The following is a 56,856-nucleotide window of genomic DNA, read 5'->3' on the forward strand; positions in this document are numbered from 1 at the left end:
AACATTTGTTTTTGTTACCTTTTCGTTCAACTGCGCGTTCAGGCTGAACCTCGTCTGGCGCGTTCGGCCCATTTCAGATGAAACCCTTGAACCTGCCCGACAGCAGGCGTAGGGTCGGTTGTCCGGGCAGCGATTCTGCTTCCCGGGCAACTGGAGGGCCGGGCCGATGTACCAGGCGCACGCACCACGGCAGTTCGAAGTCCGGATCCCCCGGGCGCTGCGTCAGGGTGCACCTGCGGTTTCGGTTGATGCCGGCTGCTCCTCCCAAAGCCACGCCCCGTGCCGCCAGGCCGGGGCGTCTTTGTTTATGCGATACAAGCGATAGGAGGTTCATCATGTTTGAAGGTCAGCCCCAGAGCGAGATCGATGCACGCCGCGAGCGTGACCCGGAATTCAGAAGGCTCTACGACACGCACAAGAAGTTGAACAAACAGTGCATGGACGCCGAGCTGGGCGTGCTCCCCGTAGGTGATCAAACCCTGGGCCAGATGAAGCGCGAGAAACTGCTGGCCAAGCAGAAGCTCGAACGCATGTACGCCTCCCCGCTCCATTAACACCCACGTCCACGCCTACCGCCGCGGGCGGTGTCCGTCACCTCGTCGACGGGCACCGTCCGCGTCGTCTTTTCAGGGGCAGAATGTCGGATAATCGGGGGTCCGGCCGCATTGCGGCGCGAATTGATCTGACCCGATGACCATCCATTCCTCCGTCCTCGAACTCATTGGCAATACCCCCATCGTCAAGGCCCAGCGCCTCGATACCGGGGTGTGCGAGCTGTTTCTGAAGCTCGAAAGCGCCAATCCCGGGGGGTCGATCAAGGACCGCATCGGGCTGTCGATGATCGAGGCGGCGGAAAAGCGTGGCGACCTCAAGCCGGGCGCGACCCTGGTCGAAGGCACCGCCGGCAACACCGGACTCGGCCTGGCACTGGTCGCCCAGCAGAAGGGCTATAAGCTCATTCTGGTGGTGCCGGACAAAATGAGCCGCGAGAAAATCTTCAACCTGAAGGCCATGGGCGCCGAAGTCCGCCTGACCCGTTCGGACGTGGCCAAGGGTCACCCGGAGTACTACCAGGACATGGCCCAGCGCGTGGCCGAAGAAACCCCCGGGGCCTACTTCATCAACCAGTTCGGCAACCCGGACAACCCGGCCGCGCACGAATTCGGCACCGGCCCGGAAATCCTCGAGCAGATGGGCGGTGAGCTGGACGCCATCGTGTTCGGTTGCGGCAGCTCCGGCACCATGACCGGCCTGTCGCGCGCCTTCGCCAAGCTGTCGCCGAAGACCGAGCTGGTGCTGGCCGACCCGGTCGGTTCGATCCTGGCCGAGTACATCAACGACGGCAACCTGAACGACAAGTCGGGCAGCTGGCTGGTCGAGGGCATCGGCGAGGACTTCCTGCCGTCGATCTCGGACTTCAGCCGGGTCACCAAGGCCTACCCGATCACCGACGCGGAAAGCTTCCACACCGCGCGTGAGCTGCTGGGCAAGGAAGGTGTGCTGGGCGGTTCGTCCACCGGCACCCTGCTGGCCGCCGCCCTGAAGTACTGCCGCGAGCAGACCACCCCGAAGAAGGTGCTGGTGCTGGTGCCCGACACCGGCAACAAGTACCTGTCGAAGATGTACAACGACTACTGGATGCTGGACAACGGCTTCCTGGAGCGCCCGCAGTACGGCGACCTGCGCGACCTGATCCTGCGCCCGTACGGCCAGCGCGACACTGTCGTGATCGGCCCGAACGACCTGCTCACCACTGCCTACCAGCGCATGAAGCTGTACGACGTGTCGCAGCTGCCGGTGATGGACGGCGACCAGCTGGTCGGCATCGTCGACGAAAGCGACGTCCTGCTGCATGTGTACGGCGACGAGACCCGCTTCCGCGACAAGGTTGCCACCGCGATGGTCAGCAAGCTGGACCGGCTGGACGTGAAATCGCCGATCGAGGCCCTGCTGCCGGTGTTCGACCGCGGCCAGGTCGCGATCATCATGGACGGCGGCACCTTCCTGGGCCTGATCACCCGGATCGACCTGCTGAACTACCTGCGTCGCCGCGTGCAATAAGCGCACGTTGGCCACATTTGGGCCATGAATACGTGTTTATCGGCGTCAAAAGCTGGTTAAGCTCCCGCTGATAGACTTTCGCTCCATTTGATTATGGGAACCTTTGTATGGAGGTTCCCAACCGTTGGGAAACCACATGTCCAACTCCGCTTCTTCCGGGCACTCCGACCGCGCACTGGCGCTGGCCACCCTGGCCATTCACGGCGGCCAGTCGCCGGACCCGAGCACCGGCGCGGTGATGCCGCCGATCTACGCCACCTCGACCTATGCCCAGTCCAGCCCGGGCGAGCACCAGGGCTTTGAGTACTCGCGCACCCACAATCCGACCCGCTTCGCCTATGAGCGTTGCGTGGCCAGCCTGGAAGGCGGCAGCCGCGGCTACGCCTTTGCCTCGGGCATGGCCGCCACCTCCACGGTGATGGAACTGCTGGACGCCGGCAGCCACGTGGTGGCGATGGATGACATCTACGGCGGCACCTTCCGTCTGTTCGAGCGGGTTCGCAAGCGCACCGCCGGCCTGCAGTTCAGCTTCGTCGACCTCACCGACCTGGCGGCGCTGGAAGCGGCGATCACGCCGCAGACGAAGATGGTCTGGATTGAAACCCCGACCAACCCGATGCTGAAGATCGTGGACATTGCCGCGGTCACCGCCATCGCCAAGCGCCATGGCCTTATCGTGGTGGTGGACAACACCTTCGCCTCGCCGATGCTGCAGCGCCCGCTGGAGCTGGGCGCGGACCTGGTGCTGCATTCGGCCACCAAGTACCTCAACGGCCATTCGGACATGGTCGGCGGCATGGTGGTGGTCGGCGACAACGCCGAGCTGGCCGAGCAGATGGCCTTCCTGCAGAACTCGGTGGGTGGCGTGCAGGGCCCGTTCGACAGTTTCCTGGCCCTGCGCGGCCTGAAGACCCTGCCGCTGCGCATGAAGGCGCACTGCGCCAATGCCCTGGCCCTGGCCCAATGGCTGGAAAAGCACCCGGCCGTTGAAAAGGTGATCTACCCCGGCCTGACCTCGCACCCGCAGCACGAGCTGGCCACGCGCCAGATGAACGGCTACGGCGGCATTGTGTCGATCGTGCTGAAGGGCGGTTTTGAAGCGGCCAAGTCGTTCTGCGAGAAGACCGAACTGTTCACTCTGGCCGAGTCGCTCGGCGGGGTGGAAAGCCTGGTCAACCATCCGGCGGTGATGACCCATGCCTCCATTCCGGTTGAGCGCCGTGCACAGCTGGGCATCAGCGATGCGCTGGTGCGTCTGAGCGTGGGCGTGGAGGACCTGGGGGATCTGCAGGTGGATCTGGAACGGGCGTTGGCGGGCTGAACACCACGGCCGCTGCCATGAACCCTTCTGACTCCACCCGGCCCTCGGCCCAGGTGCGCCTTTTGGCGTGGCTGCGCGGCCAGGATTGGCTGCGCAGTGCATACCGCGCGCTTCCTCGCCGAGTGCGCGAAGGTGCGCTGGAACTGCTGACCCGCCGCCTGCGGGCGCGGACGCGTTTCCCGCGCACCGCTGCCTGGCAGGCGTGGCAGCCGCGTGCCCGTACGCCGGTTGTCCGCGCACAGCCTGCAGATGCCAATCTGCCCGGGGTCAACATTCTGGGCTACATCCACGGACAGTTCGGACTCGCTGAGGCCGCGCGCGGCTATGCGCGCGCGCTGCTCGACCATGGCGTACCGGTGGCGCTGCGCGACATCGACCTCGACCTGCCGCACGCCTGGGATGACCATGCGCTGGATGCCTACATCGACAACACCGTCCCGCACCCGGTCAGCATCCTCTTCGTGAACCCGGACTTCCAGGAGCGCGCGCTGCAGGACATCGGCCGCGCCCGGCTCGAGGGGCGCTACCTGATCGCCTGCTGGTTCTGGGAACTGGAAACGCTGCCCGCGGCATGGATGCCGGCACTGGCACACGTCGACGAGGTGCTGGTCGCGACGGCCTTCGTCGAGCAGGCGGTAATGCGGGTGACCGACAAGCCGGTGCTTCGCGTACCGATGCCGCTGGGGACTATCGAGGACAGTGGCCTGCAGCGTGCTGACTTCGGGCTGCCGGAAGATGCGTTCGTCTTTCTGGTCACCTTCGATTTCAGCTCGCGCATGGAGCGAAAGAACCCGGCAGCGGCCATCCAGGCGTTCCGCGCAGCGTTTCCGCCGGAGCGTCGCGACGTCCGCCTGCTGGTCAAGAGCAGCAACGGCTATCGCTTCCCGCACTGGATCAAGCAGATCTTCGACCTGGCACACGGCGATGACCGCATCATCCTCCGTGACGACGTGATCGACCGCCCGCACCTCAACGCCCTGCAACGCTGCTGCGACGCCTACGTCTCGCTGCACCGTGCCGAGGGCTTCGGCATGGGCCTGGCCGAATGCATGGCCATAGGCAAGCCGGTCATTGCCACCGCCTGGTCGGGCAACATGGAATTCATGGACCGTGCGTCCGCTGCGCTGGTGGATTACACCCTGGTGCCGGTGGGCGAGGGCGAGTATCCCGGTGGGGAAGGGCAACGCTGGGCCGACGCCGACGTGGCCCAGGCTGCGGCGTGGATGCGCCGCCTTGCCGACGATCGCGCCGCCGCAGCCGCACTGGGTGAGGCAGGCCGCCAGCATGTGCAGGCAGTGTTGTCTGCCCAGGCGGCGGCAAGCCACATCATCGAACGTCTGAACGAACTGCGTGCCACTCCGGTGCGCGTCAAAGAACATCAGCAGGACATTGAAGTACGAGGCTTGCAATGAATGACATGATCCGGTCCGTCTGGGCCTACCGATACTTCATCCTCTCGTCGATCAAAAACGAGCTGAGGGTGAGGTTCATCCGCAGCAAGCTGGGCGCGCTGTGGATGATCATCCACCCGCTGATGCAGGTGCTCATTTTCGCCACCATCCTGTCCGAGGTGCTTTCGGCCAAGCTGCCGGGCATCGACAACAAGTACGCCTACGCGCTGTACCTGATGGCCGGTACCCTGTGCTGGAGCATGTTCGCCGAGACGGTGGGCAAGTGCGTGTCGCTGTTCGTGGACAGCGGCAATCTGATGAAGAAGATGGCGTTTCCCCGCATCTGCCTGCCGTTGATCGCCGGGGGGACGATGCTGGTGAACAACCTGCTGCTGCTGGTTGCGATCTTCGCTGTATTCGCCGTGCTGGGGCACTACCCCGAAGCTCAGGCGCTGTGGCTTCCCGTGTTGATGCTGCTCACCCTGTTCTTCGCAATGTCGATCGGGCTGCTGCTGGGCGTGCTGAATGTCTTCATGCGTGACATCGGGCAGGTTGTGCCGGTCGTGCTGCAGGCGCTGTTCTGGCTGACGCCGATTGTCTACAACATCAGCATCCTGCCCGAGAACGTGCAGAACATCTTCAAGTTGAATCCCTTGTACCCGCTGGTCACCAGCTACCAGAACGTGCTGCTCTACAACCGGCCTCCGGTGTGGGGTGAGCTCGTGTGGCTGACCGTTGCGGCGGTGGTGTTGGCGTTGGCTTCGCTGGTCATGTTCCGTCGTGCCAGCCCGGAAATGGTGGACGCACTATGAGCGGCGAAATGCGGGTCGAATCGGTAGGCAAGGCTTACCGCGTCTGGGGTAGCGAGTGGATGCGCGCCTTGAGCTGGTTCGGTGTGCCAACCCGTCCGAAAGAGGAGCACTGGGTGCTGCGGGACGTCTCGTTCAGCATTGCGCCGGGCGAAGCGGTGGGTGTCATTGGTCAGAATGGTGCGGGCAAGAGCACCCTGCTCAAGCTGATTACCGGAACCGCGCAGCCCACGGAGGGGCGCGTTACGCGTACCGGCCGGGTAGCCGCGATCCTGGAACTGGGCATGGGCTTCAACCCCGACCTGACCGGTCGCCAGAACGCCTTCCACTCGGCCGGTCTGATGGGCTACACCCAGGAGCAGATCGAGTCGGCGATGCCTGAAATCGAGGCTTTTGCCGAAGTGGGTGACTACTTCGACCAACCCGTGCGGACCTACTCCAGCGGTATGCAGGTGCGCGTGGCATTCGCCGTCGCCACCGCATTTACGCCGGACCTGCTGATCGTCGACGAGGCGCTTTCGGTGGGCGACAGCTACTTCCAGCACAAAAGCTTCGATCGCATGCGCCGGTTCCGCGAGGAGGGCACCTCGATCATGCTGGTGTCGCACAGCCCCGGCGACGTCAAGGCGCTCTGTGACCGCGTGATCCTGTTGGACAAGGGGCGCGTGCTGAAGGACGGTGCACCCGACGAGGTCATCGACTACTACAACGCGCTCATCGCCAAGAAGGAAAACGAACAGCTTGCCGTGCAGCAGCAGCGCAGCAAGTCGGGCTGGGTGACCACGCGCAGCGGCACTGGGCAGGCCAAGGTGGCTGAGCTGCAGCTGGTGGATCAGGCCACGGGGACGAGTGTTGCCATCGCGTCTGTGGGCCAGCCGCTCCGCCTCATTCTCAAGGCAGATGTGCTGGCGGCCATCCCCAGCCTGGTGCTGGGCTTCATGCTGCGCGACAAACAGGGCCACGTTGTCTGGGGCAGCAATACCTGGCACAGCGGCCAGGTGCAGAAGAATCTCACCGCAGGCGAACAGGTCGTTTTCACTCTGGACTTCACCTGCAGCTTGGGCCCGGGTTCCTACTCGGTATCACCGGCGCTGGTCAGTACAGAAACCCATCTTGTCGACAATTTCGAGTGGGTCGATAACCTGATTGTCTTCGAAGTTCTCAATACGGGCGTTCCGGTGTTCATCGGTTCGAACTGGCTGGATGCCGAATTCTCGGTGGAGCGCAACATCGGCGCACCGCTGACCGTCCCCGTACAACCGGAGCAGTAACAGCAGCATGAGCACGTTGATTTCCTACGCGCAGAATTTCGAAGACATCATCCTCTGGCGCGCGCTTTCGCGTGTCGAGGGCGGGCGCTACTTGGACATCGGCGCGCAAAGCCCCGACGTCGATTCGGTGAGCCGCCTGTTCTACGAACACGGCTGGCGGGGCACGCACGTTGAACCGACGCCGCAGTATGCCGATCTGCTTCGCCAACGCCGGCCAGAAGAGCTGGTGCTACAGATGGCGGTCGGGGAGACCACCGGCATCCTGCGCTTTTTCGAAATCGTAGGCACCGGGCTGAGCACGGGCGACGAATCCATTGCTGAGGAGCATCGCACCTCCGGCTTCAAGGTGAATGAACTGCGCGTGCCCTTGGTTACGCTCGACACCGTATTGGAGCAGGTCGGCCCCGGGCCGGTTCACTGGCTCAAGATCGATGTCGAAGGTGCTGAAAAGCAAGTCGTGGACGGCTGGGTCCACAGTGAAACGCGGCCGTGGGTATTGGTCATTGAAAGTACGCGGCCCTTGACCGCCGAACAGACCCACCATCAGTGGGAGCCTGCTGTTCTGGCAAAGGGCTACACGTTCGCCTACTTCGACGGACTCAACCGCTTCTACGTCAGCAATGCGCATCCGGAACTGCTGAGCGCTCTCGCGATCCCGCCCAACGTTTTCGACGAATTCAGCCTGAGCTCCAGCTCCATGTTCTGCGCGCAGGTGAATGTCGCCTATCAACAGCTGGAACAGCATGGCCAGCGCGAAGTTGCGGAAGTTCGAGCCCAGGAAGGTATTCTCCGTGAAGGGCTGGAATCACAAGTGCTGGCCGCCCACGCCGAGCGCGAGCAGCTTGAGGCTCGGTTCAAACTGGCCGAGGAGGAAGCAAAGCGGATCGAGGCGGAGCACGCCGGTGTGATCAAGGGGATGGTGCAGGCCCATCGGCAAGCCATCAGCGATTTTCAGCATGTCGTGTCTGTCGAGGCACTCTCGCTACGCGCCGAGCTTTCCACAAAGACTGAAGAGGCCGAGGCAGGCCGGCAGGCGGCTCACCGATGGTGGCTTGCCCACGAGGCGCTGCTTCGCGACCTCCAACAGATCCAGAGCAGTCGTTCCTGGCAGATCACCCGTCCGTTGCGCGCACTGCGCCGACGCCTGCCATCCGCGGCTCTGGCGCGTACGAAACGCGCCTTGCGCCCGTTAGCGGTACGCGTGTTGCGCACGGTCTTGGCCACGCCAGGGCTGAAGCGGGTCCTCAAGCCGCTGATCTCACGGGTTCCTTTCCTGTACAAGCGACTGCACGCGCTGGCGGCGCACGAAGCCCTGTTCGACAAGGCCCAGAGCAATCGTGCCGCCCTCCAAGGCCGGGAACACGACCGGACGACGCTGCACATGGACAAACGCGCGCGTGAGGTTTTCGCTGACCTCAAGCGTGCCCGCAAGGAAGGGGGAGTGGCATGAGAGTATTGATTGACCTGCAGGGCTGCCAGACGGAAAGTCGATTCCGTGGCATCGGCCGCTATTCACTGTCATTGGCGCAGGCCATGGCACGCAATGCCGGTGACCACGAGATCTGGGTGGCGGTGAACGCCAGCTTCCCGGAGGGAATCGAGGAAATCCGCGCCGGCCTGGACGGGCTTGTGCCCCAGGAGCGCATTCGTGCCTTCCATACGTTGCGCGAAGTGGGCTGGCCACATCGCGAGGACGCTTGGCGACGTGAAGCATCTGAACGCATGTGGGAGACGTTCCTGCAGGGTTTGCAGCCGGACATCATCCACGTATCCAGCCTGTTCGAGGGATCCCAGGGCGGCGCTGTCACGTCGATTGGCAAGCTGGGTTCGGCTTCGATCCCGACGGCAGTCACGTTGTACGACCTGATTCCGCTCCTGAATCCGGACACTTACCTGGGGTCGGAGTGGGTGCGTTCCTGGTACATGGACAAGGTGGAATCGCTGAAGCGCGCGTCGCTGCTGCTCTCGATCTCTGAACATGCGCGCAGCGAAGCGCTCGCGGCCATGGAGTTCGAGCCATCGCGCATCGTCAACATGTCGTCGGCGATTTCGCCGCACTTCGTTCCGAAGGCGATCGGTGAGGCAGAGCGGACGTTGCTCCAGTCGCGCTTCGGCATCATCGGTGATTACGTCATGTACAGCGGGGCCATGGAGCCGCGCAAGAATGCCGAGCGTCTGCTCGAGGCCTTCGCCTCGCTGGGTCCCGCCCATCTGGCAAAGACCCAGATGGTCATCGCAGGAAAGATCGCGCCGCACGATCGCGCGCGCTTCGATGCACTGGTGACCCGGCTGGGTATTGCCGACCGCGTCGTGCTGACCGGCTTCATCACCGATGAGGAGCTGATCCTGCTGTACAGCGGTACCTCCGCCTACGTCTTCCCGTCGTTGCATGAGGGCTTCGGCCTGCCGGCATTGGAAGCCATGGCGTGTGGTGCTCCGACCATCGGCTCGGCCACCACCAGCGTCCCGGAGGTGATTGGGCGGGCTGATGCATTGTTTGACCCTGCCGACACCGACGACATCGCGCGCTCGCTGCGGCGAGTGCTGGAGGACGCGGACTTCGCTGCCTCCCTGCGCGAGCATGCTGCAGTGCAGGCAACACGCTTCTCGTGGGACGCCACGGCAGTCACCGCGCTGAAGGCCATGGAGGCCGTTGTGGCCGGTCGCCCCGCGCAGGTGCGCAGCTGGCCCGCCAGTGGCGAGGCAGTTCACACCGGCTACGACGCGCTGATCAACGCGCTGGGTCGCTTGACGGCGGCAGCAGAGCCGTCCGAAGAAGATCTTCGCGATGCCGCCGTTGCCATCGCCGGTGGCGTGCAGGCCAATGAACAGGTCGCGCGAGCCGGCACATTGCCTGATGTGCTGAAGTGGCGCATCGAAGGGCCTTTCGACAGTACTTACAGTCTGGCTCTGGTGAACCGCTGCCTGGCCGAAGCGCTCTCGGCGCGTGGCCATCAGGTCGTTCTGCATTCCACCGAAGGGCCGGGTGATTTTGCGGCTTCACCGGCCTTCCTGCAGGCCAACCCGGCAGTGGCCCGGCTGCACGAGAAGGAACCTCAGCTTCCCGCGGCGCAGGCGGACGTCAGCAGCCGCCTGCTGTACCCACCACGAGTGGCAGACATGCAGTCGCGGGTCAATGCACTGCACCTTTACCCGTGGGAGGAAAGCGGTTTTCCGCAGCCCTGGATGGAGGACTTCAATGCACATCTGCAGGGTCTATCCTGCGTGTCGGAACATGTACGCAAGATCATGGTCGACAACGGTGCCGGCATCCCGCTGACGGTCTGTTGGAACGGCGTGGATCACTGGGAGCAGGTACAAGCCGCTTCGGACTACGCCGTGCCTGGCAAGAGCCGTCGATTCCTGCATGTTTCGTCCTGCTTCCCGCGCAAGGGCGTCGATGTCCTGCTGAAGGCCTATGGGCAGGCGTTCACCGCCCGTGATGACGTCAGTCTGATCATCAAGACGTTCGCCAACCCGCATAACGAGGTGCATCGCTGGCTGGAAGAGGCCAAGCGCGATCATCCGGCGTATCCCGAAGTGATCATCATCGAGGGCGACATCAGCGATGCCCAGCTGAAGCAGCTGTATGCAGGCTGCCACGCCTTGGTGGCTCCCAGCCGCGCGGAAGGCTTCGGCCTGCCAATGGCGGAGGCCATGCTGATGGGCTTGCCGGTGATCACCACCGCATGGGGTGGGCAGATGGATTTCTGCACACCTGAGACCGCGTGGCTCGTCGACTACACCTACGTCGCCGCCGACACGCATTTCAATCTTTACAACTCGGTGTGGGCCGAGCCCGATGCGGGGTCCCTGGCGACCGCGCTGCGCGAGGTGCATGACGCCACTCCGGCACAGGTCAAAGCGCGCACTGAAGCCGCGCGCGATCTGCTGATGGCGCGATTCAAGTGGTCTGACGTGGCCGCCAAGCTGGAACAGGACGTACGCCATTTCGCCAGCGCACCAGCCCTGCCAAAGGGCAAGGTGGGCTGGGTCACTACCTGGAACACGCGCTGCGGCGTCGCCAGCTACACCGCGAATCTGGTGGCCTGTCTGGCCGAGCCCGGCATTATCCTGGCCGGTCACGCCCAGGACCGTACGTTCGAAGACGATGACACGGTGCTTCGCTGCTGGCAGCAGGGCGAAGGTGACATGCTGGAAGAGCTCAGCCAGGCCGTCGAGCGGATGAATCTGGATGTTTTGATCATCCAGTTCCAGTACGCCTTCTTCGATTTCCCGGCTTTTGCGGCATTCCTGGAAGCGCAGAAGCAAGCCGGTCGCGTCGTCATCGTGATGATGCATGCAACCGTGGATGCGGCCGAGAATCCGCGCAAGAAGCTGCGTCACCTTGCGCCGGCCCTGTCACGTTGTGATCGCATCCTGGTGCACACCGTGCATGACCTCAACCGGCTGAAGGCCGTGGGCGTGGATGGGAACACGGCGCTGTTCCCCCACGGCATCATGGCAACGCGCAGTGCAGAAACCGCTGCCCGCAGCACGGCGGTGCATGTGGCGTCTTACGGCTTCTTCCTGCCGCACAAGGGCCTGCTGGAGCTCATCGATGCCGTGGCGCTGTTGGTCGGGCAGGGTGTCGACGTGCACCTGTCGATGATCAACGCGGAGTACCCGGTCGACGTCTCAAGGGACCAGATTGCGCAGGCCCGAAGCAAGATCGAGGCGCTCGGCCTTGCCAGCCGTGTCCGTATGGTCAACGATTTCCTGCGGGAAGAGGATAGTCTGGCCGAGCTGGTCAAGGCCGATGTCGTGGTCTTCCCCTATCAAGGCACGGGCGAATCGTCCAGCGCGGCCGTCCGCTACGGCCTGGCGTCCGGGCGCCCGGTTGCGGTCACCCCGCTGGCGATATTTGACGACGTGGGTGAAATTGTTCATCGTCTGCCCGGTACGGCACCTGCCGACCTGGCTGCGGGCTTGTCAGCACTGGTTTCGGCCGTGCGTGCCAATGACCCGCTCGTCGCAGAAACCCAACAGCGTGCCGCACGCTGGCGGGCCGAGCACAGCTACCCTGCGCTGTCACGGCGACTTGAAAACATGGCGCGCCAGCTGCTGCAGGATCTGCAGCAGGCGTCGCCCTCCTATTCCGCTTCCAACATTCAAGAAGAACGCACACCATGAAGAAGGCAATCATCACGGGTATCACGGGTCAGGATGGCGCATACCTGACCGAGTTGCTGCTGAACAAGGGGTACAAGGTGTACGGCACCTACCGCCGTACCAGTTCGGTCAACTTCTGGCGCTTGGATGAAGTGGGCGTCAGCAACCACCCCAACCTGGAACTGGTCGAGTATGACCTGACCGACCTGGGCACCACGCTCGCCATGGTGCAGAAGATCCAGCCGGACGAGATCTACAATCTGGCGGCGCAGAGCTTCGTGGGCGTCAGCTTCGAGCAGCCCACCACCACCGCGCAGATCACTGGCGTCGGTGCGCTGAACCTGTTGGAGGCCATCCGCCTGGTCAATCCGAAGATCCGCTTCTACCAGGCGTCGACTTCGGAGATGTTCGGCAAGGTGCAGGCGGTTCCGCAGGTGGAAGATACCCCGTTCTACCCGCGCAGCCCTTACGGCGTTGCCAAGCTGTATGCACACTGGATCACGGTCAACTACCGTGAAAGCTACGGCATCTTCGGTTCCAGTGGCATCCTGTTCAACCACGAAAGCCCGTTGCGTGGCCGCGAGTTCGTGACCCGCAAGATCACCGACTCGGTGGCCAAGATCAAGCTGGGTCAGCTGGACTGCCTGGAGCTCGGCAACCTTGATGCCAAGCGCGACTGGGGCTTCGCCAAGGAGTACGTCGAAGGCATGTGGCGCATGCTGCAGGCCGATGAGCCGGACACCTTCGTACTGGCGACCAACCGCACTGAAACCGTGCGCGATTTCGTCCGGATGGCGTTCAAGGGTGCCGGCATCGACGTCGAGTTCAAGGGCAAGGATGTGGAAGAGATTGCCATCGATACGGCAACCGGCAAGACCGTGATGCGCATCAACCAGAAGTTCCACCGTCCGGCCGAAGTGGACCTGCTGATCGGCAACCCCGAGAAGGCCGAGCGCATTCTGGGCTGGAAGCCGCAGACCACCCTTGAACAGCTGTGCCAGATGATGGTTGAAGCCGACCTCAAGAGGAACGAGCGTGGCTTCTCCTTCTGACCTTGCTGGCCAGCGGGTCCTGGTAACGGGGGCGACCGGGTTCACTGGTCGCTACGTTACCGCTGCATTCGCCGAGCAGAAGTGCGAGATCATCCCGTTCGTGAGCGAGACGGGCGGCAATGTGGACCTGGTGGATCGTCACGCGGTCGCCCGCGCCATCGCGTCGTCGAAGCCAGATATCGTGGTGCATCTGGCGGCCATTGCTTTTGTGGCGCACGGGGATGCCGAAGAGATCTATCGGACAAACATCGTCGGCACCAGGAACCTGCTTGAGTCCTTGGCCAGCTTGGAGCGAAGGCCGTCGCATGTGCTGATAGCCAGTAGTGCCAACGTGTATGGCAACACCGAGGGCTGTCTGGACGAACAATCTCCGCCTGCTCCTGTGAATGATTACGCTGTGAGCAAGTACGCCATGGAGCTCATGGCGCGTCAGTTCGCGAGCGATCTCCCAATGACGATCGTTCGTCCCTTCAACTACACCGGCGTGGGGCAGTCCGAAAGGTTCTTGATTCCGAAGATTGTCTGTAGCTTCAAGCGGCGCGACGCGCGGCTTGAGCTCGGCAATCTCGATGTTTCAAGGGACTTCAATGACGTCCGTGACGTGGCCGCAAGCTACGTTCGTCTGGCGGGTCTGGTAGGGCGGGGCAAAGTGGTGAATCTCTGCTCCGGGCAGGCCCACAGCCTCATGGGGGTCTTGACCATGATGCAGAACATTTCGGGCCACCATCCAGAAGTCGTGGTTAATCCCGCATTTGTACGCAGCAATGAAGTCAAAACCCTTGTGGGTGATCCCGGGCTTCTTCGCTCGCTGGTCGGTGATGTACCGAATCATGGGCTGCTTGAAACACTTAAATGGATGTACCTGCATGACTAACGATGCACAGCGTGAGCCGGCTGGGTTGGACCGGACCCCATCTCAGGCCGCTCCAAGCGGAGACTACGTCGACCATCTGATCGGCATGGCGACCCGCCTGGGCAAGGCGTTGCTCCCGTTGCTGGTGCTCTACAGTGTGACGGCCCTCATCTATTACCTGTTCAAGGGGTACGTGGCCGAGTTTCACTCGGATTCTGCAGTAAAGAACCTGCTGGCTGAAGAGGTGATCCGCGAGGGGACGTATTTCCCTCATGACTGGAACTACGTAAATGGGGATCTCTGGGTTCTGTTCGGTCAGACGTTCATCATCCCGTTCCTTCCCTTCTTCCCCAACGGATTTGCGCTGCATGGTGTATCTGGGCTGATCTCTTCCTTCATTCTCCTGCTGTCGCTCTGGTGGACGTCAGGAATGGTGATCGGTTCACGTTGGATGCGCTTGTTCGTGGTCACCATCATCGGTGGTGGGATCTACACACTGATGGCGGAGCACCTGTTTGGTCAGGTTTCCTACGGCAACGTGCTGTTCCTCTGCACGTTGACGTTGTATAGCGGCTGGCGGCTTCTGGAGTCCGCTGGCCGACGTCGCTTCCTGCTGTGGGGCGGGGCTTTCGCAGCAATCACCGTGCTGACGTTCTGGGGCAACCCACAGCGCGCAGCGGCATATGATCTTCTTCCGATGCTCGCAGGCATCGCGGCCTGGTCGTGGGGGCGTAGTGATCTCCTTCAATGGCGCGCAGGAGGCAGGCGCTGGGCAATGTCAGCGGAGCTTCGCCGTGCCCTGCTTGTAGTCGCGATCATGCTTGCCGCCGCGGCGATCGGGACTGCGCTTCATGCCTACGCCATCTCACAGGTGAATAACGCGTCTGGCGCAGGTTCTGCGCGCTGGTTGTCCTTCGACGGATTCCTCGCCAACCTCAAGTTCACCCTGCTCGGGATCCTCGGAACCTTTGGGGCCATTCCGTCCGAAGGCACCAATGTAATGTCGCTGCACGGCGTGTATGAAGCCACACGGCTGGTGGCGATACTGATTCTGCTGGTCCTCATTCCCCTGGCGGCAATGAGGTTCTTGAACGGCGCACGGCCAGCCGCTCGTATGTTTGCCGGTGTCGCAGTGTCGGGGATGCTTTTGTTCGTCTTCCTGCAGGTCACCACCACAACTCCCGACATGAATGGGCCCATTGTTTCGGCCCGCTATATGGTGCCTTCGTTGGTTTTGTGCGTGTTCCTGGTCGCTGGATATGCCGAACAGATGGGCGTGCGCAGACTGAGTGGTGCGCTGGGTTGGGGGGTCCTGCTGGTCCTCGCAGCAAGCTTCCTTCATCCCAATAACTCATTCTCAAGGATCTATCGAGGACAGCCGGAGTCCATCCATCAAGTACAGGCGCGTGAATTGTCCAGACGTGGCTTGTCCTATGGATACGCGACATTCTGGAACGCCAATGTTGTCAGTGTGCTGAGCGAAGGCCAAGTAAAGGTTCGCCCGATCCTTCTGCAGAACGGTGTGCCACTGCCCCATCGTCATCTGGCATCAAATGAGTGGTTCCGACCGTCGGCTTGGTCCGGGCGTACGTTCCTCATGCTGAACAACGAGGAGCGAGCGTCACTTGACCGATCGCTGCTGGCGCAACTGGTTGGAGAACCGATTGATACGTTCACGATCCGCGATTTTGAAGTGCTCGTGTACCCAATGAACATTGCCGAGCGACTTCCCGGATGGAATGTTGCGCGGACTCGAGATGGCTCGCTGGCGGCACCGCTGACCGTGCTTTCCCGTCACCAGGTCGGTGAGTTCGAGGGCACGGGGTCGGGTAGCGGCATACTGCGTGCGCCTGCTGGTCCGTCGGGCTTCCTTCACTTCGGCCCCTATCTGGAAGTGGCAGCAGGCAACTACGAACTGGAAATCCTGGTAGATGTTCCTGACACTGTCCAGGCGGGATACGTGGAGGTGGCATCCGGGGGCGGTCGCGCCATCCTCGCATCTGCGCCGATTATCGGTCCGACCAAGAAAGTGTCACTTGCATTCAATGCTGCCAAGGATGAAGAGCTCGTCGAGATCCGCGTGTTTACCAATGGCAAGGTGCCGATGGTGTTGCGCTTCATTTCCTTGACGCCCGCAGGTAAGCAGTCATCCCCTGCGACTTTGCCCGCTCCGGCTCCCACTTCGGAGCCCGTGCCGGGCCAGCCGGCGACCAGCGCAAAACAGTAGGGAAAGATGCGTGCGCTGAGGAGTCAGCGCACGCAGGTCATCACGGCATAGGTGTAAGGAACACGGAGCAGGTCGTGGCGAGGCTCGATGCCACGCTGCTGAAATCGCGGGGACACCAGGTCAAGATAGCCTTCGCAGTTCCTGACATTCTGGCCGCGGTCCCGCTTGATGAGCTCGCGTGCTATACGTGCCTGACCAGGCACGAATGCAGGATCCACGGTGATAAGCCGTCCGCCGGGGGCGAGTCGATCATAGAGACCTTCGATGAGATGGCGTGCGCCATCGTCGTCGAGGTGATGAAGAACGCCGAAAGAGACCGCTACCTGGCACGGCGGAATTTCATTTGCAGACAGCGCGGTGACGTCAGCGCAGCGGAAGGTTCCTCGATCTCCGAAACGCCGCTGAGCTGAGTCAATGTAGGACTGGGAGAGGTCAAATCCGAAGTACTGGATTGATCCGGGCAGGAACTTAAGGATCTCTGCCGTACCGCACCCGACATCGACGACAACCTGTCCCTCCGAAGCCTTGATGTACTCCTCGCACACGGTGCGGCGGGCGTTGGTGACCCCAAGCGCGCCCTGCAGGCCATCATATGCAATCGGATGAGACAAGATGGATCGGATGCCGCTTGTAATCTGTGCCATGCCGGAACTCCTGGATAGTAGATTCCGAAGTGGCAGCCGACTCACGCGGAGCGTACGACCCATCGCGTCATTACAAATGTAAGCGGAATCGTTACTGCAATGCTCACCGCAAGAGCCAGCCACTCCGGTACGTGGATGACTTCTACCGCAACTTTGATCAGAAAATATCCTGCTACGAACTGAACTACATAAACAAGCGGAAACAATAGCGCCGCGCGGCGCTTCAATGGCTCGCCGAACACGAAGGTGGCGCTGGAATAGTAAGCCAAGGCAATCCCCAGTACGTAGGATGCCACGTAAGCAACTTCGTAAGTCCACCACTGCAGCGCAAGCAAATATGCGCCATAAGTGAAAACCGCGCAAATGCCTCGAACGAGGATGAATTTTGCGAACTCTTGCACGTTGGCAGACTGTCCATTCCAGAAAGAACTAAGTGAATTCAAGAAGCAAGGTCCTGCAAAGTGGTCTCCTGGACGGAATACATGGGGCGACGGTTCGCAGAGCTCATGAGTCTGCCGACGTACTCCCCGAGTACCCCGAGAATGACGAGCTGGATGCCGCAGGCAAAAAGAATCACGCACATGAGGGATGCGTATCCGGGATCGGTGATCCTGCCGGTCAGACGCTCGAAAATGACCACCAGCAGGTAAATGAAGCTGGAGGCGGCCAGTGCGGCACCCATGTAACTGGCTAGGCGCAGTGGCAGGTTTGAGAACGTGACAAAGATATTCGTGGCGTGCGAGATCAGCTTGCGCAACGTGTAGGCGCTGCGGCCGTCGTCGCGTTGCCCATGGGCTACCGTAACCGTGCCAACGCTTGCAGTAAGCCAGGAAAGCATTCCATCGATGTAGGGTCGATTCAGCTGGAAATCACCTAGGCGCTTCGCGAGTGAGTGATGCAGTGCACGGAAAGACGTGTATGCCTGGTTCATGTCGGGGAACGACTTCTTAAGTGACCACCGCATCAGTTCGGAAGTCGCGTTGCGGAAGCGTGCATGAGTACGGGTTGGAAATACCCCGTACACGAGAGGTTGGTCCGGGCTGCACTCGCGTAGCAGTGAGGGAATTGCCTCGGGGGGGTGTTCAAGATCCTCGTCCATGGTCACAACATAGGCTCCGCGTGCAGCGCCGATGCCGCACATCGTGGCGGCATGTTGCCCAAAGTTCCGGCCCAAGCGAAGGCCGACGACGCGTGGGTCCTTCTGCGCCATCGACCGGATCGCGCCCCACGAATCAGGATTGCCACGATCGTCGACTAGAATCAACTCAAAGGCCAGCGCCGCAGCTTCCATCGACAACGCAAGTCGGCCCAGTAGTGCTTCAAGTGTGCGCGTCGCCGAGTAAACTGGGACGACGACAGAGACATCAATGTGCATAGTACTTCCTCACGACGCGCTCGGCGTTCCCCGCCCCCAGGTCGATGCCAAGGCGAGCGGCAACGCTGACGGCCAATGTGCTGTCGACACGTAACGGGTCTCCCCGATCCTGCAGGGAGAAGTTCGCGGAGGTGCCAAGAACACGCTCGAACAGGGCGACAATCTCGGGCATGGCCATCGATCGCTCCGCTGCGATGTTGACCACACGCTGCTCTGTTCGCTCGCGCATCAGCTCTGCGGCGATGACGACCACGTCGTCTACGTCAATCAGATTGCGTTCAGCCTTGCGCCAAATGGAGAAGCTTGTGCCGGTCAGTATTCGGTCTCTTAGAAAGTTCGTAAGCGTGTTGGGATTGCCCGTGCGGCCTACGACCTGCGGCAACCGGAAGACTACATTCTCCGCATTGGCGGAGAGCACCCTGGCTTCCATCTTCCGCTTGTGCGCAAGGTAGGCACTATCGCCCTCCACGGGATTCAGCAGCGCACAACTGCTGAAGTAGACCACCGGCGCAGCCGTGCGCAGAACCTCGTCTAGCATGTCCTGTTCCCGTGCAAAAGCGGCGGACAGCGTCTCAGACGAGTTGGATACGCCACGCGCGAAGACGGTCCAGTGCCCGATGTCAGGGCACTGGTCGCGGAAGGCCGTTGCGAGCAACCCGGAGCCGTGTATCACGTGGAAAAGTTCCCGATTGGGCGATAACCCGGAAGGGCAGCAGGAAACGGGCTTTGGACCACGTTAACCAGCCACACGACCATACTGGTCCTCAAACCGCACGATGTCGTCTTCGCCCAGATAACTGCCCGACTGCACCTCAATCAGCTCCAGCGGCAGCTTGCCCGGATTCTTCAGGCGGTGGGTCACGCCCAGCGGAATGTAGGTGCTCTGGTTTTCCGTCAGCAGAATCACCTCATCACCGCGGGTCACCTCGGCGGTGCCGCTGACCACGATCCAATGCTCGGCGCGGTGGTGATGCATCTGCAGGCTCAGGGTCGCGCCCGGCTTGACGGTGATGCGCTTGACCTGGAAGCGGCTGCCGTTATCGATGGAGTCATAGGCACCCCACGGACGGTAGACCTTGCGGTGTGCCGCCGCTTCGCTGCGGCCGTCACGCTTGATCTGCGCCACCACCGACTTCACGTCCTGCACGCGGTCCTTGTGGCCCACGAACACGGCGTCATCGGTTTCCACCACCACCACGTCGTCCAGGCCGACCATGGCAATCAGGCGGCTGCCGTAGGCATAGCTGTTGCGGGTATCCACGGCAATCACGTCACCGTGGCAGGCATTGCCGTTCTCGTCCTTGTCCGACACTTCCCACAGCGCCGACCAGGAACCGACATCGTTCCATTCGGCGTCCAGCGGTACGACGGCTGCATCGGCAGTCTTTTCCATCACCGCGTAGTCGATGGAGTCATTCGGGCTGGCGGCGAAGGCTTCTTCATCCAGGCGGATGAAGTCGTTGTCGCGGGCGGCCAGTTCCAGTGCCTTGCGGCTGGCGGCCAGGATCGCCGGCTGCAGCTTTTCCAGTTCCTGCAGGTAGCGGGAGGCCTTGAACAGGAACATGCCACTGTTCCAGAAGTACTCGCCGGACGCCACATACTGCTCGGCAGTCGCCAGGTCGGGCTTTTCGACGAAGCGGTCCACAGCGCGCACGCCGTCGCCCTTGGCGGCCTTGATGTAGCCGTAGCCGGTTTCCGGGGCGGTCGGCACGATGCCGAAGGTGACCAGCTTGCCGGCTTCAGCGGCGGCTGCCGCCTGTGCCACGGCCTGGTGGAAGGCCTTCTCGTTGCGCACCACGTGGTCCGAAGGCAGCACCAGCAGCAGGCCGTCATCGCCTGCGGCCAGCGCCTGCAGCGCGGCAATGGCGATGGCCGGCGCAGTATTGCGGCCGATCGGCTCCAGAATCAGCGCCTGCGGGGTGACCTTGCACTCGCGCAGCTGTTCGGCCGCCATGAAGCGGTGTTCCTGGTTGGCCACCACGATGGGGGCTGCGCCAGCGATGGAGGCCACGCGCTTCCAGGTTGCCTGCAGCATGGTGTCCTTGCCGACCAGCGGCAGGAACTGCTTCGGGTAAGCCTCGCGCGACACCGGCCACAGGCGGGTGCCGGAACCACCGGAAAGAATGACGGGAATGATCGGCAACATGGTTACGTCCTGAATCAGTGTTGGGCCGCGCTGCCGCCAATCAGGGCGGTCAGCTCATCGGTTTTGGCGCGCAGCAGGGCCGCGTCGCCTCGGGTTTCCACATTAAGCCGCAGCAGCGGCTCGGTATTGGAGCTGCGCAGATTGAAACGCCACTGCGGGAACTCGGCGCTGACACCGTCGGTGTGGTCCAGCGTGGGGTTCTGGTCGGCATAGTGCGCCATCACCCGCGCCACGGTTGCCTTGGCGTCGTCCACGCGGAAATTGATCTCGCCGCTGCAGGGGAAGGCGGCCATTCGGTCTGCCACCAGGTCGCCCAGCGAGGTGCCGCTGCGCGAAACCAGTTCGGCAATCAGCAGCCACGGAATCATGCCGGAATCGCAATAGGCGAAGTCGCGGAAATAATGGTGGGCGCTCATCTCGCCACCATAGATGGCGTCTTCCGCACGCATGCGTTCCTTGATGAACGCGTGGCCGGTTTTGCTCATGATCGGCACGCCGCCGGCCTGTTCCACCATTTCAATGGTGTTCCAGGTCAGGCGCGGGTCGTGGATGATCTTGCCGCCCGGCTGGCGCTTCAGCAGCGCGGTGGCCAGCAGCCCGACCAGGTAATAGCCTTCAATGAACCCGCCCTCGGCGTCGAAGAAGAAGCAGCGGTCGAAGTCGCCGTCCCAGGCAATGCCGAAATCCGCCTTGTGCTCGCGCACCGCATTGGCGGTGGCGTCGCGGTTTTCCGGCAGCAGCGGGTTGGGAATGCCGTTCGGGAAGTTGCCGTCCGGCTCATGCTGGATGCGGATGAACTCAAACGGCAGGTGCGGGGCGAGCTGGTCGATCACCAGGCCGGCACCACCATTGCCGGCGTTGACCACGATCTTCAGCGGCTTCAGCGCGCTGCGGTCCACATAGCCCAGCAGGTGCTCGATATAGGCGGACTTGTCGGTGTCCTGGCGCAGCGTGCCTTCCCCCGAAGGCAGTGCTGAATCGCCGGCGGCGAAGTCGCGAACGTCGAACAGGCCGGTGTCGCCACTGATCGGACGCGATTGCTCGCGGACCAGCTTCATGCCGTTGTAGTCCATGGGGTTGTGGCTGGCGGTCACCATCACGCCGCCAGCGGCCTGGCGGTGGAACGTCTGGAAATAGACCTCTTCGGTACCGCACAGACCAATGTCGATCACGTCACGGCCGGCCGCACGGAAACCGGCGGCCAGCGCCTGGTGGAGCTCCGGGCTGCTCAGGCGGATGTCATACCCCAGCACGACCGGGCCCGGGCCCAGCAGGCCGGCGGTACCCACGCCAATGCGCTTGGCCAGCGGCGGGTTGAGCTCATCGGGAACCCGGCCACGGATGTCATAGGCCTTGAAGCAGGGAAGCGTCATCAATCCAGTCCATTCGGGGGTGACCAGCGATTATAGCGGCCAGTTCTGAACGCGGTGTCGCCCCGGGTGCCATTAACTCGGCAGGGGCACAAAAAAGCCGCGCCACCAGTGGTGACACGGCTTCATTGACACAGGAAGGGCCTTAAAGCGCCGCTTCCAGCTCCGGCAGCAAGGTGAACAGGTCGCCAACCAGGCCGATATCCGCAATCTCGAAGATCGGCGAGTCCGGGTCCTTGTTGATCGCCACGATGGTGCCGGCGTCCTTGATCCCGGTCAGGTGCTGGATGGCACCGCTGATGCCCACCGCCACGTAAAGCTCCGGCGCGATGATCTTGCCGGTCTGGCCGACCTGCAGGTCGCTGGGCACGTAGCCAGCGTCCACGGCGGCGCGCGAGGCACCGACGGCAGCCCCGAGCTTGTCGGCCAGCTGGAAGATGATCTTGAAGTTCTCTTCCGAACCGACGCCACGGCCACCGGAGACCACGCGCTTGGCGCTCTGCAGGTCCGGGCGGTCGCTGGCACCGGCGGCCAGGCCGATGAAGCGGGTGTGGGTCGGCAGGGCCGCATCCACGCTGGCCGCTTCCACGGCGGCGCTGCCGCCCTGGGCGGCTTCGGGCCAGGAGGCGGCACGCACGGTGGCAACCACGATCTGGTCGGCCGGTACGTCCACGGTGATGATCGCGTTACCCGCGTAGATCGGGCGCTTGAAGCTGTGTGCGCCTTCCACGGTCATCAGGTCGGAGACCTGGTTCACGCCGAGCAGCGCAGCCACGCAAGGCATCAGGTCCTTGCCGAAGGTGGTCGACGGGCCGAACACATGGGTGTAGCCCTTGGCCAGCTGGGCGATCTGCGGGGCGAGCACCTGGGCCAGCGCCTGTGCGTTGGCCGCGTTGGCCACGGTCAGCACCTTGGCCACGCCGGCCAGCTGTGCGGCCTGGGCGGCCACGGCGGCGGGGTCGGCGGCCAGCACGACCACGTCGATGCTGGCACCGCTGATTGCGGCGGCAGCACTGACCGTCTTGGCGGTGGCCGGGTTGAGCTTGCCGTCGTGGTGTTCGGCAACAACAAGAATCTTGGTCATTACAGCAACCCCTTCTGCTTGAGTGCGGCCACCAGTTCGGCGGCGTCCTTGACCATCACGCCCTTGCTGCGCTTGCCCGGGGCGGCGTAGTGGGTGGTGTTGAAGGTGTCGGCGGCTTCCACGCCCAGGTCGGCCAGCGGCAGGCTTTCCAGCGGCTTGGCCTTGGCCTTCATGATGTCCGGCAGCTTGATGAAGCGCGGCTCATTCAGGCGCAGGTCGGTGGTGACCACGGCCGGCAGGTCCACTTCCAGCGTTTCCAGGCCGGCGTCGACCTCACGGGTCACCGTGGCCTTGCCATCGGCGATTTCCAGCTTGCTGGCGAAAGTGGCCTGCGGGCGGCCCCACAGCGTGGCCAGCATCTGGCCGGTCTGGTTGGCGTCGTCGTCAATGGCCTGCTTGCCGAGGATCACCAGGTCCGGCTGCTCCTTTTCGATCAGCTTGAGCAGGGTGCGGGCCGCGGTCAGCGGCTGGATGGCCTGGTCGGTGACCACGTGGATGGCGCGGTTCGCGCCCATGGCCAGGCCGTTGCGCAGGTGCGCCTGGGCGTCGGCGGGGGCAATGGTGGCGACCACGACTTCGGTGGCGATGCCCTTGTCGCGCAGACGCAGCGCTTCTTCCAGGGCGATTTCGTCAAAGGGGTTGGGGGACAGCTTGACGCCGTCGGTGACCACGCCGGAGCCGTCCGGCTTGACCTGAATGCGGACGTTGTAGTCCACCACGCGCTTGTACGCGACGAGGATTTTCATCTGGTGCTCGATCCTTCACTAACTGGGGAACGTCCGGAGCCGGAATCGGCCGCCGGGGCGGGGGTGGGATCTGGATTCTAACTGTCCTCGCGTTACCATGCGAATGCGTATGGTTATGTTGCGGTGCGGCATGGCGCTGCGCAGGAGCGCTGGCATTCACGCTCGGCTGGCAGTCGTGAAGGCCGACCGCATGTATGCTGTTGCGCTGTGTCACGCGGCCCAGAGACGGCCCGGACAAACCCAGATCAGGAGAACAAGTAAGTGCCCACATGGCTTGTCACCGGCGGTGCCGGATTTATTGGCGGTAACTTCGTACTGGAAGCCGTCGCCAAGGGTGTGCGCGTCATCAATCTGGACGCCCTGACTTATGCGGGCAATCTGAAAACCCTGACTTCGCTGGAGGGGGATTCCAACCACATATTCGTGCATGGCGACATTGGCGACCACTCGCTGGTGACCCGTCTGCTGACCGAATTCCAGCCCGATGCCGTGCTGAACTTCGCCGCCGAGAGCCACGTGGACCGCTCCATCGACGGCCCGGGTGCCTTCATTCAGACCAACGTGGTCGGTACCCTGGCGCTGCTCGAAGCCGTGCGCGACTACTGGAAGGCCCTGCCGGCCGACAAGGGCGAGGCATTCCGCTTCCTGCATGTGTCCACCGACGAGGTGTACGGCACCCTGGGCGAGACCGGCAAGTTCAGTGAAACGACCCAGTACGCCCCCAATTCGCCGTATTCGGCGTCCAAGGCGGCCTCGGACCACCTGGTGCGCGCGTTCCACCACACCTACGGGCTGCCGGTACTGACCACCAACTGCTCGAACAATTACGGCCCGTACCACTTCCCGGAGAAGCTCATTCCGCTGGTGATCGCCAAGGCGCTGGCTGGCGAACCGCTGCCGGTCTACGGCGACGGCAAGCAGGTGCGTGACTGGCTGTTCGTCAGCGACCACTGCGAGGCGATCCGCACCGTGCTGGCCAAGGGCCGGGTCGGCGAAACCTACAACGTCGGCGGCAACTCGGAAAAGCAGAATATTGAAGTGGTGCAGGCGATCTGCGCGCTGCTTGATGCGCGCCGCCCGCGCGATGATGGCCAGCCGCGTAGCAGCCAGATCACCTACGTGGCCGACCGCCCGGGGCATGACCGCCGCTACGCGATTGACGCCAGCAAGCTGAAAGACCAGTTGGGCTGGGAACCGAAATACACCTTCGAACAGGGCATTGCTTTCACTGTTGGCTGGTACCTGGACAACCAGGAATGGGTCAACGGCGTGCTGGACGGCAGCTATCGCCTGCAGCGCATCGGCACCAGTGCCTGAGGACACGACATGACGCAACGCAAGGGCATCATCCTGGCCGGCGGTTCCGGCACCCGGCTATATCCGATCACCAAGGGCGTCAGCAAACAGCTGCTGCCGGTGTACGACAAGCCGATGATCTACTACCCACTCAGCGTGCTGATGCTGGCGGGCATCCGTGATGTGCTGATCATCAATACCCCGCACGAGCAGGCGTTGTTCCATCAATTGCTGGGTGACGGCTCGCAGTGGGGCATGAACATCGAGTACGCCGTGCAGCCCAGCCCGGACGGGCTGGCGCAGGCCTACCTGATCGGCCGCGACTTTGTCGGCGGCAAGCCGAGCTGCCTGGTGCTGGGCGATAACATCTTCCATGGTCATGGCTTGACGTCGCTGCTGCGCAGCGCCGATGAGCGCCAGAACGGTGCCACCGTTTTCGGCTACTGGGTGAACGATCCAGAGCGCTATGGCGTCGCCGAGTTCGACGCCGACGGAAAAGTGATCGACCTGGTTGAGAAGCCGGCCAAGCCGCGCTCCAACTACGCGGTCACCGGCCTCTACTTCTATGACGGCAACGCCAGCGACTACGCCGCCGAGTTGAAGCCGTCGCCGCGGGGTGAGCTGGAGATTACCGATCTCAATCAGCGTTACCTGCGCGACGGCAACCTGCACTTGGAAGCGCTGGGGCGCGGCTATGCCTGGCTGGATACCGGCACGCATCAGTCGTTGCTGGAAGCCTCCAACTTCATCGAGACTATCCAGACCCGCCAGGGCCTGCAGGTCTGCTGCCCGGAAGAAATCGCCTTCGGCAAGGGTTGGATCAGTGCCGAACAGCTGGAAACGCTGGCTGCACCTTTGATCAAGAATGGCTATGGCCAGTATCTGCAGAAGCTGTTGCAGCGAGGCGTGGTGCCGTGAAAGTCGTTCCTACCGCGCTGCAGGGGCTGACCCTGCTCGAGCCGGCGGTATTCGGCGACGATCGTGGCTTCTTCTTCGAATCCTGGAACGCCGATCGATTTGCCGCGCACGGTCTGCCTTCGACGTTCGTGCAGAGCAACGTGTCCTCGTCCAGCAAGGGCGTGCTGCGCGGTCTTCACTATCAGTGGCCGCGGCCGCAGGGCAAGCTGGTTACCGTGCTGGCGGGGGAGGTCTATGACGTGGCAGTGGATATCCGCCGTGGATCTCCTACCTTCGGTCAATGGGAGGCGTTCATCCTCAGCGGAGAGAATCGCCGTCAATTGTGGATTCCGCCTGGCTTCGCCCACGGCTTTGCCGTGTTGTCCGACACCGCGCTGTTCCATTATCTGTGCACCGACGTCTACGTGAAGGAAGCCGACGCGGGCATCCGCTGGAATGATGCCGACATCGCGGTGGACTGGCCGATCAGCCAACCGCTGCTGTCGGCCAAGGACGAGCAGGCACCGTTCCTCAAGGATGTGCCCGAGGACCGGTTGCCGGTCTACCAGCCATGACATTTCTTGTACTCGGTGCGGGGGGGCAGGTGGGGCAGGTGTTGCTGCGTAGCCTGGCTCGCCATGGAGCCGTGGTGGGCGCGACCCGTAGCGGACACCTGATCGATGGGCGACCCTGCGAGGTTGCCAACCTCGATCAGCCAGACGACCTGCCGGCCCTGCTGGACCGGGTGCGCCCCGCCGCAGTGATCAATGCCGCGGCCTACACCGCCGTTGATGCCGCCGAGCAGGATGCAGCGTGCGCGCGCCGGGTCAATCGCGATGCGCCGGGGTTGATCGCGCGTTGGTGCGCGGACCATGCCGTGCCGTTCGTGCACTACTCCACGGATTACGTGTTCGACGGCAAGGGCAGCGTGCCCTACACCGAGCAGGATCCGACCGCGCCGCTAAACGTCTACGGCGTCACCAAGCGCGACGGAGAACTGGCGGTGCGCGACGCCGGTGGACGTCATCTGATCTTCAGAACCGCCTGGGTGTACGCCGCCTATGGCCGGAACTTCCTGCGCACCATGCTGCGGTTGGCGGCTGATCATGACAGCGTGCGAGTGGTGTCCGACCAGATCGGCGCGCCGACCAGCGCCCAGCTGATTGCCGACATCACCGCGCTGGCGCTGATCCATCCGGTAAAGCACTGCGGCACCTGGCACCTCACCGCTTCAGGCCAGACCAGCTGGGCCGGCTTTGCCGAGGCCATCTTTGCCGAGGCGCACAGACAGGGCGTGCTGCGTAAGGTGCCGCAGGTCGTGCCCATTTCTACCGCTGAGTACCCTACGCCGGCGCGGCGCCCGGCATGGTCGGTGCTGGATAACCGCCGCCTTCAGCGCGAGATGGGGCTGATCCTGCCGCCCTGGCAGCAGGGGCTGCAGCGCGTGATCGGGGAACTGGCCCAGGACGTTTCGCATACAATTGGCTGAATCCGAGCCAGCACCCGGTAACAGGGGGCGGCCCGTCCAGCGCCATGCCGAAACGCCGAGGAATGCCTTGAAGTTCACCCCCGATCAGAATCGCGTGCTTGTGACCGGCGGTGCCGGTTTCCTCGGCTCCCACCTGTGCGACCGCCTGATCGCGGCCGGGCACGACGTGCTCTGCGTGGATAACTTCTACACCGGCAGCAAGGCCAATGTGGAAGCGCTGCTGGGGCATTCCCGCTTCGAGCTGATGCGCCACGACGTCACCTTCCCGCTGTACGTGGAAGTGGACCGCATCTTCAACCTGGCGTGCCCGGCCTCGCCGATCCACTACCAGCACGACCCGGTGCAGACCACCAAGACCAGCGTGCACGGCGCGATCAACATGCTCGGCCTGGCAAAGCGCACCCGCGCGCGCATCCTGCAGGCCAGCACCAGCGAAGTCTATGGTGATCCGGAAATCCACCCGCAGGTGGAAGGTTACTGGGGCCGGGTCAATCCGATCGGCATCCGCAGCTGCTACGACGAAGGCAAGCGCTGCGCCGAAACCCTGTTCTTCGACTACTGGCGCCAGCACCAGCTGGAGGTCAAGGTCATGCGCATCTTCAACACCTACGGCCCGCGCATGCACCCCAATGACGGCCGCGTGGTCAGCAATTTCATTGTGCAGGCGCTGCGCGGCGAGCCGATCACCATCTACGGCGACGGCCAGCAGACCCGGAGCTTCTGCTACGTGGATGATCTCATTGAAGGCATGCTGCGCCTGATGGAAACGCCGGCCGAGTTCACCGGTCCGGTCAATATCGGCAATCCCACCGAATTCACCATGCTGCAGCTGGCCGAAACCGTAGTCCGTCTGGTCGGCGGCACATCGAAGATTGAATTCCGGCCACTGCCCTCGGACGACCCGCGCCAGCGCCAGCCGGACATCAGCCTGGCCAAGGCCACGTTCGACTGGGAACCGAAGGTGGCACTGGAAGATGGACTGAAAGAGACCATCGCCTACTTCCGTCACCGTCTGCAGGCGTAAGGAGAGGGCGCATGCGGAAAGTCGTGGTGATGCCGGTCTACGAGGACCTGGAAGCTTCGTCCAAGCTGTTTCTGGAGCTGGCACGGACCCAGGGCACTGACACGTTCATCGTTGCGGTGGACGATGGCTCCGTGCGCCAGCCGCTGCCGGTGTCGGCCATCGAAGCATCCGGGCTGGAAGGCGTGGTCATCAAGCTGCGCCGCAACGTCGGCCACCAGCGTGCCATTGCCATCGGCCTGAGCTACGTGGCCGAACAGTTCGGTGATGACGTGGTTGTCGTGACCATGGATTCCGATGGCGAAGACACGCCAGAAAGCATCACCGATTTGGTCAAAGGCCTCGCCAGCGACGACGTCGATGTGGTGGTGGCCAGCCGCCGCAGCCGGGTGGAGTCGGTGAAGTTCAAGGCGTTCTACATCGTCTACAAGCTGCTGTTCTCGCTGCTCAGCGGCCGACGCATCAGCTTCGGCAACTTCATGGCGGCCAAGATGCCGGCGGTGCGTCGTCTGGCCTCCATGCAGGAGCTGTGGATCCACGTTGCCGCCTGCGTGCTGGGCTCCAAGCTGCGGGTTGGCAACTGCCTGCTCGATCGTGGCCCGCGCTACGCCGGGCGCAGCAAGATGAACTTCGTTGGCCTGGCGCTGCACGGCTTCCGCGCGCTGATGGTGTTTGCCGAAGACGTACTGGTGCGGGTCGGCATTGCCTGTACGGTGGTGGCGGCGTTCTCCATCACCGGCGGCATCATCGCCACCGTGCTGAAGATGCTGGGCTTTGCCACGCCGGGCTGGTTCTCGCTTGCCGCAGGCATCCTGCTGCTGGTGTTCCTGCAGACGGCGGCGCTGACCCTGATCACCCTGATGCTCTCGGGCATGATCCGCAGTGGTGGCGTGCTGGGTGTGGGCAGCTACCGCGAATTCGTTGAAGACGTGCAGCATGCCGGCCGCCGCAGCGCGTAAGGGGTTGAGCGGCCAGCTGGTCCGCTTCCTGATCAACGGGCTGGTGGCCACCGCCGTGCATTTCAGCGTGCTGCACGTGTGCATTGAACTGCTGCACGTGCCGCTGGCCGCTGTAGCCAATGGCATTGCTGCGGTGTTTGGCATTACCGCCTCGTTCCTGGGCAATCGTTACTTCGTTTTCCCGGGTCGCCCGGGTAGCGCGTTCAAGCAAGGGTCTTTGTTCGTCCTGGTGTATGCCGGCATTGCCCTGCTGCACGCGCTGCTGATGTTTGCCTGGGCCGATTGGCTGGGGCTCGATTACCGAATCGGCTTCCTGCTCATCACCGGACTGCAGATGGTCTGCAGCTTCCTCATCAACAAATTCGTGGTGTTCAAATGAACAAGTTCCTGCGTGCTGGGCTGGCGACGGTGCTCTTCATCGTCGCGCTGCTGCTGGTGTACTACGTGCACATGCGCCACTTCCGGGTGAACGTGGTGCTGTATGCCAGCATCCTCGATGCGGTGATCGCCACGGTCGGAGTATTTGGCGTGCTGTACCTGCTGAAGTGGTTCCGCGACTTCAGCCGACTGGAGCTGATTCAGCTGGTGGTGATCTGGATGCTGGGCGGCTACGTATTCGCCATTTCCCTTCCCACCGTCATTGACCGCTCGCTGTCGTTCTACATTCTGGAGAAGCTGCAGCAGCGTGGTGGTGGCATTCGGGAGGACGCTTTCCGCCAGGTGTTCACCGAGGAATACGTACGCGAGCATCACCTGGTGGAGGTGCGCCTGACCGAGCAGCTGCAGTCCGGCACGGTGGAGATCCACAATGGCTGCGTCACGCTCACTGCGCGCGGCGAGCGGTTGGCGTCGTTCAGCCGCTTCTATCGGCAGAACCTGCTGCCGACGCACCGTCTGTTAATGGGCGAGTACACCGACGCGCTCACCGACCCCTTCCGCGACAGCCACATGCCAGTCGATTATCGCTGCAGCCGGGACTGACCGGTCTCGCCGGTCCCGGTGCTGGGGCAGGAGGGCTGCGCTACCCCTGCTTCCGCCGCCCCGCCGTCCCCCCAGGCAGCGGAGCCAGCAACGCCTGCAGATCCTCGTCGCTGAAGCGCGGGCCGGCGTTGCCGCCGTCATCCAGGATGGTGTCGGCCAGTGCCGCCTTGCGCTCCTGCATTTCCGCGATCCGTTCCTCGATGCTGCCGGCGGCAATCAACTTGTAGACGAACACCGGCTGCTCCTGCCCAATGCGGTGCGCGCGGTCGGTGGCCTGATTCTCCGCCGCCGGGTTCCACCACGGGTCGAAATGGATGACGGTGTCGGCCCGGGTCAGATTCAGGCCAACGCCGCCGGCTTTCAGGCTGATCAGGAAGATCGGCACCTCGCCCTGCATGAAGCGCTGCACCGGGGTTTGCCGGTCACGGGTCTGTCCCGTCAACATCACATACCCCAGCTTGAGCTCATCCAGCAGCTCCGCCAACAGGTCCAGCATGCTGGTGAACTGCGAGAACAGCAGAATGCGCCGGCCTTCTTCCACCATTTCCGGCAGCATTTCGCGCAGCAGTTCCAGCTTGGCCGATGCCGTGGCACCGGCACGCGTGCCGGGCAGCAGGCGGGGGTCGCAGCACACCTGGCGCAGCTTCAGCAGGGCGTCCAGCACCACAATGTGGCTTCGGGCCAGACCCTGCTGCGCAACTGCGTGGCGTACCTTCTCTTCCATGGTGGCGCGCACGGTCTCGTACATGTCGCGCTGCGCGCCTTCCAGCACCACGCTGCGGGTGATCAGCGTTTTCTCCGGCAGCTCCGCCGCCACCTCATCCTTGCGCCGGCGCAGCAGGAACGGACGCATGCGCCGGGCCAGCCATTGCGCGCGCTGGGTATCGGCATTGCGCTCGATGGGGTGGCGCCACTGCTGGTTGAACACTTTTTCGCTGCCCAGCAGGCCCGGCAGCAGGAAATCAAACTGGGTCCACAGCTCGCCCAGATGGTTTTCCATGGGCGTGCCGGTCAGGCACAGCCGGTGATTGGCCTTCAACGAACGTAGCGCCATGGCCGCGCGCGAGCGCGGGTTCTTGGCCTGCTGTGCCTCGTCCAGCACCAGCAGGTGCCAAGCCTGGTCGCGCAGTACCTCCTCATCGCGCCACAGCAGTGCGTACGTGGTCAGCACTACGTCGTGGCGCTCAATCTGCGGGAAGTTCTCCGCGCGTGAGGGGCCGTGCAGCACCAGCACGCGCAGATCAGGGGTGAACCGCTCGGCCTCGGCCTGCCAGTTGTGCAGCAGCGAGGTCGGCACCACCACCAGCACCGGCTGGCGCAGACGCTGCGCTTCCTTCTCCAGCTGGATGTGGGCCAGGGTCTGCAGGGTTTTGCCCAGGCCCATGTCGTCGGCCAGCACGCCGCCCAGATTGTGTTGGCGCAGGTGCTGCAGCCAGCTCAGGCCATCCAGCTGGTAAGGGCGCAAGGTGGCCTGCAGGCCCGCAGGTGGCTGCGCGGGCGTCATCTCCGGGCCATCCAGCAGGCGCTGGGCCACGCTGCGCGCCATCGTGTCGTCCTTGAGCCGCAGCCCGGCGGTCTCGTGCAGCGTGCGCAGACGGGCATGGTCGTGCAGTGGAACGCGCAGGCGCGAGCGGCGCGGGCCGAACAGGTCGCCCAGCAGCGCCACCAGCGGCTTGAGCCGGCCCGCGCGCAGTCCCAGCCGGCGTGGGCCGGTGGAGGGCAGCAGCACCAGCTCATCATCGGCAATCACCGATGCCGCGCCGCGCGACCAGCGCGGGTCGGTGTTCAACACCTGCTGCAGCAACGGAGCCAGCGCCAGGGTCTGGCCGTCCACCTCGATGTCCAGGCCGATCTCGAACCAGCCGGGCACGTCGCGGTCGGCCTGCACGTCCAGGGTGATCGCGTCGACCTCGGTCACCCGGTGGCGGAATGCGGCATCGGGTTCCACCCGCCAGCCCAGCGCCTCCAGCTGTGGCATCTCGTTCTGCAGGAACTGGGCCCAGTCGCCACTGCGTGGCAGGAACTGCGGTCCCGTGGCGGGCTGGATATCCAAAGGTCGCGGGTCGCGGTACAGGCCTGCTGCCTGCAGTTCGCGTTCGCGCAGGTGCTCCTCGGCCGCATCCCGGGCCAGCAGGCTCAGCTGGCCCCGATCGTCCTGCACGAACACCGATGGGTCATCCAGATGCCGGCTGTTGGCCCCGTACTCGAAGGTGGCGGTGGCGAAATCGCGCCATTCGGGAGGGGCGCGCTGGGGCAGCCACATGGGGCGGTGCTCCACGCTGTACAGGCGCAGAACCGGGACCACCGGCACCGCATCCAGCACCGGCAGCGCATCGCCGGTGGCCGGGTGGGGCAGGGCCGGGTCGATCTGTTGCAGGGTCTGGCTGACCAGCGCGGTCTCTTCGGGGAACACCCCGGGCAGTTCGAGAAAGGCACCGGCATCTTCGGCGGCCATCGCCAGTTGCAGCGCCCCCACCTCACCCGTGTCGACGTCCAGGTAGCAGCCTGAGCGGCCGTGCACGCTGCCGCGCCCACCGCCTTCCACCTGCAGCGAAGGCATCGCACGCAGGCGGCCGTTGTGCTCGCTGGCCTTCCAGTGCAGCGTGCCCGCACGCGGTTGTGCCCAGCGCGCCGGGACCGGCGCGATGGCGTCGGCAATGAAGGCGCGGCCGGTGGCGATGATCTGCTGCAGCAGGGCCACGATGTCGATCCGGTCACGGTTGTCGTGGTGGTGGTGCAGCAGCCACAGCTGTGACAGCACGGCGATGTCGTCTTGGGTGAGGTAGCCAGCCGGAGCCAGGAACAGGTCCGGTCCCAGGCTGAGCAGCTTCTCGCGTTTGACGGTGCCATCCGCGGCCCGCTTGGTGCGCTGCACATGCACGGCGAGGCGATGCTGGAACGCGGACAGGTCGTAGCAGATCCCGCGTGTCGGCCCGGCCGGCGTGGCCGGGCGGCTCGCGCTGCTGTGGCGCGCATGCCAGCGCGACAGCGCCTGCAGCAGTTCCGTGCGCGGTGGCTGCAGCAGGGTCAGGGGCGCGGCCGGCAGTTCCACCGGAGGGCTCACCTGCACCAGGTCCAGCCCCTGTGCCATGACCGCCGCCAGGTGCTTGCAGCCCTGGCCCACCGGGCAGCTGCATTCGGCCACCAGCGGGCTGCGGGCGGTGCGGGTGCTGGCTTTCAGGTCGACCCACACGTGGTACGGGCGACGTGCGCTGCCCTGCACCAGCGCGGTGATCTGGTCGTTCTGATGGCGCAGCTGGCGCACCGCGAACAGATAGTTGGCGCTTTTCTCCATCGTCCGCGGGTCGAACCAGCGGCGGATGTCTTCCTGGGTGTAGGTGGCTGTCATGAGGGGTCTCCTGCTTTGTTGCGCCGCACTCAGCCGCGTCTTCCGGTATCGCTAGAATGGGTCATTATCACCGAGCAAGGTAATCTGGAATGGAACGACCTACGTCCAAAAGCAAGCGCTACGCCAGCGCGGCACAGGCGCTGCAAGGTGCCGTGGCCGATGGCCAGACCCTGGCGGTTGGCGGTTTCGGCCTGTGCGGCATTCCTGAAGCGCTGATTGCGGCCTTGCGCGACACCGGGGCGAAGGATCTCACCGTGATTTCCAACAATGCCGGCGTGGACGGCTTCGGCCTCGGGCAGCTGCTGGAAACCCGGCAGATCAAAAAGATGATTTCGTCCTATGTAGGCGAGAACAAGGAATTTGAACGCCAGTTCCTGGCCGGTGAGCTGGAGCTGGAGTTCAACCCGCAGGGCACCCTGGCCGAGCGCCTGCGCGCTGGCGGAGCCGGCATCCCGGCGTTCTTCACCGCCACCGGCTACGGCACCGTGGTCGCCGAGGGCAAGGAAACCCGCGAGTTCGACGGCAAGCACTACGTGATGGAAACCGCGCTGCGCGCGGATGTAGCGCTGGTGAAGGCGTGGAAGGCCGATGAGGCCGGCAACCTGGTGTTCCGCAAGACCGCGCGCAACTTCAACCCGGCCTGCGCCATGGCCGGCAAGCTGTGCATCGTGGAAGTGGAAGAGGTGGTGCCGGTGGGCAGCATCGACCCGGACCAGGTGCACCTGCCCGGCATCTACGTGCACCGCATCGTGCACAACCCCACCCCGGAAAAGCGGATCGAACAGCGCACCGTGCGTGCGGAGGGCAACTGAGATGGCATGGACCCGCGATGAAATGGCGCAGCGCGCCGCCCGTGAACTCACCGATGGCGCGTATGTGAACCTCGGCATCGGCCTTCCGACGCTGGTGGCCAACCACATTCCCGAGGGCGTGGACGTGTGGCTGCAGTCGGAGAATGGCCTGCTTGGCATCGGCCCGTTCCCGACCGAGGCGGAGGTGGACGCCGACCTGATCAATGCCGGCAAGCAGACCGTCACCGCGCGTGCCGGGGCCAGCTATTTCGGCAGCCACGACAGCTTCGCGATGATCCGCGGCGGCCACGTCAATCTGGCCATCCTTGGGGCCATGCAGGTCACCGACGAGGGCGACCTGGCCAACTGGATGGTGCCCGGCAAGATGGTCAAGGGCATGGGCGGTGCAATGGACCTGGTGGCCGGCGTGCAGCGCGTGGTGGTGCTGATGGAGCACACCGCCAAGAACGGCGAGCACAAGATCCTGCCTGAGTGCACGCTGCCGCTGACGGGCGTCGGCGTGGTCGATCGCATCATCACCGATCTTGCGGTGTTCGACGTCACCGACAAGGGCCTGGTACTGGTGGAAGCAGCCCCCGGCGTGGATGCGGCCGAGCTGAAGGAAAAGACCGGCGTCGCCTTCGCGGGGTGACCGGCCCCGGCGCGGCTGCTAAGCTGCCGCGCTTCGGGTTGGCGGGACGCTGCTGTGAACAGAGTCGGGACGACAGGCGTGGCGGTGTTGATCGCGCTTGGTATTGCGGTGTCGCTGCGCGGCATCGCCAAGGATGTTCATTTCGAGCGGCCACTGTTGGCGCAGGCGTTCACCGCCGATGCCGGTTTCGCTGCATCGGTGCCCCTGGAAGTGGTGGAATCGCGTGCGCTGCTTCGGGCGCATCCGTCTGAAGCACCGCTGGCGCTGGGCGCTGGATTGATCGATGACCCCCTGCTGCAGCAGCGCCACTGGGAAGCGCTGTACCCCGTGCGTCTGCACGAGGCCCAGAGCGGCCGCATGCTGTGGAAAGCTCCGGGTCCGGACCGCACCGACTGCACTGAACTTGGAAGGAGCGACCGTGTTGTCCTCGTTGACTGCCCCTGACCGCATGCGGCGTCCTGCCGTGGCCATGTTGTGCTGTGTGATGGCTGGATACGTGTTAGCGGCGTTGGGGGGCTTCGGCCTGCCGACGATGCTGGCGTTCGCGGCGCTACTCGTTGCTGCGGTGTGGGCGCTGGCAAGCGTGCGCGACCCGCGCGCGGCGTGGATGGTGGTCACTGTTCTGGCGCTGCTGGTGATTGCACTGGGCAGCCCCACCGACGAGTGGGACCCGCGCTCGATCTGGCTGTTCCACGCCCGGCGCATTTTCGAAGATGGCTCGCTGTACGCCATGCTGGATGGCTACGCAGGCTTCAGCCATAACGACTATCCGGCGCTGGTGCCGCTGCTGTCGGCCAGCTCAGCCCAGCTGGTCGGGGACTGGAACGAGCTGTTCCCCAAGGCCGCCGGCACTTTGCTGTTGCTACCGGCGCTGCTGTTGATCGCACGGAGCCTGCGTTCGTGGTGGGTGGCCGGGCTCTTTGCGGTGGTCACGCTGCAGGTGGGTGGCCGCTATCTGGCCGATGGCTACATGGATGCGCTGCTGGCGGTGTATGCGGTTGCAGCGCTGGCCAGTGCCGCGCGCTGCACCGAGCGCACCCAGCGCATTGCCTGGGACGAGCTGCTACCGTTCGTGCTCAGCACGGCCGTGCTGTCGCTGATCAAGAACGAAGGCATGGTATTGGCGACAGTGATCGCGGCCGCCATGGCTGCGGTGGTGGTGCTGCGCGAGCGTCGCGTGCCGTGGACGCTGTTGATTGCATTCGTGGTCGCCATGCTGCCATTGCTGGCGTGGAAGCTGGCCGTGGCCGGTGCGCACCTGACCAACGATTTGGCTTCGACCGACATGAAGGGGCAACTGCTGTCGCGCCTGCCGGAACTGGCCAACAGCACGCTGATTCTGAAGAAGCTGTTCCGCGAGTGGGCGCTGGTGCCGTTGCTGGTGTTGGCGGTGCTGTGGCGTCGCACGTGGTCAAACCCGGTGGTGCTGGCGGGTGCCGTGGCGGGGCTGGTGTATGCGGGTGTTCTGTACGCGGTCTACCTGGGCACCCCGCACGATCTGGAGTGGCATCTGGCCACCAGCGTGAAGCGCGTGGTGCTGCCGGTGTTCCTGCTGCTGATGTACGCGCTGCTGGTGGTGGTGGACCGCTGGCGGTCCGCACCGAAGGCAGCGCCGGTTACGCAGTAACGCCCGCACCCTGCGGGCGCTACCGCTTTCGTAAGTTCATCGGCTCACCGCCACCGGCGCAGCCGCGCCATCGTGCGTACCGCGTCCTTGTCGGTGCTGAGCAGGATGTTGCCGGGGTTCACGCCCAGGTAAACGCGGCGGCCTTCGTCGAACTCGGCCCGCTGCATCCACATGCCGCGCATATCCAGCCACGGAACCATCAGGCCGGTGATGCCATCCTGGACGTAATGCAGACCGCCCACCACCAGGCTGCGGGGGATGTTCCAGTGCAGCGTGCTGGTGGCGAGGGCGCGGTTGTAGGGGTCTAGATGATTGACGTGCATGGTTAAGGTCTCCGGAAAACTCCCTCGCCGGGCTGGCGAGGGATGTCGGGAGGCTGAAAACCGTACGAGTACCAACCGGTGCGACGTATTTCCACGGGGGGTGTTGTATTTCGTCACCCTCCCGACGCGTGCCGTGCAACTTCAGGTACTCGTGGAGTTTTCAGACTCCTCGTGTCCACCATGCAGGACGGGCGAACGATAGCGGAATCGGGTTTCGTCCGGGGCGTGACGTAGTTGGACCGATTGCGATCGCCGCGATGTCGCGAATGAATTCAGAGACGGTGGAACGCCAGCAATGACGGCCGTTCCGCCTGGCGTGACCGGCATCGCATTGCATGTGCGGGCGCACCATTTTTCGGCCAGACAAAATGCCGCCGCCGCGTCGCGTTTGGCATGGATTGCGTGGACACGGATGGCGAACGGCGCAATCGTCCTGCGCACGTAGCAATTCGTAGTGACGCGCCATGCGCGTCAACCGCGCAACGCGCGGCACAAGCGCCCGAAGCCGGATTCCCATCGACCCCCATACCGCACCGACGTTTAGACAAAAACGAAGCCACCCATCAGGCGTTCATGACCCCGGAACGAAGAGCGGACGGGCATGGCCCGTCCCTACGCGGCGTATCCGAAGCCCCGCCGGGCGCGCGCCCGGCGAACGGCGCAATCGTCCTGTGCACGTAGCAATTCGTAGTGACGCGCCATGCGCGTCAACCGCGCAACGCGCGGCACAAGCGCCCGAAGCCGGATTCCCATCGATACCCAAGCGGCACCGACGTTTAGACAAAAACGAAGCCACCCATCCGGCGTTCATGACTCCGGAACGAAGAGCGGACGGGCATGGCCCGTCCCTACGCGGTAATGTTCTCCCCATGGACCTCCACCTTCCCGACGCCCGCGTGCACTGGCACCGCCACTGGCTGGCATCCCCAGCCGCCGATGCCCTGCAACGCACCCTGCGCGAAGACGTGCCATGGGAGGTTCACAAGATCCGCATGTTCGGCCGCCAGGTGGACTCGCCAAGACTGAGCTGCTGGATGGGCGATCCGGCGGCGCGGTATCGCTATTCGGGCACGGACTTCGTGCCGCATGCGTGGCATCCGGCCTTGTTGCCGCTGTGCGCACAGCTCGCGACGTTCTGCGGTGCGCGTTTCAACAGCGTGCTGCTCAACCGCTATCGGGATGGCGACGACGGCATGGGCTGGCACAGCGACAACGAATCGGAGCTGGGGCCGGAACCGGTGATTGCGTCATTGAGCCTTGGCGCGGGAAGGCGGTTTACGTTGCGTCGGCGTGAGGATCACAACCGCAAGGCGGAGGTGACCCTGGGGCATGGAGATCTGTTGGTGATGGCGGGGGCGACGCAGCGGTTGTATCAGCATGCGTTGCCAAAGAGCGCGCGGGTGATGGGGGAACGGATCAATCTGACGTTCCGGTGGATCACGCCGGGTACGTGATCGTTGGGTGTGGCGCGAACGGCAGCCGGGCAAGCCCGGCTCTACGGGGCTGCGATCAGCGCCGCAACGGCGGGGCCACCAGGGGCTTCTGGTAATCCGCCTGCCCGGTCACCAGCGTCCAACCCACCACGTCGCGGCTCACCGCCTTCAATGCCTGCTCCATCGCCTGCGCCACCTGCGCGGTATTCGTGCTGCCCACCGGCTGCTCCTGGCGGAAGGTGCGATCCGCCACCACGCGCTGGTCGACCACATGGATCAGCTTGGCGTTGAGCTCGATCAGCGCATTCGGCGTAGCCTGCCCGTTGTAGTCGGCCTCAAACCGGCGCACATCCAGCGCGAGCTTGTAATCCGCACGGATGCCGGTGGTGGCACGCGCCACGCCGGAAATCCGCCCGGAATCCTCGAAGCCGCGCACCAGCGCATCGTCCACCATGTCGGTGGCCGGCTGCGCCCAGCTCACGCCCTTGTACACCTGCAGCTCGGAGGGTTCCGGGCGTACGTTGATGCGCGGGCTGTCGACCACGCGTGCGGCGGTCGGCTTGACCAGGATCAGCTGCCAGTCGACCGTCGGCCAGGCGGCATCGGGTTCAATCCGCACCACCGGCGAATAGATGGTGACCTGGCTGCGTTCGCCGCCGCCGAGCAGCGAACACGCACTCAGCGCGACGATCAGCGCGACAGGGCCCAGCAGGCGCAGGGGACGGACGGGAAGAAGAGGGAGGTGGCTCATTTGGGTTCAAACTCCTTCGGCGCGTCGCGGCCCAGCAGGTAGCGGGCAGGGTTGTTGTCCAAGCGGTCGCTGACCCGGCGCAGGTCGCGGATCAGCCCGCGCAGTTCGGTCAGGGTCGGGCCGAGCTGGCCCAGGCCATCGTTGGCGAAACTGTTGATGGCGGCGCGGTTCTCGCCCAGGATCGAATCGGCATTGCCGGCGGCCGAATCCAGCTTGGTCAGCGTGGTTTCCAGCTTGTTGAGGATCGGCGGCAACTGCTGCACCAGATTGGTATCCAGGCGCTGGATGGTGCCGTTGGTGGTCTTCAGGGTCTGGTCCAGGCTGCGTGCGGCATCACGCGCGCTCAGCAGCAACGCCTGGGTGCCCTGGTCGCGGTCGGCCAGCCCGCCGCTGATGGTTTCCAGGTTGGCCAGGGTGGAGTTGATCGCGGCCACGTTGCGGTCGCTCAATATCTGGTCCATGCGCTCCACGATCCGGTTGGCCACGTCGGTGATGTTCTGCAGCGCAGAAGGCGTGGTCGGAATGATCGGGGCCGGGTCCTTGTTCACCGCGGTCAGCGCCTGCGCCTGCGGGGTGCCGCCGGTGAGCTGGATGATCGACGGGCCGGTCAGGCTGGTGATCGCCAGCTTGGCGCGGGTGTCGGTTTTGATCGGGGTGTTGGAGTTGAGGCGGATGCGGGCCACCACCTGGCGCGGATCATCCGGCACCAGATTGAGCTCGGTGATCGACCCCACCGCGATGCCGTTGTACTGCACCGGGCTGCCCACCGAAAGGCCGGTGACCGCCTCGCGGAACACCACGCGGTACTCGGTCCAGGTGCGGTCAGAGGAATACTTGGCGGCCCACAAGCCGAAGGCCAGCAGGGCCAGCCCGACTATCAGGGTGAACGCGCCGATCAGTACGTAATTGGCTTTGGTTTCCATGGGTCACTCACTCTTTGGCCGCGCGGGCAGCGCGTGCACGGGGGCCGTGGAAGTACTCCTGGATCCACGGGTGCTCCAGTTGTTCAATTTCATGCAGCGGGGCATTGGCAATCACCTGCTTGTCGGCCAGCACCGCCACCCGGTCACAGATCGCATACAGGGTGTCCAGGTCATGGGTGATCAGCATCACGGTCAGCCCCAGCGCTTCCTGCAGGGTCTTGATCAGGCGGTCGAAGGCGGCCGCACCGATCGGGTCGAGCCCGGCGGTCGGTTCGTCCAGGAACAGCAGCGGCGGGTCCAGCGCCAGGGCGCGGGCCAGGCCAGCGCGCTTGCGCATGCCGCCGGACAACTGCGAGGGCAGCTTGTTGATCGCATCGGCCGGCAGGCCGGCCAGCTTCACCTTCAGCAGGGCAAGTTCGTAATGCCAGCGCTCGGGCAGTTCGCGGTGGTGTTCCTTCAGCGGCACCTGCACGTTCTCGCCCACGCTCAGCGACGAGAACAGCGCGCCGTCCTGGAACAGCACCCCGGTATTGCGCTCGATGTGCAGGCGATCGGCCGGCTTTTCCGAACGGGCATCCACGCCCAGCACTTCAATCTGCCCGGCATCGGGATGGCGCAGGCCGAGGATGCTGCGCATCAGCACCGACTTGCCGGTACCGGAACCACCGACCACGCCGAGGATTTCACCGCGGCGCACGTCCAGGTCCAGGTTGTCATGCACGGTCTGGCTGCCGAAGCGGTTGGTCAGCCCGCGCACGCGGATGGCCAGGCCGTCACCGTCTTCCAGGCGCTCGATGCGGTCGGCTTCGATCAGGGCGTCTTCAGTACTCATCACCAATCCATGTGCATGAACCACAACGCGGCGAACGCGTCGATGATGATCACCAGCGAGATGGTCTGCACCACGCTGGAGGTGGTGCGTTCGCCCACTGATTGCGCGGTGCCTTCCACCTTCAGGCCTTCCAGACAGCCGATCAGACCGATCACCGCGGCAAACACCGGGGCCTTGGCCAGGCCCACCAGCATGTGCCGCACCTCGATGGTGTCGTGCAGGCGGGCCAGGTACATCTGCGGGGGAATATCCAGGTCGAACGCGCCGACGGTGACGCCGCCGGCCAGGCCGGCGACCATCGCGACGAAGGTCAGCAGCGGCAGGGTGACCATCAGCGCGATCAGCCGCGGCAGTACCAGCAGGTCGACCGGATCCAGCCCCAGCGTCTTGATCGCGTCGATTTCCTCGCGCGCCTTCATCGAACCGATCTGCGCGGTGAACGCGCTGGCGGTGCGGCCGGCCAGCACGATGGCGGTCAGCAGCACGGCAAATTCGCGCAGGAAGGCGATGCTGACCAGCTCCACCACGTAAATTTCCGCGCCGAAGTCGCGCAGGATGGTCGAGCCGAGGAAGGCGATCACCGCGCCCACCAGGTAGGACAGCAGCGCCACCAGCGGCACCGCATCCAGCCCGACCTGTTCCATGTGGTGCACGGTGGCGGTGAGGCGCAGGCGGCGCGGCTGGCGCAGCAGTCGGCCGGCCTTGACCAGGTTCTCGCCGAGGAAGCTGGCCAGCGCCACGATGTTCTGACCGACCCCGTGCATGCTGCGGCCCAGGCGCTCCAGCGCGGCCAGTACACCGAAGTCGCGTTTCGGCTTGGGGCGGTCGTCAGCCACTTCCTCGATGGTGCAGACCAGCGCCTGGTGTTCGGCGCGGAACTGCAGCGCGTCTTCGCCCAGGTTGGCGCGGTGGGCCACGCGCAGCACCTGCAGCACGCCGGCCGAGTCGAGCTGGGTGATGCCGTTGGCGTCAATGCCGGTGACCTGTTCGGGCACGCCGCGCAGCGCTTCGGCCGCGTCCAGCGCGGTGCGCAATGTCCACTGACCGGACAGCCGGATAAGGCCGGGGTCCTGTGGATCCTGTTCGAGTCGGGGAGGTTGGTTTGGCGTCATGGGGCGTCCTGCGTCCAGCATAACCTGTCTGCGTGTAGGCCCTGTAGTGCCGGCCGCTGGCCGGCTCTCGTGATGCGGGTAATACTACGGCGCATGTCTGCCGACGCACCCGCCATCGCCACCCCACCGGCCACCTACGCACAGCGGGTGGCTTTCGTTTCCGAAATTGCCGGGCGCCTGCACAGCTATGGCACTACCGCACAGCGCCTGGAGGCGGCGGTGGTGGCGCTGTCGCAACAGCTGGACCTGGATTGCGAGCCATGGTCGAACCCGACCGGGCTGATTCTCAGCTTCAGCGACCCGACCAAGGCGATCGGTTCGTCGGACATCACCCGCGTGATCCGTCTGGCACCGGGCGAAAACGATCTGCACAAGCTGAGCATTGCCGACCGCATTGCCGATGCGGTCGCCAATGGCACGATGAGCATTGCCCAGGGCCACACCGCGCTGCGGCAGCTGGATAAAGACCCCGGACGCGCCGGCAAGATCCGCATGATGCTGTCCTACAGCCTGGGCGCGGCCGGCGTGGCAGGGCTGTGGAAACTGCCGTGGCTGGACATTGCCACCGCCGGTGTCATCGGTCTGCTGATCGGGCTGATGTCGCTGATCACCGACCGCCGACCGGCCACGCGTGAGGCCAGCGAAGCACTGGCCGCGCTGCTGGCGGGCACGGTGGCAGCGCTGGTGGCTTCGTTCGTGGCCCCGTTGAATCTCAATACGGTGATCATCGCCTCGCTGGTGGTGATGCTGCCGGGTATGTCGCTGACCAACGCGGTCAATGAACTGGCCAGCCAACATTGGGTCTCGGGCACGGCACGTTTTGCCGGTGCCGTCACCACCATTCTGAAACTGACCGTGGGCGCGGTGATCGCGGTGACCCTGTCGGGAATCATCGGCCTGGACCCGCAGGTGCGCGCGTCGCGGCCGCAGGCGGACTGGGTGGAATGGAGTGCGCTGCTGCTGGCGGCCTTTGCGTTTGCCATGCTGTTCAAGGCAAACAAGCGCGATTATCCGTGGGTGATTGCCGCCTCGATTGCCGGCTATGCCATTTCCAAATTCGCCGGCCAGGCGTGGGGATTGCCGGCGGGCATTTTCCTGTCAGCGATGGTGATGACAGGCGCAGGCAACCTGTTTGGCCGGCTGGTGCAGCGGCCTGGGGCGATCATCCGCCTGCCCGGCATCATCATGCTGGTACCCGGCAGCACCACATTGCGCGGTGTTCTCACACTGGTGCAGCAGCAGGATGTCAGCGCGGGGCAGCTGGTATTGATGACCGTGTTGAATGTGGTGATGGCGCTGGTGGCGGGGTTGTTGTTCGGGAATCTGCTGATACCTGCGCGCAAGAATCTGTAATTTTCTGTGAGAATGTCGATTGACGCGGATGGCGCCGCCACGTAGACGCGCATGGCGCGTCACTACACATAAACAAAAACGCCGGCTTCGCAGCCGGCGTTCTTACACAGGTGTTTCCTTGATCATGCTTACTTCTTGATCAGGAAATCTTCCAGCTTCTTGCCCTTGGTGGTGTGGGCAGCCAGCCAACGCGGCTGCTTGCCACGACCGGTCCAGGTTTCCTTCGGATTAGCCGGATTACGGTACTTCGGAGCCACCTTGCCGAGCTTGCGAACGGCCTTTTTTACGGGGGCTTTGGCGGCCTTGGCGACACGGGTACGGGCCGGTGCTTCACTGCCGAACACTTCTTCAACGGTGTAGCCGCTGCTCTTGAGCAGTTTGTTCAACTGCGCGCGTACCTTGGTGATGGCGGGACGCTTGGCAACAACAGTCTGGCGTTTCTTTGCATTCTTGATCAGGGTGCCCAGCTCTTTCGCGGACAACCCACTCAGGTCAATACTCATCAACTACTACTCCGGAATTCAAACGAAGGACGGGGGCCGCCGGTCCGTGGCGAGTCCTGAGGATACATTTTCATTTGAATCGTGCACAGTAAGGGGCATTACCCATTCTGGCGGGATAATGAAAAAAGCCGGGGTGGTGCCCCGGCTTTGTGATCACTTCGACAGTTTTGCCAGCAGCGCGCCCCGGTCGAGGCTTTCGGCCTCGCTGGCCGAGCGGGCCCGGTACTCGAACGTGCCGGCGGCCAAGCCGCGTTCGGACACCACCACGCGATGCGGAATGCCGATCAGTTCCATGTCGGCAAACATCGCGCCCGGGCGCAGGCCGCGGTCATCCAGGGCGGCATCCAGGCCGGCGCCCTGCAGTTCAGCCAGTAGTTCAGCTGCGGCGGCACTGACGCTTTCGTCCTGTTTCGGATTGATGACACACACCACCACCTGCCACGGAGCCATCGCGTCGGACCAGAGAATGCCGGCGTCGTCGTGGTTCTGTTCGATGGCGGCGGCCACGATGCGTGAAATGCCGATGCCATAGCAGCCCATGGCCATCACCGCGGCCTTGCCGTTTTCGTCCAGCACGGTGGCATTCAATGCCTGCGCATACTGACGGCCGAGCTGGAACACGTGACCCACTTCGATGCCGCGTGCGATCTTCAGTTCGCCGCCATCAGCGGCGCGGTCGCCCTCCTTGACGTTGCGGATGTCCACCACTTCCGGTTCCGGCAGGTCGCGGCCCCAGTTGACGCCGGCAATGTGGAAGCCGGCTTCATTGGCACCCACCACGAAATCGGCCAGCGCGGCCACTTCGCGGTCGGCAATGATGCGCACCGCCTTGGCCGGATTGAGCGGCCCCAGGAAGCCGGGCTCGCTGCCCAGGTGATCCTGGATTTCGGCTTCGCCGGCCATGCGGTAGCCCTGCAGGCCCTCGACCTTGGCCAGCTTGATTTCATTGACCTCGTGGTCGCCACGGACCAGCGCGAGCACGAAGCCGGCTTCGCTCATGATCGCCACCGATTTCACGGTGCGCGCCAGTTCCAGGCCCAGCAGTTCGGCCACGGCTTCGCAGGTTTTCTGGGTCGGGGTTTCGACCTTGCGCAGGGCTTCGTTGGCGGTGCCGCGCGGGGCCGGCTCAGCGGAAACCGCCGCTTCCATGTTGGCGGCGTAATCCGAGCCGGTGGAGAACACCAGTGCGTCTTCGCCGGAATCGGCAATGACGTGGAATTCCTGCGAGGCATCGCCGCCGATGGCACCGGAATCGGCCTGCACCATGCGGAAGTCCAGGCCCAGGCGGGTGAACACACGCGCATAGGCGCGCTTCATGTTCTCGTATTCGGCCACCAGGCTTTCATCGTCCAGGTGGAACGAGTAGGCGTCCTTCATCAGGAATTCGCGCGCACGCATCACACCGAAGCGCGGGCGGATCTCGTCGCGGAACTTGGTCTGGATCTGGAAGAAGTTGACCGGCAACTGCTTGTAGCTGGACAGCTCCTGGCGCGCGAAGTCGGCGGCGGCCTCTTCAGCGGTGGGGCTGTAGCAGAACACCTGCTCCTTGCGGTCTTTGATCTTCAGCAGCTGCGGGCCGAATTTTTCCCAGCGCCCGGTGGCTTCCCACAGTTCCTTGGGCTGGATGGTCGGCACCTGGAATTCCACCGCGCCGGCGCGCTCCATTTCCTCGCGCACGATGCGCTCGACCTTGCGCAGCACGCGCAGGCCCAGCGGCGACCAGGTGTACAGCCCCGAGGCCAGCTTGCGGATCATGCCCGCGCGCAGCATCAGGCGGTGGCTGGTCAGCTCCGCGTCGCTGGGGGTTTCCTTGGTGGTGTGCAGGTGGAACTGGGAGAGGCGCATCGTCGGCTTCGCTGAACGGCGGAAACCGATATTCTGCCAGTCTGGCGGGGTATCGACCAACGGTCGATACCTACCCGGCATGCCGCGAGGTCCCGGTAGGTATCGACCGTTGGTCGATACAGGTTCAGCGGACCGGATTACGCCCCCGGCGCGCAATACGCCTTGATTCCGGCCTCGGCCATGGTCTTCTGGGCTTGGCGCTGCTCCGTGCTGAGCGGCGCGTCCGGCGTGCCGTCGCCGTTGGTGTCGTACATGACATCCCCCTGGCCGTTGAGCAGGGCCAGGTTCTTGCGGGTCTGGGTGCAGTCGGCCGATTCGGCCGGGGCGGGCTTGGCCGCGCCGGTGCTGACCGGGTCCTGGTTTGTGATCCGGCGCTGTTCGGCCTTCTGGTTGGCCGGCGGCTTTTCCGAGAACTGGGTCACGCCGTTGGCGTCCTTCCACTTGTACACGTTCTGGGCGCTGGCCGAGGCGCTGGCAAGCAGCAGGCAGCACAGCAGGGGCAGGACACGCATGGCAACTCCAGTTACTCAGGGTCAGGGCCGCGATTGCAGCACCCTGGTCCGGTGCTGGCAAGCGCGGTGGCGACAGGCGGAGCGGGCAGGGGCGGCAGCGGTCGTCCGGCAACCGCCCCAAACCCGGCGGCAGCCACTAAACTGGCCGGCATGGATCAGATGAAACCCCCGCCGCGCTCGCGCAGCATCTACCTGCTGCCCAACCTGTTCACCACCGCCGGCCTGTTTGCCGGGTTCTACGCGATCATCGCCGCGGCCAATGGCGATTTCGTCAATGCCGCCATCGCGGTGTTCGTGGCCGCCATCATGGACGGCCTGGATGGCCGCGTGGCGCGCCTGACCGGCACCAGCAGCGAATTCGGGGTGCAGTACGACTCCCTGGCCGACCTGGTCAGCTTCGGCATGGCCCCGGCGCTGGTGATGTATCACTGGTCACTGTCGTGGCTGAAGTTCGATGACCCGGTGCTGGGCCGGGTGGGCTGGGCGGTGGCGTTCCTGTACGCGGCCTGCGCGGCGCTGCGGCTGGCCCGCTTCAACACCCAGGTGACGGTGGTCGACAAGCGCTGGTTCATCGGCCTGGCCAGCCCGGCCGCCGCCGGCCTGATGATGTCCTTCGTCTGGGCCTTCGCCGACGGCAACCTGGGCTGGGACGGCAACGAACTGCGTTATGTCGCGCTGGGCGTCACCCTGGTGGCGGCGCTGCTGATGGTCAGCCGGATCCGCTTCTGGAGCTTCAAGGGCAGCGGTGAAAAGGGCCCGCGCGCTGACCGGGTGCCGTTCATGGCGCTGGCGCTGCTGCCGATCGTGATCGCGATCATGGTGATCGACCTCCCGCGCGTGCTGTTCGCGGTGGGCATCGTGTACGCGCTGTCCGGGCCGGCGATGTGGCTGTGGCAGCGCACCCGCAAGACGGCCGAGCCGAGCGCATGAGCCTGCCGGCCACGCCGCCGCTGTGGACTTCCGCCCAGCAGTCCTGGCTGCAGGCGATGGGCTACACGGTGTTCGTGGACGGCAGCGTGGAACCAGCCACGCCGGAGCCGGCGATTGAATTGACAGCCGTGCCGGCGGATGCCCGGGCACCACGTGACCCTGGGACGCGCGATCACGTAGAGCCGGGTCTTGCCCGGCTTGCGTCACCGTCCGACCAAACGGCCAGCCGGGCAAGACCCGGCTCTACGCCACCGTCCGCGCCCGAGACCGCGCCGCGCCCCGGCACCCGCCGCCCGGCGGTGCGCCTGCCCGACCGCCTGCAGATCGCGCTGCTGCGCGCCTCCGGCTGCAACCCGAACGACCCTGAAACGCAGGCGCTGATGGCCAGCTGGAACCTGGATGAACTACGCCGTAGCGCGTCCGCCAAGCGCGCGCTGTGGCCGCAGCTGCGCGCCCTGCGCAAGCGGAGCCGGGCGTGAGCGCGGTCAGTTCACCGCGTCCCCCGTCGCTGCGCGCGTTGCGTGAGGACGACCTGGACGCGGTGATGGACATCGAGGAACGCGGATACCCGTTCCCGTGGACGCGCGGCATCTTCGTCGATTGCCTGCGCGCAGGGTATCCCTCGCTGGCGCTGGAAGATGACGGCGATCTGGTCGGCTATGGCGTGCTCAGTGTGGCTGCCGATGAAGGCCATATTCTCAACGTGTGCGTGGACCCGCGGATGCAGTCACACGGACTGGGGCGGTTCCTGTTCCGCGCGCTGGTGCAGCTGGCGCGCGACCATGCCGCGCACCGCGTGTTTCTGGAAGTACGGCCGTCGAATGCGTCAGCGTTGAAGCTGTATGAAAGCGAAGGCTTCAACGAGATCGGTCGCCGGCCGCGCTATTACCCCGCGCACGGCGGGCGCGAGGATGCCCTGGTAATGGCGATGGAGCTGGTAAGCGACGACATCGAGACGATGCCGCCGTTGTAGCCGCTGCGCTTACAACTTCGCGCGCTGTTCGCGCAGACCGGCCAGCTGGGTGGTCCAATCGGCCAGGCGCACACGTTCCTGCTCGACCACCGCCGCCGGCACCTTGTCGGTGAACTTGGCCAGCTTGGTCTCGCTCTTCTCGTACTCGCCCTGCACGCGCGCGATCTCCTTGTCCAGGCGCGCACGTTCGGCGTCCAGATCCACGAGGCCCTCCAGTGGCACCAGCAGCTTCAATTCGCCGACAATCGCGGCCGCGGCCGGCGGCGTGGTTTCACCGTCGCCCAGCCACTCGATGCTGTCCAGCTTCAACAGGAAGGCCATCGAGGCACTGAAACGCTCGATGCGCGCACGGTCCTGCGCCACGCCGGCCTGCAGGCGCAGCGGCACCAGCTTGGACGGGGCCACGTTCAACTCGCTGCGCACGCGACGCACCGCACTGATCACCGCCTTCAGCCATTCCACGTCGGATTCCGCCTGGGCGAAATCGCCGGCGAACTCGGCCGCAGTGGGGTAGGGGCGCAGCGACAGCGTGGCCTCACCCAGGCCCAGGCGCGGGGCGAGCTGCTGCCACAGCTGTTCGGTGATGAACGGGGTCAGCGGGTGCAGCAGGCGCAGCAGCGCTTCCAGCACGTACAACAGGGTGTGGCGGGTGCTTTCGGCATCGGCGGCATCGCTGCCGTTCAAGGCCGGCTTGCTCAGCTCCAGGAACCAGTCGCAGAACGCATTCCACACGAACTCGTACAGGCACTGCGCCAGCAGGTCGAAGCGGTATGCGGCGAAATGCCCCTGTGCTTCAGCGGTGGTCGCTGCCAGACGCGCCAGGATCCAGCGCTCGGCATCGGTGCGGGGGGTGGGCACGCCGGTGAACTGGGCACCTTCAGTGTTCATCAGCGCGAAACGGCTGGCGTTCCACAGCTTGTTGCAGAAGTTCTTGTAGCCTTCCGCACGGTTCATGTCGAACTTGATGTCGCGGCCGTGGGTGGCCAGCGCGGCAATGGTGAAGCGCAGTGCATCCGCCCCGTGCGCAGCGATGCCGTCCGGGAATTCCTTGCGGGTCTTGCGCTCGATCTTTTCCACCATCTTCGGCTGCATCAGCCCGCCGGTGCGCTTGGCGACCAGGTCGTCGATGCTGATGCCGTCGATGATGTCCAGCGGGTCCAGTACGTTGCCCTTGGACTTGGACATCTTCTGGCCTTCGCCGTCGCGGATCAGGCCGGTGAAGTACACGTCCTTGAACGGGATTTTCCCGGTCAGGTTGTCGGTGGCCATGATCATGCGCGCCACCCAGAAGAAGATGATGTCGAAGCCGGTGATCAGCACCGACGACGGCAGATAGCGGTCGAAACCGCGCTCGGCCATCGCCTGCGCGTTCGGCCAGCCCAGGGTCGAGAACGGCCACAGCTGCGACGAGAACCAGGTCTCCAGCACGTCGCTTTCCTGGGTCAGCACCACGTCGCTGCCCAGTCCGTTCTTTTCCCGCACTTCGGCTTCACTGCGGCCGACGTAGCAGCTGCCGGTGGCAGCATCGAACCACGCCGGAATGCGGTGGCCCCACCACAGCTGGCGGCTGATGCACCAATCCTGGATGTTGGTCATCCAGTGGCGGTAGGTGTTGATCCAGTTCGGCGGCACGAAGCCGATCGCACCGCTCTCCACGAGCTCCAGACCACGACGGCCCAGTTCGTCCATCTTCACGAACCACTGGTCGGTCAGGTACGGCTCGATCACCTGGCCGGTACGGTCGCCACGCGGCACCTGCAGCTTGTGGGCCTTGGTCTCGACCAGAATGCCCAGGTCTTCCAGCTCGCCCAGCACGGCCTTGCGCGCGTCGTAACGGTCCAGACCCTGGAAGCGCTCCGGCGCGTTCTCGTTCACCGATGCGGTCGGGGTGAACAGGTTGATCATCGGCAGGTTGTGGCGCACGCCGACCTGGTAGTCGTTGAAATCGTGCGCAGGGGTGACCTTGACCACACCGGTACCGAAGGCACGGTCGACGTAGTCATCGGCGATCACCGGCACGCGGCGGCCAGTCAGCGGCAACACCACCTGCTTGCCGATCAGGTGCTGGTAGCGTTCGTCTTCCGGGTGCACCATCACCGCGGTGTCGCCCAGCAGGGTTTCCGGACGGGTGGTGGCGACCACCAGGTAATCGCGGGTTTCGCGCAGCGTTTCCACGCCGTCGGCATCACGCTCGACGTGCTCGTAGCTCAGGCCTTCGTCCAGGGTGTAGGCGATCGACCACAGGAAGCCGTCTTCCTCGGTGGCTTCCACTTCCAGGTCGGAAATGGCGGTCTTCAGCACCGGATCCCAGTTGACCAGACGCTGGCCACGGTAGATCAGGCCCTGCTCATGCCAGCGCACGAAGGCTTCGACCACCGCTTCGGACGGCTGCGGGTCCATGGTGAAGGTGCTGCGCGACCAGTCGGCCGAGGTGCCCAGGCGGCGCATCTGGCGCTCGATGATGTCGCCTGACTGCGCCTTCCACTCCCACACCTTGCTGATGAAGCCGTCGCGGCCCAGCGAATCACGGGTTTCGCCCTTGCCTTCCAGCGCCAGGTTGCGGCTGACCACCATTTCGGTGGCGATGCCGGCATGGTCAGTACCCACCTGCCACAGCGTGTCGTAGCCGCGCATGCGGTGGTAACGCACCAGCGCGTCCATCAGGGTCTGCTGGAAGGCATGGCCCATGTGCAGCGTTCCGGTCACGTTCGGCGGCGGCAGCAGGATGGTGTACGGCTCGCCCTGGCCGGACGGCTTGAAATGGCCGGCCTTCTCCCAGGCGTCGTACAACGCCGTTTCGAAGGTTTTGGGATCGTAGCTGGAGGCGAGTTGGGTCATGCGGGGCAACCGGGAAAGGCAATCGGATAAGAATCAGGGCAGCGCAGCGCCCCATCAAGGGGCGCTGCCGTCAGTTACATGTCGTACTTGTTCAGATCAAAGCCCAGCGCCTTGTACTGGCGCCAGCGCTCGCGCAGCGGTTCGCGCGCTTCGGGGTCGGCCGGCACCACTTCCAGCACGCGGTCGCAGGCCCCCAGCCAGGGGTCGTCTCGCAGGTTGATCACCAGCGGCCGGGCCGGGGCTTCACCCCCGGGCACGGCGATCAGCACCAGGGCTTCTTCCTCGTCCATGTCCTCACCGGCGATCTGGTGGGGAATGTAGGCGTCGTCGTCGAACGACCACAGCAGTTCGTCCAGCGCCTCGGCCTGGGCCTGGTCACGGGCCAGCACCAGCGTGGGCAGCTGGGCGTCATTGGCCTTGCGGGCCAGCTCGCAGACCAGGCGCAGCGGTTCGGTGAGGAACCGCGGCTTGGCGATCAGGTAGAAGTCAGCCCGCGACATGTCAACGCGCGGCCTGGTCCAGCAGCCACTGGCTCAGCAGGCCGACCGGACGGCCGGTGGCCATGCCGCGCTTGCCTTCGTCGCTGGCCACGCCGGCGATGTCCAGGTGGGCCCAGCGCTGGCCTTCGGTGAAGCGCGACAGGAAGCAGCCGGCGGTGATCGCACCGGCCCAGCGGCCGCCGATGTTGTAGACGTCGGCGAAGCTGGAATCCAGCATCGGCTGGTACTCGTCCCACAGCGGCAGGCGCCAGGCGCGGTCGAACACGTGTTCACCGGCGGCCAGCAGTTCATTGGCCAGGTCGTCGTGCTTGGACATCAGGCCAGCGGTCTGGTGGCCCAGCGCGACCATGCAGGCCCCGGTCAGGGTGGCCACGTCGACCAGCGCCTGCGGCTCGAAGCGCTGCGCGTAGGTCAGCGCGTCACACAGGATCAGGCGGCCTTCGGCGTCGGTATTGCCGACTTCGATGGTCTTGCCCGACATCGAGGTGATCACGTCGGACGGACGGTAGGCGTTGCCGTCAATGGCGTTTTCCACCGCCGGCACCACCACCACCAGGTTCAGCGGCAGCTGGGCGGTGACCGCGGCGACGAAGGTGCCGATCACGTTGGCTGCGCCACACATGTCGTACTTCATTTCCTCGATGCCGCCCTGGGTCTTCAGGTTGACGCCGCCGGTGTCGAAAGTGATGCCCTTGCCGACCAGCACGTAGGGCTTGGCGTCGCCGCCGTTGCTCCACTTCAGCACCACCAGGCGCGGGCGGTTGGCCGAACCGCGGGCCACGGCCAGCAGCGAGCCCATGCCCAGCGCTTCCATGCCGGCTTCGTCGAGGATCTCGGCTTCGGCCCCGGCGTGCTGCTGGGCAAAGGCCACCGAGGACTCGGCCAGGTAGGCCGGGGTGCACAGGTTCGGCGGCAGGTTGCCCAGCTCGCGGGCGTACTGGACGCCGGCGGCAATGGCCTGGCCCTGGGCCAGGGCCTGGGCGTCGGTGCCGGCAATGGCCAGGGTGGCCAGGCCCGGGGCTTCGGGCTTCTTGGTGCCCAGCGTGGCGGTGTAGCGGTAGGCCGCGTGGTCGGCAGTGACCACCGCCTGGCGGATGTTCCAGGCCGCATCGCGACCCTTGATCGCGATTTCCGACAGGGTGAACAGCGCGTGGCCGTTGACGCCGCTCTTCAGGGCGCGGCTGGCGTCGCCGACTGCCTTCAGGTACTGCGGCACGCCGAATTTGGCCGGGTCGCCCAGGCCGATGACCAGCACGCGCGGGGCTTTCACGCCAGCCACGTCATGCAGCAGGGTGGTTGCGCCGGTCTTGCCGGCAACATCGCCGCGGTTGACCAGGGTGGTCAGGCGGCCGCCGCTGGCGGCGTCCAGGGCTTGAGCGGCGGGGCTCAGGGTCTTGTCGGCATAGACGCCGACGATGACGCAGTCGACCTCGGCGGCAGCCGGGGCAGCGTGGTTCAGGGTGAATTCCAGGGCCATTGATCAGATTCCGTTGGCAAATCCGTACAATCGCGAGCTGTTTACGCCGGGTCGGTAGACTGGGCAGCACCGCGAACGAATCCGAGAGTTTAAACCACCGCCCCATGTCGAAGCTCGATCGCTACCTGTTGCGTGATTTCGTCCAGAGTTTCCTGGCCACCCTGATCGTCCTGCTGGTGGTCAGCGTGGGGGGCGTGCTGGTGGACATCCTGGGCAACATCGCCGATGGCCGTCTGCCGGCCCGGCTGCTGTTCTCCCAGCTGGGCCTGCAGTTCATCGTCTACATGCCGCTGATCCTGCCGCTGGCGCTGATGCTGGGCCTGCTGCTGGCCACCGCGCGGCTGTACCGCGACTCGGAAATGGCGGTGCTGACCGCCATCGGGGTGGGGCCCAGGCGCCTGCTGCGGCCGGTACTGATGATCGTGCTGCCGGTGGTGGGCCTGATCGGCCTGTGCTCGCTGTGGCTGGGCCCCTGGGCCGACCGCACCGGCGAAAAGATGATCGAGGACGCCAACCGCAGTCTGGTGATGGCCGGGCTGGAGGCGGGCAAATTCACCTCCCTGCCCAATGGCGGGGTGGTGTACCTGAGCTCGGTGTCCCCGGACGGCACCCGTCTGGGCCGCATATTCCTGCAGCGCGAGCGTGAAGGCGAGGGCCGGATCGAGGTGATGTCGGCCGAGCGTGGCCGCATGTTCTTCGAGGGCGACCGCCAGCGCTACCTGGAGCTGGAAGACGGCCACCAGATCGAGGGGCCGCTGGAGGCCGGGCTGGACTACAAGCTGATGACCTTCGCCCGCAACGACGTGGCCCTGCCGGACGGCGCGGTGACCCGCGACCAGAACGATCCTGAGCTGCTGCCGACCGGCCAGCTGTTCGGCGACGCCCGTCCGGAGGCCCAGGCCCAGCTGCATTCGCGCATCACGCCGCCGTTGATCGCGCTGGCCTTTGCCCTGATGACCCTGCCGCTGGCGCGCAGTTCGCCGCGCCAGCAGCGCTACGGCCGCATGATGCTGGCGTTCCTGGCTTACCTGGTGGGCATGAACCTCATGTTCATCGGCACGGGCTGGATTGCGGATGGCAAGGTGCCGGGCAGCCTGGGCCTGTGGTGGTTGAGCCTGCCCCTGCTTGGGTTGGCCCTTTGGATGTATTTCCGCGACGGCAAGCTGTCGCGCCCGCGGAGGACCGCATGAAGTTCCGCCCGATGCGGTTTGATCTGTACCTGGGCCGTGCCGTGTTCGGCACGGTGTTGCTGACCTGGGCCGTGCTGGTCGGCCTGGATGTGGTGATGGCCTTCTCCGGCGAGTTCAAGGACGTCGGCAAGGGCAACTACACCATCGGCCACGCTGCCGCATGGGTGCTGTATACCGTGCCCCGCCGCGCCTACACCTTCTTCCCGACGGCAGCGGTGATCGGTTCGCTGATGGGGCTGGGCCAGTTGGCCGCGACGTCCGAGCTGACCGCGCTGCGCGCGCTGGGCCTGTCGCGTCGCCGCCTGAGTGTCTCGGTGGCGATCGCGCTGTCGCTGCTGACCGCGGTGATGGTGCTCAGCGGTGAGACCCTGGGACCGTGGGGTCAGAGCCGCGCCGATGAAGTGCGGGCCAGTGCCAAGGGCGGCAACAGCGTGTCGCAGTCGCGCTACTCCGGTGTCTGGGCGCGCGAGGGGGATACCTTCCTCAATGCCATCAGCGGTGATGAGCAGCTGCTGCCGGGCACCGGCACCCGGCTGATTCTGCGCGATGTGCGCATGTACAAGATTGGCGAGGACGGCAACATTGCCTCGTTCACCCGGGCCGGGTCGGCCGAGCACGATGCCAACGGCTGGGTGCTCAAGGACGTGCGTCGCGACACCTTTGGCGAGCGCTCGGCCACGCGCGAGACCATTGCGTCCGAGCCCTGGAACTCGCAGCTGGATGCAGCCGCATTGGCGAGTGGTTTGTCCAAGCCACGCAACCTGAGCGCAGCTGACCTGCGCACCAGCATCGAGTACCGCAAGCGTAACGGGCTGGATGCGCGCGACTACGAGGACATCTACTGGAGCCGCTGGTTCTACCCGCTGAACGTGCTGGCCCTGTGTCTGGCCGCCGTGCCGTTCGCCTTCGGCTCGCTGCGCAGCGGCGGCATGGGCAAGCGCTTGTTCCTGGGCATCCTGTTCGCGCTGGGCTTCTGGCTGCTGCAGCTGTTCTTTGGCCGCATGGCCGGCGCGCTGAAGTTCGATTACCGCATTGCGTATGCGCTGCCGCCGATCGTGATGCTGGGCGTTTCAGCGTTGCTGTTCCGACGCAAATCCGGGTAACCGGGCGGTGACAGCGGACGCGCATGGCGCGTCCCTACAGACCCGCGATCCTCAATCCGGGCGACTCCCAACCCGCGCGACCATGGATCGTAGTGACACGCCATGCGTGTCAAAGCCATGATCCTGCGCACGGAGCGTGGCTCTACGGCCCCATCAGCGTTTCGGCAACCGGATCACCCGTGTGCCACTGGCGCGGTCATGCCATGTCAGCCGCTGCCGGTCGACCAGCGCCCACCACAGCCCCAGCCCACCCAGCAGCACCGACAGCGTGCCCACCCCATAGCGCAGCCAAAGCTGCCCAAGCTGCGGCGCACCACCCTCGGCATTCACCACCCGCAGCCGCCACGGCCGCATGCCCAGGGTCTGCCCGCCACGCCGCCAGCTGAGCGTGGCGTACAGCCCGGTCACCGCCCAGCAGCACACCCACAGCACCCACTGCAGCGCGCTGAACGGCGCGATGTTCTCGCGCGCGGCGTGGCCCACCGCATAGCCGGCGGTAAACAGTGCCCCCAGCAGCATCCACAGCGCCAGCGCCGGGAAGAAGTCGTACAGCAGGGCCAGCAGCCGCCACAGCAGCAGTGAAGCGGGGCGGTCGGCAGCGGTGACATCAGCGGGCGAAGTAACCATGCGCCGAGCATACCCGGGCCCGCCCTCGTATGCTGTGCCCATGCCTGACACATCCACCCCGGCGCAGCGCCGCCAGCTGGTCCAGCAGCTGCCCGACCTGCGCGACGACGACAATGCGTTGATCCAGCGCTTTCTCGACACCATCTGGGCCGAACAGGGCCTGGCCCGGGCCAGCCTGGACAGCTACCGCCGCGACCTGGAGGGCCTGGCACGCTGGCGCGACGGGGCAGCACAGGGGTTGTCCGGGATCGACCGCAAGGGCTTGTTCGACTACCTCGAATGGCGCGCCCGGCACGGCTGGTCGGCACGCAGCAACGCGCGCCTGCTGTCCGCGCTGCGCGCGTTCTTCGCCGATGCGGTGCGCCGCGGCCAGCGCAGCGAAGACCCCAGCGCGCTGATCGACCCGCCGCATCTGCCCCGACTGCTGCCCAAAGCACTGGCCGAAAGCCAGATTGACGCGCTGCTGGCCGCACCAGACGTGGACCAGCCGCTGGGCCTGCGCGACCGCGCCATGCTGGAACTGATGTACGCCGCCGGCCTGCGCGTCAGCGAACTGGTGGAGCTGCCCGCCAACGCGGTGAACCTGCGCCAGGGCGTACTGCGGGTCACCGGCAAGGGCAGCAAGGAGCGGCTGGTGCCGTTGGGTGAGGAATCCCAGCACTGGCTGGAGCGCTACCTCGCCGAGGCCCGGCCGCAGCTGGCCGGCAAGCGCGCGGTACCGGCCAGCCGCGACGGCGCGGTGCCGCTGTTCCTGGAGCCCTCGCTGCACCCGCTGAGCCGGCAGCAGTTCTGGTCACTGGTGAAGAAGTACGCGGTGCTGGCCGGAATTGACCCCGCCCGGATCAGCCCGCACGGCCTGCGCCACAGCTTTGCCACCCACCTGCTGAACCGCGGCGCGGACCTGCGCGCGTTGCAGATGCTGCTCGGCCACAGCTCGCTCAGTACCACCCAGATCTACACCCTGGTGGCGCGCGAACATCTACAGAAGCTGCACGCGCGGCATCATCCGCGCGGGTAGAGGGTTCAGGAATCGAATTCATTGAAGCGGGCGTGGATCAGGTTCACCGCCCCAGGTTGCACCGGGCGTGGCAGCGAAGAGATGTTCAT

At 64.6% G+C, this 56,856-nt stretch carries 52 protein-coding genes and 1 pseudogene (1 of these 53 only partly in view); 31 read left to right on the forward strand and 22 right to left on the reverse strand.

The window, feature by feature from the left end:
- Positions 1–335 precede the first annotated feature (335 nt).
- The 11 genes from PDM29_RS10225 to PDM29_RS10275 all read left to right on the forward strand — a co-directional run bounded on the left by PDM29_RS10225 (position 336) and on the right by PDM29_RS10275 (position 16,097).
- Positions 336–554: an HP1242/YdcH family protein gene (locus tag PDM29_RS10225; RefSeq protein ID WP_311190076.1), complete on the forward strand. Its 219-nt coding sequence runs from the start codon at positions 336–338 to the stop codon at positions 552–554.
- A gap of 136 nt (positions 555–690) precedes the next feature.
- Positions 691–2,061, forward strand: coding sequence for a pyridoxal-phosphate dependent enzyme (locus tag PDM29_RS10230; protein WP_311190077.1), 1,371 nt, complete (start codon positions 691–693; stop codon positions 2,059–2,061).
- A gap of 136 nt (positions 2,062–2,197) precedes the next feature.
- Positions 2,198–3,382 carry a cystathionine gamma-synthase gene (locus tag PDM29_RS10235; RefSeq protein WP_311190078.1) on the forward strand — a complete coding sequence of 395 codons (1,185 nt, stop codon included), beginning with the start codon at positions 2,198–2,200 and terminating at the stop codon, positions 3,380–3,382.
- A gap of 17 nt (positions 3,383–3,399) precedes the next feature.
- Complete coding sequence (locus PDM29_RS10240) at positions 3,400–4,794, forward strand: glycosyltransferase (protein ID WP_311190079.1); 1,395 nt, start codon at positions 3,400–3,402, stop codon at positions 4,792–4,794.
- 5 nt (positions 4,795–4,799) lie between these two features.
- Positions 4,800–5,585 carry an ABC transporter permease gene (locus PDM29_RS10245; RefSeq protein WP_425508667.1) on the forward strand — a complete coding sequence of 262 codons (786 nt, stop codon included), beginning with the start codon at positions 4,800–4,802 and terminating at the stop codon, positions 5,583–5,585.
- Positions 5,582–6,853, forward strand: coding sequence for an ABC transporter ATP-binding protein (locus PDM29_RS10250; protein ID WP_311190081.1), 1,272 nt, complete (start codon positions 5,582–5,584; stop codon positions 6,851–6,853). The genes PDM29_RS10245 and PDM29_RS10250 overlap by 4 nt, the downstream gene beginning before the upstream one ends.
- Before the next feature lie 7 nt (positions 6,854–6,860).
- Positions 6,861–8,303 (forward strand): FkbM family methyltransferase, encoded by a 1,443-nt coding sequence (locus PDM29_RS10255; RefSeq protein WP_311190082.1) that lies wholly within the window; start codon positions 6,861–6,863, stop codon positions 8,301–8,303.
- The gene (locus tag PDM29_RS10260; RefSeq protein WP_311190083.1) at positions 8,300–11,986 is read left to right on the forward strand and encodes a glycosyltransferase; all 3,687 of its coding nucleotides are present in this window, start codon (positions 8,300–8,302) and stop codon (positions 11,984–11,986) included. Before PDM29_RS10255 ends, PDM29_RS10260 begins: the two co-directional genes overlap by 4 nt.
- Positions 11,983–13,017 carry a GDP-mannose 4,6-dehydratase gene (gene gmd, locus PDM29_RS10265; RefSeq protein ID WP_311190084.1) on the forward strand — a complete coding sequence of 345 codons (1,035 nt, stop codon included), beginning with the start codon at positions 11,983–11,985 and terminating at the stop codon, positions 13,015–13,017. Before PDM29_RS10260 ends, gmd begins: the two co-directional genes overlap by 4 nt.
- Entirely contained in the window at positions 13,001–13,891 is an 891-nt protein-coding gene (locus PDM29_RS10270) for an NAD-dependent epimerase/dehydratase family protein (protein WP_311190085.1), read from the forward strand. The genes gmd and PDM29_RS10270 overlap by 17 nt, the downstream gene beginning before the upstream one ends.
- Entirely contained in the window at positions 13,884–16,097 is a 2,214-nt protein-coding gene (locus PDM29_RS10275) for a hypothetical protein (protein ID WP_311190086.1), read from the forward strand. Before PDM29_RS10270 ends, PDM29_RS10275 begins: the two co-directional genes overlap by 8 nt.
- Positions 16,098–16,120: 23 nt before the next feature.
- On the opposite strand, the gene PDM29_RS10280 is transcribed toward PDM29_RS10275, so the two are convergent.
- From PDM29_RS10280 to PDM29_RS10315, 8 genes are all read right to left on the reverse strand, one after another.
- Positions 16,121–16,741, reverse strand: a complete 621-nt coding sequence (locus PDM29_RS10280) for a class I SAM-dependent methyltransferase (protein ID WP_311190087.1) — start codon at positions 16,739–16,741, stop codon at positions 16,121–16,123.
- A 41-nt stretch (positions 16,742–16,782) separates the two neighbouring features.
- A complete protein-coding gene (locus PDM29_RS10285) occupies positions 16,783–17,142 on the reverse strand; it encodes a GtrA family protein (RefSeq protein ID WP_311190088.1) in 360 nt (119 codons plus the stop codon).
- A gap of 38 nt (positions 17,143–17,180) precedes the next feature.
- Positions 17,181–18,116, reverse strand: coding sequence for a glycosyltransferase family 2 protein (locus PDM29_RS10290; protein WP_311190089.1), 936 nt, complete (start codon positions 18,114–18,116; stop codon positions 17,181–17,183).
- Positions 18,106–18,789 carry an NAD-dependent epimerase/dehydratase family protein gene (locus PDM29_RS10295; RefSeq protein WP_311190090.1) on the reverse strand — a complete coding sequence of 228 codons (684 nt, stop codon included), beginning with the start codon at positions 18,787–18,789 and terminating at the stop codon, positions 18,106–18,108. Before PDM29_RS10295 ends, PDM29_RS10290 begins: the two co-directional genes overlap by 11 nt.
- Before the next feature lie 63 nt (positions 18,790–18,852).
- Positions 18,853–20,262, reverse strand: a complete 1,410-nt coding sequence (locus tag PDM29_RS10300; RefSeq protein ID WP_311190091.1) for a mannose-1-phosphate guanylyltransferase/mannose-6-phosphate isomerase — start codon at positions 20,260–20,262, stop codon at positions 18,853–18,855.
- A 14-nt stretch (positions 20,263–20,276) separates the two neighbouring features.
- Positions 20,277–21,635 carry a phosphohexomutase domain-containing protein gene (locus tag PDM29_RS10305; RefSeq protein ID WP_311190092.1) on the reverse strand — a complete coding sequence of 453 codons (1,359 nt, stop codon included), beginning with the start codon at positions 21,633–21,635 and terminating at the stop codon, positions 20,277–20,279.
- A 142-nt stretch (positions 21,636–21,777) separates the two neighbouring features.
- A complete protein-coding gene (locus tag PDM29_RS10310; RefSeq protein WP_311190093.1) occupies positions 21,778–22,716 on the reverse strand; it encodes an electron transfer flavoprotein subunit alpha/FixB family protein in 939 nt (312 codons plus the stop codon).
- Complete coding sequence (locus PDM29_RS10315) at positions 22,716–23,462, reverse strand: electron transfer flavoprotein subunit beta/FixA family protein (RefSeq protein ID WP_311190094.1); 747 nt, start codon at positions 23,460–23,462, stop codon at positions 22,716–22,718. The genes PDM29_RS10310 and PDM29_RS10315 overlap by 1 nt, the downstream gene beginning before the upstream one ends.
- A 261-nt stretch (positions 23,463–23,723) precedes the next feature.
- Here PDM29_RS10315 and rfbB point away from each other — a divergent pair, with 261 nt between their 5' ends.
- The 8 genes from rfbB to PDM29_RS10355 all read left to right on the forward strand — a co-directional run bounded on the left by rfbB (position 23,724) and on the right by PDM29_RS10355 (position 30,105).
- Positions 23,724–24,779: a dTDP-glucose 4,6-dehydratase gene (gene rfbB / locus PDM29_RS10320; RefSeq protein ID WP_311190095.1), complete on the forward strand. Its 1,056-nt coding sequence runs from the start codon at positions 23,724–23,726 to the stop codon at positions 24,777–24,779.
- Positions 24,780–24,788: 9 nt separating this feature from the next.
- A complete protein-coding gene (gene rfbA, locus PDM29_RS10325; RefSeq protein WP_311190096.1) occupies positions 24,789–25,676 on the forward strand; it encodes a glucose-1-phosphate thymidylyltransferase RfbA in 888 nt (295 codons plus the stop codon).
- A complete protein-coding gene (gene rfbC / locus PDM29_RS10330) occupies positions 25,673–26,230 on the forward strand; it encodes a dTDP-4-dehydrorhamnose 3,5-epimerase (protein WP_311190097.1) in 558 nt (185 codons plus the stop codon). Before rfbA ends, rfbC begins: the two co-directional genes overlap by 4 nt.
- Entirely contained in the window at positions 26,227–27,144 is a 918-nt protein-coding gene (gene rfbD / locus PDM29_RS10335) for a dTDP-4-dehydrorhamnose reductase (RefSeq protein WP_311190098.1), read from the forward strand. The genes rfbC and rfbD overlap by 4 nt, the downstream gene beginning before the upstream one ends.
- Before the next feature lie 67 nt (positions 27,145–27,211).
- Positions 27,212–28,168 carry a UDP-glucuronic acid decarboxylase family protein gene (locus tag PDM29_RS10340; RefSeq protein WP_311190099.1) on the forward strand — a complete coding sequence of 319 codons (957 nt, stop codon included), beginning with the start codon at positions 27,212–27,214 and terminating at the stop codon, positions 28,166–28,168.
- 11 nt (positions 28,169–28,179) lie between these two features.
- Positions 28,180–29,124 (forward strand): glycosyltransferase, encoded by a 945-nt coding sequence (locus tag PDM29_RS10345; protein WP_311190100.1) that lies wholly within the window; start codon positions 28,180–28,182, stop codon positions 29,122–29,124.
- On the forward strand, positions 29,102–29,503 hold the full coding sequence (locus PDM29_RS10350; RefSeq protein WP_311190101.1) for a GtrA family protein: 402 nt from the start codon (positions 29,102–29,104) through the stop codon (positions 29,501–29,503). The genes PDM29_RS10345 and PDM29_RS10350 overlap by 23 nt, the downstream gene beginning before the upstream one ends.
- Entirely contained in the window at positions 29,500–30,105 is a 606-nt protein-coding gene (locus PDM29_RS10355) for a hypothetical protein (RefSeq protein ID WP_311190102.1), read from the forward strand. Before PDM29_RS10350 ends, PDM29_RS10355 begins: the two co-directional genes overlap by 4 nt.
- Before the next feature lie 40 nt (positions 30,106–30,145).
- Here the strand turns inward: PDM29_RS10355 and PDM29_RS10360 are convergent, their stop codons facing one another.
- Positions 30,146–33,454 carry a DEAD/DEAH box helicase gene (locus tag PDM29_RS10360; protein ID WP_311190103.1) on the reverse strand — a complete coding sequence of 1,103 codons (3,309 nt, stop codon included), beginning with the start codon at positions 33,452–33,454 and terminating at the stop codon, positions 30,146–30,148.
- Between the two features lie 89 nt (positions 33,455–33,543).
- Between PDM29_RS10360 and PDM29_RS10365 the strand changes: the two genes are divergently transcribed.
- The 4 genes from PDM29_RS10365 (at position 33,544) to PDM29_RS10380 (ending at position 36,524) form a co-directional block, all read left to right on the forward strand.
- Positions 33,544–34,266, forward strand: coding sequence for a CoA transferase subunit A (locus PDM29_RS10365; RefSeq protein WP_311190104.1), 723 nt, complete (start codon positions 33,544–33,546; stop codon positions 34,264–34,266).
- A 1-nt stretch (position 34,267) separates the two neighbouring features.
- Positions 34,268–34,897, forward strand: a complete 630-nt coding sequence (locus PDM29_RS10370; protein ID WP_311190105.1) for a CoA transferase subunit B — start codon at positions 34,268–34,270, stop codon at positions 34,895–34,897.
- A gap of 78 nt (positions 34,898–34,975) precedes the next feature.
- Complete coding sequence (locus tag PDM29_RS10375) at positions 34,976–35,341, forward strand: hypothetical protein (RefSeq protein WP_311190106.1); 366 nt, start codon at positions 34,976–34,978, stop codon at positions 35,339–35,341.
- Positions 35,342–35,381: 40 nt separating this feature from the next.
- Positions 35,382–36,524, forward strand: a complete 1,143-nt coding sequence (locus PDM29_RS10380; protein WP_311190107.1) for a hypothetical protein — start codon at positions 35,382–35,384, stop codon at positions 36,522–36,524.
- A 44-nt stretch (positions 36,525–36,568) separates the two neighbouring features.
- On the opposite strand, the gene PDM29_RS10385 is transcribed toward PDM29_RS10380, so the two are convergent.
- Entirely contained in the window at positions 36,569–36,847 is a 279-nt protein-coding gene (locus PDM29_RS10385; RefSeq protein ID WP_311190108.1) for a SymE family type I addiction module toxin, read from the reverse strand.
- Between the two features lie 869 nt (positions 36,848–37,716).
- Here PDM29_RS10385 and PDM29_RS10390 point away from each other — a divergent pair.
- Positions 37,717–38,301, forward strand: coding sequence for an alpha-ketoglutarate-dependent dioxygenase AlkB family protein (locus PDM29_RS10390; protein ID WP_311190109.1), 585 nt, complete (start codon positions 37,717–37,719; stop codon positions 38,299–38,301).
- A 55-nt stretch (positions 38,302–38,356) separates the two neighbouring features.
- Here PDM29_RS10390 and PDM29_RS10395 read toward each other — a convergent pair whose 3' ends face one another.
- The 4 genes from PDM29_RS10395 to PDM29_RS10410 are packed head-to-tail and all read right to left on the reverse strand — an operon-like array spanning position 38,357 to position 41,898.
- Positions 38,357–39,031, reverse strand: a complete 675-nt coding sequence (locus tag PDM29_RS10395; RefSeq protein WP_311190110.1) for an ABC-type transport auxiliary lipoprotein family protein — start codon at positions 39,029–39,031, stop codon at positions 38,357–38,359.
- The gene (locus PDM29_RS10400) at positions 39,028–39,954 is read right to left on the reverse strand and encodes an MlaD family protein (protein ID WP_311190111.1); all 927 of its coding nucleotides are present in this window, start codon (positions 39,952–39,954) and stop codon (positions 39,028–39,030) included. The genes PDM29_RS10395 and PDM29_RS10400 overlap by 4 nt, the downstream gene beginning before the upstream one ends.
- A 7-nt stretch (positions 39,955–39,961) precedes the next feature.
- Entirely contained in the window at positions 39,962–40,786 is an 825-nt protein-coding gene (locus PDM29_RS10405; protein WP_311190112.1) for an ABC transporter ATP-binding protein, read from the reverse strand.
- A complete protein-coding gene (locus PDM29_RS10410) occupies positions 40,786–41,898 on the reverse strand; it encodes an ABC transporter permease (RefSeq protein ID WP_311190113.1) in 1,113 nt (370 codons plus the stop codon). The genes PDM29_RS10405 and PDM29_RS10410 overlap by 1 nt, the downstream gene beginning before the upstream one ends.
- A gap of 93 nt (positions 41,899–41,991) precedes the next feature.
- Between PDM29_RS10410 and PDM29_RS10415 the strand changes: the two genes are divergently transcribed.
- The gene (locus tag PDM29_RS10415) at positions 41,992–43,251 is read left to right on the forward strand and encodes a threonine/serine exporter family protein (RefSeq protein ID WP_311190114.1); all 1,260 of its coding nucleotides are present in this window, start codon (positions 41,992–41,994) and stop codon (positions 43,249–43,251) included.
- 131 nt (positions 43,252–43,382) lie between these two features.
- Here the strand turns inward: PDM29_RS10415 and PDM29_RS10420 are convergent.
- The 3 genes and pseudogenes from PDM29_RS10420 to PDM29_RS10430 all read right to left on the reverse strand — a co-directional run.
- Positions 43,383–43,754, reverse strand: a pseudogene (locus tag PDM29_RS10420) (H-NS histone family protein); the annotation flags it as partial.
- Between the two features lie 153 nt (positions 43,755–43,907).
- Positions 43,908–45,599, reverse strand: coding sequence for a proline--tRNA ligase (locus PDM29_RS10425; protein ID WP_311190115.1), 1,692 nt, complete (start codon positions 45,597–45,599; stop codon positions 43,908–43,910).
- A 137-nt stretch (positions 45,600–45,736) separates the two neighbouring features.
- Entirely contained in the window at positions 45,737–46,111 is a 375-nt protein-coding gene (locus PDM29_RS10430) for a DUF4124 domain-containing protein (protein ID WP_311190116.1), read from the reverse strand.
- Positions 46,112–46,261: 150 nt separating this feature from the next.
- Here PDM29_RS10430 and pssA point away from each other — a divergent pair, with 150 nt between their 5' ends.
- From pssA to rimI, 3 genes are read left to right on the forward strand one after another with little or no spacing between them, the layout of a single operon-like run.
- The gene (pssA, locus tag PDM29_RS10435) at positions 46,262–47,041 is read left to right on the forward strand and encodes a CDP-diacylglycerol--serine O-phosphatidyltransferase (RefSeq protein ID WP_311190117.1); all 780 of its coding nucleotides are present in this window, start codon (positions 46,262–46,264) and stop codon (positions 47,039–47,041) included.
- Complete coding sequence (locus tag PDM29_RS10440; protein WP_311190118.1) at positions 47,038–47,520, forward strand: hypothetical protein; 483 nt, start codon at positions 47,038–47,040, stop codon at positions 47,518–47,520. Before pssA ends, PDM29_RS10440 begins: the two co-directional genes overlap by 4 nt.
- Positions 47,517–48,014, forward strand: coding sequence for a ribosomal protein S18-alanine N-acetyltransferase (gene rimI, locus PDM29_RS10445; protein WP_311190119.1), 498 nt, complete (start codon positions 47,517–47,519; stop codon positions 48,012–48,014). Before PDM29_RS10440 ends, rimI begins: the two co-directional genes overlap by 4 nt.
- Before the next feature lie 9 nt (positions 48,015–48,023).
- Here the strand turns inward: rimI and PDM29_RS10450 are convergent, their stop codons facing one another.
- The 3 genes from PDM29_RS10450 to PDM29_RS10460 form a co-directional block, all read right to left on the reverse strand.
- Complete coding sequence (locus PDM29_RS10450) at positions 48,024–50,852, reverse strand: valine--tRNA ligase (protein ID WP_311190120.1); 2,829 nt, start codon at positions 50,850–50,852, stop codon at positions 48,024–48,026.
- 74 nt (positions 50,853–50,926) lie between these two features.
- A complete protein-coding gene (locus tag PDM29_RS10455) occupies positions 50,927–51,352 on the reverse strand; it encodes a DNA polymerase III subunit chi (RefSeq protein WP_125360778.1) in 426 nt (141 codons plus the stop codon).
- A gap of 1 nt (position 51,353) precedes the next feature.
- A complete protein-coding gene (locus PDM29_RS10460) occupies positions 51,354–52,829 on the reverse strand; it encodes a leucyl aminopeptidase (RefSeq protein ID WP_311190121.1) in 1,476 nt (491 codons plus the stop codon).
- Between the two features lie 104 nt (positions 52,830–52,933).
- On the opposite strand from PDM29_RS10460, the gene lptF reads away from it, so the two are divergent.
- Both lptF and lptG read left to right on the forward strand, forming a co-directional pair.
- Positions 52,934–54,019: an LPS export ABC transporter permease LptF gene (gene lptF / locus PDM29_RS10465; RefSeq protein ID WP_311190122.1), complete on the forward strand. Its 1,086-nt coding sequence runs from the start codon at positions 52,934–52,936 to the stop codon at positions 54,017–54,019.
- Complete coding sequence (lptG, locus tag PDM29_RS10470) at positions 54,016–55,122, forward strand: LPS export ABC transporter permease LptG (RefSeq protein WP_311190123.1); 1,107 nt, start codon at positions 54,016–54,018, stop codon at positions 55,120–55,122. The genes lptF and lptG overlap by 4 nt, the downstream gene beginning before the upstream one ends.
- Before the next feature lie 153 nt (positions 55,123–55,275).
- Here lptG and PDM29_RS10475 read toward each other — a convergent pair whose 3' ends face one another.
- Entirely contained in the window at positions 55,276–55,749 is a 474-nt protein-coding gene (locus PDM29_RS10475) for an RDD family protein (protein WP_311190124.1), read from the reverse strand.
- 40 nt (positions 55,750–55,789) lie between these two features.
- Between PDM29_RS10475 and xerD the strand changes: the two genes are divergently transcribed.
- On the forward strand, positions 55,790–56,767 hold the full coding sequence (gene xerD, locus PDM29_RS10480; protein WP_311190125.1) for a site-specific tyrosine recombinase XerD: 978 nt from the start codon (positions 55,790–55,792) through the stop codon (positions 56,765–56,767).
- Positions 56,768–56,772: 5 nt separating this feature from the next.
- Here xerD and PDM29_RS10485 read toward each other — a convergent pair whose 3' ends face one another.
- Positions 56,773–56,856, reverse strand: partial view of a hypothetical protein gene (locus PDM29_RS10485; protein ID WP_311190126.1) — the end only. It continues 312 nt past the right edge of the window; only the last 84 of its 396 coding nucleotides appear in the window; its start codon lies beyond the right edge, outside the window; its stop codon occupies positions 56,773–56,775.

Source organism: Stenotrophomonas oahuensis, from assembly GCF_031834595.1.
GTDB lineage: Bacteria > Pseudomonadota > Gammaproteobacteria > Xanthomonadales > Xanthomonadaceae > Stenotrophomonas > Stenotrophomonas oahuensis.

Coding starts and splice junctions, on each gene's coding strand:
- PDM29_RS10400 (WP_311190111.1), bottom strand. CDS start 39,954: ATGGAAACCAAAGCCAATTACGTACTGATCGGCGCGTTCACCCTGATA.
- pssA (WP_311190117.1), top strand. CDS start 46,262: ATGGATCAGATGAAACCCCCGCCGCGCTCGCGCAGCATCTACCTGCTG.
- xerD (WP_311190125.1), top strand. CDS start 55,790: ATGCCTGACACATCCACCCCGGCGCAGCGCCGCCAGCTGGTCCAGCAG.
- PDM29_RS10365 (WP_311190104.1), top strand. CDS start 33,544: ATGGAACGACCTACGTCCAAAAGCAAGCGCTACGCCAGCGCGGCACAG.
- PDM29_RS10260 (WP_311190083.1), top strand. CDS start 8,300: ATGAGAGTATTGATTGACCTGCAGGGCTGCCAGACGGAAAGTCGATTC.
- PDM29_RS10395 (WP_311190110.1), bottom strand. CDS start 39,031: ATGAGCCACCTCCCTCTTCTTCCCGTCCGTCCCCTGCGCCTGCTGGGC.
- PDM29_RS10475 (WP_311190124.1), bottom strand. CDS start 55,749: ATGGTTACTTCGCCCGCTGATGTCACCGCTGCCGACCGCCCCGCTTCA.
- PDM29_RS10410 (WP_311190113.1), bottom strand. CDS start 41,898: ATGACGCCAAACCAACCTCCCCGACTCGAACAGGATCCACAGGACCCC.
- PDM29_RS10305 (WP_311190092.1), bottom strand. CDS start 21,635: ATGACGCTTCCCTGCTTCAAGGCCTATGACATCCGTGGCCGGGTTCCC.
- PDM29_RS10415 (WP_311190114.1), top strand. CDS start 41,992: ATGTCTGCCGACGCACCCGCCATCGCCACCCCACCGGCCACCTACGCA.
- PDM29_RS10460 (WP_311190121.1), bottom strand. CDS start 52,829: ATGGCCCTGGAATTCACCCTGAACCACGCTGCCCCGGCTGCCGCCGAG.
- PDM29_RS10440 (WP_311190118.1), top strand. CDS start 47,038: ATGAGCCTGCCGGCCACGCCGCCGCTGTGGACTTCCGCCCAGCAGTCC.
- lptF (WP_311190122.1), top strand. CDS start 52,934: ATGTCGAAGCTCGATCGCTACCTGTTGCGTGATTTCGTCCAGAGTTTC.
- PDM29_RS10300 (WP_311190091.1), bottom strand. CDS start 20,262: ATGTTGCCGATCATTCCCGTCATTCTTTCCGGTGGTTCCGGCACCCGC.
- PDM29_RS10380 (WP_311190107.1), top strand. CDS start 35,382: ATGGCTGGATACGTGTTAGCGGCGTTGGGGGGCTTCGGCCTGCCGACG.
- PDM29_RS10345 (WP_311190100.1), top strand. CDS start 28,180: ATGCGGAAAGTCGTGGTGATGCCGGTCTACGAGGACCTGGAAGCTTCG.
- PDM29_RS10450 (WP_311190120.1), bottom strand. CDS start 50,852: ATGACCCAACTCGCCTCCAGCTACGATCCCAAAACCTTCGAAACGGCG.
- PDM29_RS10455 (WP_125360778.1), bottom strand. CDS start 51,352: ATGTCGCGGGCTGACTTCTACCTGATCGCCAAGCCGCGGTTCCTCACC.
- PDM29_RS10370 (WP_311190105.1), top strand. CDS start 34,268: ATGGCATGGACCCGCGATGAAATGGCGCAGCGCGCCGCCCGTGAACTC.
- PDM29_RS10225 (WP_311190076.1), top strand. CDS start 336: ATGTTTGAAGGTCAGCCCCAGAGCGAGATCGATGCACGCCGCGAGCGT.
- PDM29_RS10405 (WP_311190112.1), bottom strand. CDS start 40,786: ATGAGTACTGAAGACGCCCTGATCGAAGCCGACCGCATCGAGCGCCTG.
- gmd (WP_311190084.1), top strand. CDS start 11,983: ATGAAGAAGGCAATCATCACGGGTATCACGGGTCAGGATGGCGCATAC.
- PDM29_RS10230 (WP_311190077.1), top strand. CDS start 691: ATGACCATCCATTCCTCCGTCCTCGAACTCATTGGCAATACCCCCATC.
- PDM29_RS10310 (WP_311190093.1), bottom strand. CDS start 22,716: ATGACCAAGATTCTTGTTGTTGCCGAACACCACGACGGCAAGCTCAAC.
- rfbD (WP_311190098.1), top strand. CDS start 26,227: ATGACATTTCTTGTACTCGGTGCGGGGGGGCAGGTGGGGCAGGTGTTG.
- PDM29_RS10360 (WP_311190103.1), bottom strand. CDS start 33,454: ATGACAGCCACCTACACCCAGGAAGACATCCGCCGCTGGTTCGACCCG.
- PDM29_RS10385 (WP_311190108.1), bottom strand. CDS start 36,847: ATGCACGTCAATCATCTAGACCCCTACAACCGCGCCCTCGCCACCAGC.
- PDM29_RS10280 (WP_311190087.1), bottom strand. CDS start 16,741: ATGGCACAGATTACAAGCGGCATCCGATCCATCTTGTCTCATCCGATT.
- PDM29_RS10250 (WP_311190081.1), top strand. CDS start 5,582: ATGAGCGGCGAAATGCGGGTCGAATCGGTAGGCAAGGCTTACCGCGTC.
- PDM29_RS10315 (WP_311190094.1), bottom strand. CDS start 23,462: ATGAAAATCCTCGTCGCGTACAAGCGCGTGGTGGACTACAACGTCCGC.
- PDM29_RS10390 (WP_311190109.1), top strand. CDS start 37,717: ATGGACCTCCACCTTCCCGACGCCCGCGTGCACTGGCACCGCCACTGG.
- PDM29_RS10430 (WP_311190116.1), bottom strand. CDS start 46,111: ATGCGTGTCCTGCCCCTGCTGTGCTGCCTGCTGCTTGCCAGCGCCTCG.
- lptG (WP_311190123.1), top strand. CDS start 54,016: ATGAAGTTCCGCCCGATGCGGTTTGATCTGTACCTGGGCCGTGCCGTG.
- PDM29_RS10275 (WP_311190086.1), top strand. CDS start 13,884: ATGACTAACGATGCACAGCGTGAGCCGGCTGGGTTGGACCGGACCCCA.
- PDM29_RS10255 (WP_311190082.1), top strand. CDS start 6,861: ATGAGCACGTTGATTTCCTACGCGCAGAATTTCGAAGACATCATCCTC.
- PDM29_RS10235 (WP_311190078.1), top strand. CDS start 2,198: ATGTCCAACTCCGCTTCTTCCGGGCACTCCGACCGCGCACTGGCGCTG.
- PDM29_RS10355 (WP_311190102.1), top strand. CDS start 29,500: ATGAACAAGTTCCTGCGTGCTGGGCTGGCGACGGTGCTCTTCATCGTC.
- PDM29_RS10350 (WP_311190101.1), top strand. CDS start 29,102: ATGCCGGCCGCCGCAGCGCGTAAGGGGTTGAGCGGCCAGCTGGTCCGC.
- PDM29_RS10240 (WP_311190079.1), top strand. CDS start 3,400: ATGAACCCTTCTGACTCCACCCGGCCCTCGGCCCAGGTGCGCCTTTTG.
- PDM29_RS10425 (WP_311190115.1), bottom strand. CDS start 45,599: ATGCGCCTCTCCCAGTTCCACCTGCACACCACCAAGGAAACCCCCAGC.
- PDM29_RS10245 (WP_425508667.1), top strand. CDS start 4,800: ATGATCCGGTCCGTCTGGGCCTACCGATACTTCATCCTCTCGTCGATC.
- rfbA (WP_311190096.1), top strand. CDS start 24,789: ATGACGCAACGCAAGGGCATCATCCTGGCCGGCGGTTCCGGCACCCGG.
- PDM29_RS10290 (WP_311190089.1), bottom strand. CDS start 18,116: ATGCACATTGATGTCTCTGTCGTCGTCCCAGTTTACTCGGCGACGCGC.